The sequence below is a fragment of the Amycolatopsis sp. TRM77291 genome, from assembly GCF_054166285.1.
Window position 1 is genome coordinate 5,660,423 of sequence record NZ_JBSZHF010000001.1, and the last position, 42,748, is coordinate 5,703,170.

Genomic DNA, 42,748 nt, shown 5'->3' on the forward strand with positions numbered 1-42,748 from the left:
CTCGACGCCGCGGCCGCGCTGCTCGCCGAGTCCGGTGTCGCCGCCGTCCAGATGCGGGCCGTGGCCGCACGGGTCGGCATGACCGACGCCGGCGTCGCCCACCACTTCGGCAACCGCGAGAAACTGCTCGCCGAACTCCTCCGGCACGGTGGGCGCCGTCTCCGGGACGCGCTCCAGTGCCTTCTCGCGAGCTGGCTGGACCGCGGCGCCGACCTGCTCGAACTCGTCGAGGCACTGCACGATCTGTACCGGAACGGCTACGGCGAGCTGGCGATCGCGCTGCACGCGGCGGGCTGGCGCGACCCGGGCAGCGGGATGCTCGACCCGGTCGTCGACGCCCTCCACCGGCTGCGGCCGCCCGGCGGCTCCCTCGAAGACACACGGCTCGCCGTCGCCGCCCTGCATCAGGCGATGGCCATGGAGTCCCTGTACGGGAGCGATTTCCGGCGCAGCGCCGGGATCAGCGGAGCCGCCGCGGACGACTCGGCCGCGCAAGTGCGCTGGTGGGCGCGGCAGCTCCACCTCGCCCTCGGGCTCAGGTCTGGTACGGACCTCGGTCGCCGAGATCAGGGCTCACCTGCGGGTTCCGGCCCTCCTGCCCGGGCACCGGGGTGACCGTCGGCTCCCGCAAGGAGTCGACGCGGTCTTCCTCACGCTTCCGCAACCGGGTCTCGACGACGTGGTCCTGGCGCCGATGGCCGAGCACGGACAGGGTGAGGACGTGGGCCACCGCCATGAGCAGCAGGAAAACGCCCAGCCTGCCGACGAAGGCGGCCGCTGAACCGGACCATTCCGGAGCCACGACCGCCAGCAGCGCCAGCATCCCGATCGCCGCCAGGTGGAAGACCGTCACCACCATCCAGGCCACCGACCCGCTTCCCTCGCGGGCGTCCGGCCCGGTGAGGTAGCGGCGGGCACCGCGATACAGGACCTGGCCGTCCGCGACGACGAAGATCAGGCCGATGATCAGGAAACCCGGAAGTTCGTTGTCGGGCATCGTTGCCTCCTCCGTTTCCAGGGGGGTACCCCGGGAGTCCGGCGAGGCGGGCCTCATACCTCGATCGTGTGACGGTCTCGTGAGTTCAGCGAACACCCTGCGAAATACGCTCGCCCAGGTTTGTCGACGGCGTGCCGATTCGCCAGAATCAGATCACGGATGATTCCAGGAAACGTGTGTCGAACATTCGAATTCCTCCTGGCGGCGCCCTCTCTTCCCACGCATACCGGAACTTCCGGCGATTCCGCGGCGACGGTGACGCGCCGAGGATTTCGAACGAAATCCTTTCCCTGCCCCGCGATGCCGCCCCGAAGTGCTTGCGCGAGGATGCGGGGATGGGTTACCGGACCTGGATGCGGTACTTCACCCCGTCCGCCGTGCACCGCCGGCTCGGCTTGGTGTGCCTCGGTGTCGGGCTGCAGCACGGAACCCTGCCCGCCGTGGGGCCGCGCGTGCTCGGCCATTACGTCGCCGTCGTGGTGTCCAAGGGGCGCGGATGGTTCGCCGTGGCGGGCGGCGAACGCCAGGAAGTCGTCGCGCCCGCCTTGCTGTGGCTCGTCCCCGGGGTCGGGCATCACTACGCGCCCGACCCCGCGCACGGCTGGGAAGAGTGTTTCGTCGATTTCGACGGCACCGCCGTGGACGCTTATGTGGAACTCGGTTACGTCACGCCCGCGAAGCCGGTGGTGCCGCTGGGCGACGTCGAGGCGGTCCGCGACATCGTGAGCCGGATCGTGCGCTGCGCGCGGGGCGGCAGCCCGCTGGCCCAGGTCGACGCCTCGGCGGCCGTGCATCACCTGCTGGTGGCCCTGCGGCGGGCCGCCGACCGCACTCCCGGTGACGGATCCCTGCTGGAGGCGCTGGCGCGGGACGCCCTGTTGCCGATCAGCGTCGCGGAGATCGCGGCCCGCCGCGGCATGACGCTGCCCGAACTCCGGGCCGCGGTGCGGCGCAGCACCGAGACCGGTTTGAAGGACCACCTGCTGACCCTGCGCCTCAACCGCGCCAAGGAACTCCTCGTCACCACGCGAATGCCGGTGCAGGAGGTGGCCAAGGCGATCGGCTACGAAGACGCCGCCTACTTCAGCAGGCTCTTCACCCGGCGGGCAGGCATCTCCCCCGCACGCTTCCGCGAATCGCGCGTCCAGGCCGTCCCCGGCGGCTGGAGTTCACGCGTTCCCCCTCCCGACGACCCGCCGCTGGTGCCGGCGGACTGAGCTTGGACTTCCGCGCCACGCCGCTTGGACTTTCCACGCAATTACTGCATGAACGACGCTTGAAGTTGAACGAAAACGTTGACTTACGCGCAATAACGTTCATAGCATCGGCGGCCGCCCCACCAACTGTGGTGCGGGTCACCCTTGGGAGACAGTCATGCGGACCCTGCCTCTTCTCGGCGCCGCGGTGCTGGCCGCGGCGGCCACCACCGTGGTACCGGTGTCGTCCGACGCCGCGCCGCCGGACGCGACGTACACCATCACGGTCGACGCCAAGAAGTCGTTCAGCCCGACCACGGACACCCCGGCGAGTACCTATGTCGACAAGGACGGCACGTTCTACTTCCAGCAGGCGGCCGCGCTCTACGGCGCGGACCAGCCGCGGGAGTGGGACTTCTACAGCGGCCGCGATTTCGACGGCTTCACCAAGAACCCGATCAGCTCGGCGGTGAACCCGGCGAATCCCGCCGACCGCAACGACGACACCACCTGGCGGTGCAACAACAGCCCCACCGGCAAGGAATCCACATACCCGCCCGCCGGATCGGGATACTCGCAGCGGAATTTCTGCGATCTCGTCGGCACCTGGGTCGATCCGGACACCGGCGACTGGTACGGCCTGATCCACAACGAGTTCACGCCCGAACCGTTCGGGGCGTACTCGTTCTCCCATTACGACGCGATCGACATGGCCGTGTCGAAGGACCAAGGGAGGACGTGGCTCATCAAGGACCACGTGATCACCTCGCCGTACAGCACGAAACGCGGTGACACGGCGGCGTTCCCGCATCAGACGTTCGACTACGGCGACGGCGACCCGCGTCTGTTCGTCGACACGGCCTCCGGGTATTTCTACGTCTACTACGGCTCGCGCATCGTCCCGAAGGCGGGCGCCGGCGGCCCGATGACCGGGCTGGCGCACGTCGCCCGCTCGCCGATCTCGGCCAAGATGGCGTCCGGCTCGTGGCAGAAATGGTTCGACGGCGGCTGGACCCAGCCCGGCGTCGGCGGCCGCGAGAGCAACATGGTCCCGGTGTCCGCCCCCGGCGACACCGGCTACACCCCCGTCGCGGACGACTACGACCCCGCCAACACCGGCAACGTCAGCCAGCAGATCGCCGCGGGACAGCTGCCGCGCAAATCGGATCTGTTCATCATGAACATCGCCTACAACGCGCATCTCGGTCTCTACCTCGGCGCACCGGAGGCCGTGGACAGCGTCGTCCCGCAGCGTTATTACGTGACCGACGATCTGACGACGCAGAAATGGCGGCTGATCGGCGACACCGGGAGTTACACGAACCAGTCCTGGTACCGCTGGTTCGTCGACGCCGCGAACAAGACGAACTCGACCATCATCGGCAAACAGTTCCGTTCGTACTGCGCGGTGGCCTGCTCGGGCAACGCGGGCGGCGAGTACACCACCCAGACCATCACGTCCTCCGTGCCCGCACCGTCCCCTGTGGACGGTTCCCGCAAGTACCGGATCGGCCTCGGCGACGGCCGGGTCCTCGCGCAGGGCACCGGGACCGCGACGACGTCGGTCGCGAGCACGACCGGCTCCGACCGCGAGGCGTGGCAGTTCTCCCCAGACGGTGACGGCTCGTACCGCGTGTTCAACGCGGCCACGGGCGGGCTCCTCGGCGTCGACGCCGTGCAGGCGGGCCGTGCGTGGGGCGCGAAACCCACCGTGACGTCGTCCTCGACGGTCGGGCAGCAGTGGTTCATCATCCCGTCCACTGTGGACAAAGGGACCTTCCGGCTGGTGAACCGCTACAGCGGGCTCGTGCTCGGCCTTTCCGGCAAGACCTCACGCCTCGCGGAGACCACGCCGACGCGTTCGTGGACCGACACCAGCGGGAACACCGTCGGCGGCGGCCGGACCGCGGCCGAGCAGACGCTGAGGTTCACCGATGCCGGCGCCGGCACTCTCGGCGGGATCCACACATTGGCCGCGGCGGGCAAGAACCTCGACGACCCGGACTCGTCGACGACCGCAGGCACGCCTCTGGTCACCTGGACGCCGAACCAGGGCGCCAACCAGAAATGGCTGTTCACCCGGCAGTCCGACGGTTCCTACACCCTGACGAACTCGCATTCGAAGCTGTGCGCCGACGTCGAAGGCGGGGCCACCACCGCGGGCGCGCGCGTCATCCAGTGGACGTGCACCGGCGGGCCCAACCAACGCTGGACCGCGACGAAACAGCCTGACGGCGCTTACAAACTCGCAAGCGTCCGCTCCGGCCTGCTGCTGACGACAGCGTCCACTTCGGACGGTGCAGCCGTCACGCAACGGGCCGACACGGGCTCCGCGCTCCAGTTGTGGAAGATCGGCTGATCCGGTGGCCCGCTCTCTCGGGAGCGGGCCATCCCGGGTTGCATTTGTGTGGCGCATCACACTCCGGATGCACGTCCATGATCCGCAACCGTCTCCCCTGATGAGAGCACTTTCGGTGAAGAGTTCACCGGAGGCGTTGGAGGGAGAGCACCATGAACCACACCGGCATCATCCGTACCGCCACGATCACCGGCGTCGCCGCCGCGCTGAGCCTGGCCGCCGTCGTCCCGGCGCTGGCGAGCCCGCTGAGCAACCCGATGGCCGCGCCGTCCGGCGACCCGGTCACCACCGTGGCCGACCTCGACGGTGACGGCGAGATCGAAACCGTCACGGCTCAGCTCACCGGCGACAACGACCAGGTCGTCTCCGCCACCGTGCACGGCACCTTCACTTCGATCCACCTCGGCGCCGACAGCTCCGTCCCGCTCCAGGCCCCGCGCGTCACGGACCTCAACGGCGACGGCCGCGCCGAACTGATCGTCACCCAGTCCGTCGGCGCCAACACCACGTTCTTCACCGCTCTGCACTACGACGGCCGCAACCTCGGCCAGGTCGTCGACAACGACAGCAAGCCGCTGTCGGTCGCCGAGGGCGGCGGCGTGGCCGCCCATCTGGGTTACCAGTGCACCCCGCTCGACGGCGGCGGCCGCACCTTCGAAACCGTCGCGGCCGAAGCCGACGACCTCGGCGCCGACCCGCTCACCTATTCGGGCACCCGCACCGTCTACACCCTTCGCGACGGCGCGCTGACCACCCAGAAGACCATTCCGATCGCCGGCCGTCCGGTGACCGACCCGGTGCTCGGCACCGACGCCGCGAGCTGCGGCCAGGCCGGGAGCTGATCACCGCTCCGCGGCGTTGCGAAAGTGCTTTCGCAACATGAGCCGACTCTGTTTTCCGGCGCCGGTCCGTGAAGGCCTCCTTACCTACCCTGAGGGTAGTGAAGGAGGCCTTCACTACCCTCAGAACAGTCGCGCCCAAGCGCGTGAAGGCCCCCTTCCCTCGGCTGAACCGAGGGAAGGGGCCTTCACGCGAGTCACTGCGGCGCGTAGGTCAGGCAGTTGGCGGCGTGGTCACCCTCGCCCGGTCCCACCCGGACACTCGATGCGGTGCATTCCAGCGCGGAATTGTGACGGCAGTCGGACCGGGAGCAGGCTCCCACCTGTGCGGTCACTCGATCGAGCCCGCCCTTGGTGTTGAGCGGGACGAACGTTCCGCAGTCGGCCGACCCGTTGCCGCCCCCGACCGTGATGGCGAAGGCGTGGCAGCCGTCGTGGTTGTACGAACAGCCGCTGACCGTGCATTCGTGGACAGCAGGCATTTCGGTGGTGGTCATAACGACTCCTGTACTTCGTGGTGGTGGTGTCGTTCGGTATGACCAGGGTTACACCGGCCCGTTCCCGCGGCAATTCGGGGAATTTCCTTCACGTCCGACGAGCAGCCGATTCACAGGTCCAAGTCGAGCCGGGAAGTAGCACGGGAAACACAGCAGTACATCCGTCCCGGTGGCGCGCCGATGTCGTCGCGGTGGTCCGGTTCGCCGCCGAGGACGCCGATCTCGCAACTACCGCAGACCCCCTCACGGCATCCGGACGGGATACGGAATCCCGCGTGGTTCAGGGCGTTCAGCAGCGACTCCTCCGCGGCGACCGGCACCACCCGTCCCGATCGGACACAGTTCACCTCGAACGGCTCCGCGGGCGCGAATTCCTTGGCCACGGGCTGGAAACGCTCGATATGCAGTCGCTGCGCGGGAAACGCCGCCTCGGCCGCGGCGAGCATCGACGCGGGACCACAGCAGTAGACCAGCGCGTCCGGGCCGAGCCCGGCGGCCAGCGCGGCGAAGTCGGGCCTGCCGTGCTCGGCGGTGCGGTGGAGGCGCACCCTGTCGCCGTACGCGGCCTTGAGGCCTGCGGCGAACGGCATCGTCGCCTCGGACCTGCCCACGTACACCAACCTGGCCGACGGGCCCGCCGCCGCCAGCATCGGCATCAGCGGCGTGATCCCGATCCCGCCCGCGATGAACAGGTGTTCCGGCGCGGGCAGCAACGGGAAGTTGTTGCGCGGCAAGGAGACGTCGAGGGTCCGGCCCGCGCGCAGGAACAGGTGGACGTATTCCGAACCGCCCCGGCTCAGCCGGTCGTACCGGACGGCGATCCGGTAGCCGCCGCGATCGGCCGGGTCCCCGCACAGCGAATACTGCCGGGTCAGCCAGTTCGGCAACGCCACGTCGACGTGCGCGCCCGGCTCCCAGGGCGCCAGCGGGCCTTCGGCACCGCGCAGGACGAGCGAGACGGTTCCTTCGGCGACCGGTTCCACGCGGTCGAGAACGGCCTTCTGCATCAACGAGTTCACCTCAGTACAACTGCCGGTAGCCGGTTTCGAGCATGGCCTCCACGACGGCCGGATCGACGTCGAGCCCCATCTGCTCGGCGGCGATCTCGCCGACGGACGGCAATTCGCCCGCCAGCGCCTGGCTCGCGGGATCCCAGAGCCGGGACCGGATCAGCGCGCGGCCGCAGTGGAAGAACGTCTCCAGCACGTCGACGACGATCGCCAGCTCCGCCGGTTTGCCCTCGGTGCGCATCCTGGCGAGCACGTCCGGCTCGTCGGTGGGATAGGCGCGGCCGTTGACCCGGAACACCTCGCGCACGCCGGGGACCACGAACATCAGGCCGATGCCGTCGTTCTCGGCGAGATTGCGGAACGAGTCGGCGAGTTTGTTGCCCGGCCGGTCGGGGATGGCCAGGGTGCGCTCGTCGAGCACCTTGACGAAGCCCGGGTAGTCGCCGCGCGGCGAGCAGTCGGGCAGTCCCGTCGCGTCCGACGTCGCCATCGCCACGAACGGGGCATGGGCGATGAACCGGTGGCCGTGCCGGTCGATCCGGTCGTGGACCTTGGCCTTGATCATGGCCTCCGGCTCCCCCAGCCGGGCACGAACCTCTTCGGGCGACAGCCGACGCGGACGCGTATCAGTGCTGGTCATGGCACAATTATGAGCAATTGTTCAGCTTACTCGCTACTCGCTTTCGCGCCGCTTCACCGGGAGTGTCATGACGTCGGAGCAACGACGGCTTCAGCCGCGTAAACAGCCGCGCCAGGTCCGGGCCGAGCTGACCAGGCAGCGCATCCTCACCGCCGCTGCTCACGTTTTCGCCGAGTACGGGTACGCCGCGGGGACCACGAACCGGATCGCCGAACGGGCCCGGATTTCGATCGGCTCGCTGTATCAGTACTACCCGAACAAGGACGCGATCCTGGCCGAGCTGCTCACCCGCCACCTCGACGGCGACCGGGCCATCGAGACGCTGCGCCGGTACAAGGAGTCGCGGGAGCCGCTGGAGACCGTCATCCGGGAGTTCGTGCGCACGGTGATCGAGAACCATCTCGACGATCCGCGGCTGCTGCAGATCATGATCGAGCAGGCGCCCCGCTCCGGCGAGCTGCTGGAACGCGTCACCCGGCTGGAATGGGAGATGATCGGTGACCTGCGGGAACTCCTCCACGGACACCCCGAGGTCCGGGTGCGGGACAAGGACACCGCGGCCCGGCTCGTCGCGTCCACGGTCGAACTGACCGTGCATCAGCTCATCGCCGCGCCCGGCTCCATCGACGTCACCCGGCTCGAGAACGAGCTCGTGGCGATGATCACCGGCTACCTCCGCGCCTGATTTCCGGGGGTTGACCAGGCGATGAGCGGGTATCCACCGGTGTGAGCCGAGTAGAGAACTGGATGCGCGACGTCGCCGCCCGCTGGCGACGGAGAGGCGGCACGCTCGCGCTGCTGTGGACGCTGATCACCCTCGGCCTGGCCACGATGCTGTGGCTGTCGGGCTTCCGCGCCTGGCCGGTGTACCTGACGGCGGTGCCGGGCGCCGTCGTCTCAGCCCTGTTGTGGATCGGGGTCGCCCGCACCCGCCGGAAGACCGTCAAGAAGCAGCCGAGCGGGTGAGCTACTTCGTCGCGCGCATGGCCAGCTCGTCGAACTCGCGGTCGGGCAGCGTCCTGTTGAGTTCCAGGAGTTTTTCGGCGAGGTGGCCGACGGCGTAACGCGTTTCCGGTTTTTCGGACTCGACGGCGCGGCGGATGGCGTCCACGACGACCGAAGGGTCGGAGCCGTCGCTGAGCCCGGTTTCACCGTGCCGCGCCATGGCTTCCGCCATCTCCCGGTACGCCCCGCGGCCGGAATACTCGCGGAGCTGTGCGGCGGTCTGGTCCTCGAACTCGGTCTTGATGATGCCCGGCTGGATGATCACGACGTCGATGCCGAAGGGCGCGACCTCCATGCGAAGCGTGTCGGAGAACGCTTCGAGCGCGTGTTTCGAGGCGTAGTACCAGGCACCGAACGGCAGGGCGATCTCGCCGCCGATCGAGGAGACGTTGACGATCGTGCCGGAGCGCTGGGCCCGCATCGCGGGCAGGACGAGCTGGACGAGCCTGGCCGGCGCGAGAAGGTTGACTTCGAGCTGGTCGCGGGCGGTGTCCAGCGGCACGTCCTCGACGGCACCGTGCAGGACGGTGCCGGCGTTGTTGACGAGGACGTCGATCCGTTGGTGCGCTTCGAGAACGGCGTCGACCGCGTGGCGGAGATCGTCCTCGTTCCTGGCGTCCATCTTCAGCGGATGGCCGCCCGCCTCGCGCAGATCGGCCATCTTCTCGACACGCCTCGCGGCGCCGTAGACGATGTGCCCGGCGCGCAGCAGTTCCAGCGCGGTGGCGTGGCCGATCCCCGACGAAGCACCGGTGACCAGGCATACCTTGGCCGTCATCACGGGTTCCCTCCCGATCTCTCGCTTTCCCCGGAAACACTAGGCTCGTTTTTCCGAAACCAGCAACCGCAGAAAGCTGTTTTACGAGGTGGAGTACCTACAATTGATGCAATGACTATGGAGCTGAATGCATCGGAAGGGGTGGACGGGTGCCGGGAAGACGCCTGACCCCCGACGAGCGCGGGCAGATCGCTTCGGGACTGTCGGCGGGTCTCACGTACGCCGAAATCGCCCGTCGGCTGGGCCGCCCCAAGTCGACGGTGATCCGCGAAGTCGCGCGCAACGGCGGCGCCCACCGCTACCGGGCGGGCCAGGCGCAGCAGGCGACACGATGGCGGGCCCGCCGCCGCAGGCCCGGCCCGCCGCCCCTCCCCGCGCGAACGCGGGAGACGCTGCGGGACTTCGAGACCGAATTCGCCGAGACGATGGCCGCGACCGGCGTCCCGTCGATGATGGCCAGGGTCCTGGCCGGCCTGTTCACCGCGGACACCGGCGGCAGCACCGCCGCCGAACTGGCCGCCAGGCTGGAGGTCAGCCCCGCGTCGGTGTCCAAGGCCGTGGGCTGGCTCGAACAGCGCGGCCTGATCACCCGCGAACGCGAGGGCGGGCGGCAGCGGTACGTCGTCGACGACGACTTCGGTTATCGCGCCTGGCGTACCAGTCTCGACGCGATGACCCGATGGGCGGAGGTCACCCGGCGGGGCGCCGGGCTGATCGACGGGCCGGCGGGGGCGCGGCTCGACGCCACCAGCCGGTTCTTCCGGCACCTGCACAAGGACATGAGCGAGGCGGCGGAACACTGGCGGCGAACGGCGCGGTGATCACTTGCCGGGCACGACGGGGCGAGCGGCCGAAGCCGCCCGCCCCGTCCGTACCGCCGTGGGGTCACCCACGCTTGAATTCCTCCCAGGTCACCTTCTTCACCTTGGGGCCGTCGTCCTTGGCGTGGCTCGCCAGGCCGTTGAGACCCTTGAAGTAGTCACCGGCCTGAGCCTGCGCTTGCGGCGACATGTCGGTGTCGCTGATCGCGATCCCGTGGATGTGCTCGGCCCAGTTCCCCTGGCTCGGGGTGCGGTGCCACGCGGCGAACCCGACCTCGCGCAGCGCCTTCACCGCGGCGGTCTTGTTCGAGATGTTGTTCACCGAGATGTCGACGGCACCACCACCGTCGTGCGTCCCGCCCGAAGCGCCGACGCCGCCGGCGTTGTACGAGCCCTGCGTGATGGTGAACTTGACCCCGGCCTTCTTCTCCGCGGCGGCGATCATGTCGGCGGTGCGCTTGTTGACCGTCTTGCCGTCCAGGCTGGTCTTCGAGCCGACGCTGATCGGCGCGGTCACGGTGTAGCGGCCCTTGCCCAGTTCGGTCAGCGAGCCCTTGCCCGGCAGACCGCTGGCGGCCAGGCCGCTGTGCCCGAGCGACTTCTGGTACTTCTGGTACGCGGTCACCGTCGACGTGCCGAAGTGACCGTCGACCTGCTTCTTGTCGAGCAGGTTCTTCGCGGCCAGCGCCTGCTCGACCACCTTGACGCTCTCCCCGGAGCCCGGCGTGATCGACTGGTCCGGCTTGTACGGATCCCACATGGCCGCCTTGACCACGGCCTCCATGTTGACCGACGGCGCGGCCACCGCGGGCTGTCCCGCCGTCACCCCCAGCGCGGTCGCGGACAGTGCGGCGAACACCGCGGCGGTTGCCACCTTGCGCATGGCTGCTCCTTCACTCGATGGCTGCTCCCCGTGAACAGCTCGTGACCGACACTGGCCCGGAAGCGGTGTCAGCCGGAACCGCCTGTACGGAACGTCTGACGTCAAAAACCGCAGGTTGACAGCGTCTGACAGCGACGGCGCCCGGCGGATTCCGCAGGTCGGCGCGGCGATCCGGACACACTTCGCGATATAGTCACCAGGCCGCGCAGAGTGACGGGAATCGTTGTCACGTCGGACACGATCGCGAGGGGAAGCGTGCCGGAACCGCGAACAGAAGACCGGGCACCGGAGCTGGAAGCGTTCATGGACGGGCTGCGGAAGCTCCGGGCGCGGGCCGGGGAGCCGTCCTTCCGGAAGATGGCGGCGAAGTCCGGCGCGGTGTCCCACGCGACCCTGCACCTCACCGTCACCGGCACGCGGTTGCAGCCGTGGGAGACGGTCCGGGAGTTCGTCCGCGCCTGCGACGGTGACGAAGAGGAATGGCACGCCCGATGGCAGGGCGTCCAGCTCGTGCTGTCCGCCGACCGCGAGCCGGAACCCGCGCCGCGATGGCGGTCCAAACGCGTCCTGGTGCCGCTCGTCCTCGTGCTCGTCGCCGCGGTCGCCGCCGTCGTGGTCATCCTGCTGCCGGGTGAGGAGGACACGCCCGCACCACCGCATCCCGGCGACTCCAGCAGATTCCTCGGCGACGTGACCATCCCCGACGAGACCGTGGTCAAACCGGGCACCCAGTTCGTGAAGGTGTGGGAGCTCGAGAACACCGGCACCGTCGAGTGGCGGAAGCGGTACCTGCGCCGCACCGATCTCCCGGTCGCGCCCGGCACCTGCCGCACCCCGGACCGGATCCCGGTCAACGACACCGCCCCGGGCGGCCGTGTCCAGGTGACGGTCACCGTGAGCACTCCGCCGAACGCCCCGGCCGACTGCAAGGTCTTCTGGAAGATGGTCGACGAACAGGACCGGGAGCTCTTCCCGTCCTCCAGGCCGATCTACTTCTCGGTACTCGTCCGCGCCTGAACCCGTCATTCGCGTGCTTGAAGACGTAACTCGCGTGATTGGAGGCGTAACTCACGAGTTACGCCTCCAATCACGCGAATGACGCGCCGGATCACGCGAATGACGAGTTCGGCATCCGGCGAAAACACCTCGATAGGCCGGAAAAGTGCGCTAGCCGCCGGTTTCCGTTCTGCCTACGCTGGATTTCGCGCACTGGAACCACAAACGGACTCGGGAGTCTCCGATGAGAGCAACGAGAATCGTGTTCTGCGCCCTGTTCGCCCTCGGCGCCGTCTGCCTTTCCCCGGCGGCGTCTTCGGCACAAAACGCGTTCACCCTGTCCAGCACCGCTTTCGCGGACGGCGGCCTCATGCCCAAGGTCCACGAGTGCACCAGCGGCGGCGGGCAGGATCCGGCCAAGAAGAACGAGTCGCCGCCGTTGGCCTGGTCGGGTGCTCCCGCCGGAGCGAAGAGCTACGCCGTCGTCATGCGCGACCTCGACAACGCCGCCCTGATCCACTGGGTCATCTACGACATCCCGGCGACCACGGCCTCGCTCCCCCAGAACGTCCAGCACGTCTACCGGCCGCCGGTGCCCGCCGGCTCCAGGCAGGTCTACTACCGCGGGAGCGCGAGCCTCTACGGCTACCAGGGCCCGTGCTCACCCTCGACCGTGAACACCTACGAGTTCGTCGTGCACGCCCTCGACCGGACGTCGCTCACCGGCCTGAACTCCGGTTCGTCGACCCGGGCCGCCGCCCAAGCGATCACCGCGGCTTCGATCGGCTCGGCGAGGATCACCGGCGAGTCGTAAGTCCCCTGGTCACCCGTGGCAAAATCGGCCCAATGCAGATCGGGATGCTGGGGCCCTTCGAGGTACGCGCGGACGACGGCGGTCTCGCCGATGTGCCGGGCGCCCGGTTGCGCGGGTTGTTGATCGCGCTCGCGCTCGAACCGGGCCGGGTGGTCCCGAAGGCGACGCTCGTCGACTGGATCTGGGGTGAACAGCCGCCCGCCGACGCGACGAACGCCTTGCAGCGCCTGGTTTCCCGGCTGCGGAAGGTGTTGCCGGACGGGGTCGTGGAAGGACAGACGGACGGCTACCGGCTGAAGGTGTCGCCCGACGACGTCGACGCCGTGCGGTTCGAGCGTCTCGTCGGCCAGGCCCGCGGCGACGAGGAGCCGAGGCGGCTGCGTGAGGCCCTGGCCCTGTGGCGCGGCGCGGCCATGCAGGACGTCGGCCTGCAGGACAGCGGCGCCTTCGACGCGGCGGTCACCCGGCTCGAAGGGCTTCGCCTGACGGCGTTGGAGGATCGGTTCGACGCGGAACTCGAGCTCGGCCACGGCGCGAAGCTGGTCACCGAACTGACCGATCTGGCCGCCGCGCATCCGTTGCGTGAGCGGCTCGTCGCCGCGCTGATGCGGGCACTCGCGGCGACGGGCCGCGACACCGAAGCGCTGCTCGTGTACCAGCGCACGAGGGAAGCACTGGCCGACGCGCTCGGCGTCGATCCGTCGCCGGAGCTGTCCGCGGTGCATGTCGCGCTGCTGCGGGGCGAGCTGGGACGGCGTGAAGAGAACCGCAAGACCAACGTGCGCGCCGAGCTGACCAGCTTCGTCGGCAAGGACGCCGACGTCGCCAAGGTCCGCGACCTCGTCACCGGGAACCGGCTCACCACCCTGCTCGGCCCCGGCGGGTCGGGAAAGACCCGGCTGGCCACCGAAACCGCGCGCACCCTGCTCGGCGATCTGCCGGACGGCGCGTGGCTGGTGGAACTCGCGGCCATCGGCCCGGCCGATGACGTCGCCCAGGCGACGCTGGCCGCGCTCGGGCTGCGGGACGCGCTGCTCGGCGACTCGTCGAACGCCGAACCCGCCGAACGGGTCATCGCCGCGATCCGCGACCGGGAAGTCCTGCTGATCCTCGACAACTGCGAGCACGTGATCGAGGCGGCCGCGGCGTTCGCCCATCGCGTGCTCGGGGAATGCCGCCGTCTCCGGATACTGGCGACGAGCCGGGAGCCGCTCGGCATCACCGGCGAGACGTTGTGGCACGTCGTGCCGCTGGCCGTACCGGACCGGAACGCCGGCCCCGCCGAGATCGAAGCCTCCCCCGCCGTCCGGTTGCTGCGGGACCGGGCGAGCGCGGTGCGCAAGGATTTCTCGGCGGACGAGGCGACGTGGGCCACCATGGCGCGCGTCTGCCGGATCCTGGACGGGATGCCGCTGGCGATCGAACTGGCCGCGGCGAGGCTGCGCACCATGTCCATCGAGCAGCTCGCGAACCGGCTCGACGACCGGTTCCGCCTGCTGACCGGCGGCAGCCGGACCGCGCTGCCCCGGCACCGGACGTTACGCGCCATGGTCGACTGGAGCTGGGAGCTGCTGTCCGACGCCGAGCGGACGGTCCTGTGCAGGCTTTCGGTGTTCTCGGGAGGGGCGAGCCTCGAAGCGGCCGAACGGGTCTGCGTCAGCGAAGCGGTCGAGCAGTACGAGGTCCTCGAACTGCTCACCACGCTGACCGAAAAGTCGCTGCTGGTCGCCGCGGGCGACGAAGCGCCGCGCTACCGGATGCTCGGCACGATCAAGGAGTACGCCACGCAACGGCTCGCCGAGGCAGGCGAAACGGTCGTCGCGCGGCACGCGCATCTCGCCTATTTCACCGAGCTCGCCGAGGCCGCGGAGCCGATGCTCCGCCGCGCCGAGCAACTGGAGTGGCTCGCCAAACTCAAGGCCGAACACGACAACATCACCTCCGCGATGCGCGGCGCCCTCACCGCGGGCGAGGGCCCGGAGGCGATGCGGCTGGCGGCGGCCTGCGGCTGGTACTGGTGGCTCAGCGGGCACCGCACGGAAGGCATGGAGCTGGTCAGCGCGGCCGTCAGGACGCCGGGCGAGGTGTCCGACGACGTCGCGGCCGTGGTGTACGGGCTCGTCTCGCTGTTCGTGAGTTCCGGTTTCGCCGACGAACACACCGCCGCGAAGTGGATCCACGAGTCGTACCGGCTGGGCAGGAGCAGCGAGTCGCGGCATCCGTTGCTGGGCCTCGTCGTCCCGCTCGAACGCATGCTGGCCGGGGACGAAGCGCTGTCCGCGTGGGAACCGGTGCTGGAGGACGAAAACGCGTGGGTCCGCGCGCTGGGCAGGCTGCACCTCGGCAAGATGCGGATCACGCTCGGCCATCCAGGCCGGGAGGCGGACGAGTATCTCGAGCAGGCACTCCGCGAGTTCCGGGCGATCGGCGAGCGGTTCGGGATCTCCTTCGCCCTGACCGAATTGGCGGACCGGATCGCCACCCGCGGTGATTTCGCCACCGCGTGCGCGTACTACGAAGAAGCGGTCACGGTCGTGACCGAGGTCGGCTCCCTCGAAGACCTCATCCGGCTGCGGTCGCGGCAGGCGCAGCTGTACTGGCTGATGGGTGACGAGGAGGCCGGCGCGGCGGCGGAGGCCGAAGCGCAGCGATACGCCGAAAGCGTCACCTGGCCGGGCTCACTGGGCATGCTCGCCCTCGCGCGCGCGGAGCTCGCCCACTGGCGCGGCGAAACCGAGGAGGCGGCGCGGCAGCTCGACATCGCGACGACGGTGATGGGCGACGAAGCCGGTCTCGGCCACGTCCGCGCCATCAGCCACGACCTTCGGGGCTACTTCGCGGACGAGCTCGAAAAGTCCCGCGAACACCGGCGAGCGGCCTGGGAGGCGGCAGGCGAGGTGCGGCACGTGCCCCTGATCGCCCATATGCTCGTCGGGATCGCGGATCTGGCCCTGCGCCAGAACGATCCCGAGCAGGCCGCACGGCTGCTCGGGGCGGCCGACGAACTGCGCGGCCTGCCGGACCGATCCCGTCCGGACGTGACCCGGATCGAAGAGACAGTGCTGCGCCGCCTCGGCGAAACGAAATTCGCGGAGGCGGCGCGAGAGGGCACCAATGCGGACTGGAAGCGGCTGGCAGAGGTCACGCTCGCTTCTTGAACGTCGAGGACGCCCACAGGTAGCCGGCGAGCGCGATCCCGGCGCACCAGCCGAGCGCGGGCAGCACGTCGCCCGCGGCCGGTGCCCCGGTGAGCAGCCCGCGCAGGGTCTCGATGATCGGCGTGAAGGGCTGGTATTCCGCGAACTCGCGGAGCCCCGGCCCCATCTTCTCGGCGGGCACGATCGCGCTGCTGAAGAACGGCAGCATGACCAGCGGCACCGAGGCCATCCCGGCGGTCTCCGGCGACTTCGCCGCGAGACCCAGCGCGACCGTGAGCCAGGCCGCCGCGAACCCGAGCAGGACGACGATCCCCACCACGCCGAGCCAGTCGAGGAAACCCGCCGCCGGGGAGAAACCGAGCAGGAAGGCCACCCCGGTGAGCGCCGCGATGGCGAGCAGGTTGGTCAGCACGCTGGTGACGACATGCCCGGTCAGCACCGCGCCGCGGGAGACGTCCATGACCTTGAACCGGTTGATGATGCCCTTGGTCATGTCGGAGTTCACCGCGGTCGCGGTCGCGCCGAGCCCGTAGCAGACGGCCAGCAGCATCAATCCCGGCGTCGCGTAGTCGACGTAATCGACGCCGACGCTGAACGCGTCACCGAACACGTACACGAACATCAGCATCATCACGACCGGCATCAGGATCGCGTTGAACACCGAGGTCGGGTTGCGGACGAGGTGCTTGAAGTTACGGCGCAACATCACCGTGGACGCGGATTTCATTTCACTGCCTCCGTGCTGTGGCCCGTCAGGGCGAGGAAAACGTCATCGAGATCAGGGGTGTGGACGGAGAACTCTTCGGCGGCGACCGCGTACTCGTCGAGCCGGCTCAGCAGCGAGCGCAGGGATTTCGTCCCGCCGTCGCTGGGGACCCGCAGCGCGAGCGACTCGTCGTCCCGGGTGGCCCCGGGGAAGATCCGCGCGGCGGCGTCGAGTTCTGCGACGGTGGTGAACCGCAGCCTGACATGCGTTCCGGGCATCCGGCGCTTGAGCTCGTCGGGCGTGCCCTGCGCGACCAGGCGGCCCTGGTCGAGGACCGCGATCCGGTCGGCGAGCTGGTCGGCTTCTTCGAGGTACTGGGTGGTGAGGAAGACGGTGACGCCGCCGTCCACCAGCTCGCGGATGATCGACCACATCGTGCGGCGGCTGCGCGGGTCCAGCCCCGTGGTGGGCTCGTCGAGGAAGATGATCCGCGGATCGCCGACGAGCGTCATCGCCAGATCCAGTTTCCGGCGCATGCCGCCGGAGTAGGTCGACGCCGGTTTCCGCGCCGATTCCACCAGGTCGAAGCGCTCCAGCAGATCGGACACGACCCGTTTGCCCGCGGTTCCGCGGCTCAGGTCCACCATCAGCTGCAGGTTCTCCTGGCCCGTCAGCAGTTCGTCCACCGCCGCGAACTGGCCGGTGACCCCGATCGCCGCGCGCACCGCCTTGGCCTCGGTCACGAGGTCGTGGCCGGCCACCTTCGCCGTCCCGCCGTCCGCCTTCATCAGGGTGGTCAGCAGGTTCACCGTCGTCGTCTTCCCCGCCCCGTTCGGGCCGAGCAGGGAGAAAATCGTGCCGGCGGGGACTTCCAGGTCGATACCGTCGAGCACGACCTTGTCCCCGAAGGTCTTTCGCAGTCCCGAGACCGCGATCGCTGTTTCTGTCATGGGCACCACTCTGGGCGGCCGCGCTGACACGCCCCCGCCACGGCGCTGACACCACCTGTGTCAGCGCCGTGTCAGCCCGCTGTCAGTACTCACGGGCACAGTGGTGGCACAACCACCACGAAAGGCGAAGCGATGACTCAGACGGTTCCCGTCCCGCAGGGTCTCCCGATGGACCGCGACGCGGGCCCCTTCGACCCGCCCAGCGAGATCACCCGGCTGCGCGAGGCCCGCCCGGTGAGCCCCATGATCTTCCCCGACGGGCACGAGGGCTGGCTCGTCACCGGCTACGACGAGGCCCGGCAGCTGCTGGCCGACACCCGGTTCAGCTCGCGCCAGGACATCGGCATCCTCCACGCCCCGTACGAAACGCCGGGGATGCCCACCCCGACCGAACCGTCCCCGCCGATGCCGGGCATGTTCGTCGCCATGGACCCGCCGGACCACGGCCGGTTGCGCAAGCGGCTCACCGGCGCTTTCACCGTCAAGCGGATGAAGCAGCTCGAAGACCACATCGTCGAGATCACCGAGCGGCAGCTGGACGCGATGGCCGCGCTGGTCCCGCCGATCGACCTGGTCAAGGAGTTCGCGCTGCCGGTGCCGTCGCTGGTGATCTGCGAACTGCTCGGCGTCCCGTACGAGGACAGGGAAAGCTTCCAGGCCGACTCCGCCCAGCTCATGGTCAGGGACCAGACGCTGGAGGAGAAGATGGCCGCGTTCATCGGGATGAACACCTTCCTCACCGAGCTGGTCACGCGTAAGCGCGAGACGCCCGGCGACGACATCCTGTCCGACCTCGGCCGCCACGACGACCTCACCATCGAGGAGCTGACTGGAGCCGCTTTCCTGCTGCTGCTCGCGGGCCACGAGACCACCGCGAACATGTTGTCGCTGGGCACTTTCGCGCTGCTGGAGCACCCTGAGCAGCTGGCCGAACTGCGTGCCGACGCGGAGCTCATGCCCGGTGCCGTCGAAGAGATGCTTCGCTACCTGTCCGTCGCCGACATCTTCTTCCGCTATGCCACGGAAGACCTGGAACTCGGCGGCGAAACGATCCCCGCGGGGTCGACCGTCATCATCTCGCTGCTGGCCGCGAACCGCGATCCGCGCCGGTTCGAGCATCCCGACGCCCTGGACCTGCACCGCAACGCCCGCGGCCTGCTGTCCTTCGGGCACGGCATCCACCAGTGCCTCGGCCAGCAGCTGGCGCGGATCGAGATGCGCGCGGGCTTCGAGGGATTGCTGCGCCGCTTCCCGACGCTCGCGCTCGCCATCCCGGCCGACGAGGTCAAGCTCAAGACCGACATGAACATCTACGGCGTCCACGAGCTGCCGGTCACCTGGACGAAATAGGCCGGACGGCCCTCCCCTGCCTGGGGAGGGCCGCCATCATGCTCAGTTCTTGAGCCACTCCAGCACCTCGACCTTGCCGTGCCCCTTCGCACCGGTCTTGCGGATCGACGCGTCGACCGCGCCCCCGACGTAGTAGGAAGCGCCGGCCCCACCGCCGCCTCCCGCCGAATCGTTGGTGCCCGACTTGCCGCCTCCGCCTCCGCCGCCGCCCTGCACCGCGTATCCGGCGCCGCCGCCCCCGCCGCCGCCTGCCGTCGACGCTCCGGGCGCGCCCTGACCGTTGTCGCCCTGGGATGCCTTCGCGGTTCCGCCGCCTCCGCCGTCACCCCCCACACCGAGCGTTCCGCGCTCGCCTTTGTCGCCGTTGTGCGGCTTCGCGTCACCCGCGCCGCCATTGCCACCGCGGGCAACCAGCGATCCCCCGCCGGCCCCGCCTCCGCCACCGGCCACGAGCAACGGCACGGAGCCGCGGCAGACCGCGCTGGATCCGCCTCCTCCGCCGCCGTTGCGACCCGAATCGGTTTCCCCGGAGCCGCCTCTCCCGCCGTTGGTGAATCCGGAACCGCCGGATCTCCCCGCCTGTTTCCCGACCTGGACTATCAGTGTTTCGCCGCCTTTGACCGGCACCGTCGCCTCGACTTCGGCCCCGTGCCCTGGACCGCCGGAATCCGCGTTGCCGTGTCCTCCTTGCCCTCCGCGCAATTTGAACCGGCCACGCTTCGCGTCGTCCGGGACGTGGAGTTTCTGCTTCTGTTCTCCTTCAACGGCTTCGAAGCTGCGGGTGGTCACGGTCTCGGTCATGATTCCTCCTGGTTTTCCGCCGGACTCCCAGTCTGGAATGCGTGATTCACCGGCCGATAGTGCACGATCGGGCGCGAAAAGACTTCGCTGCGTTCGCGACCGCGTCCCTTTCGTACCAGCGTGGAGCAGCGCGGCTATACCTTCGGGTATCGCTCCCTCAGTTCTTGGGGCGGGCGAGGGTCTGGCTGAGCGTCAAAGCGGTGAGGGCGATGGCGAATCCGGTGAGCTGCCACCCGGTGAGGGTCTGGCCGAGCACCAGGAATCCGGCGGCCGTGGCGACGAGGGGGTTGGTCAGCGTCAGCAGGGAGACCGACGCCGGGGCGAGGCGGTCGATGCCGCGGAACCACAGCGGGTAGGCCAGCGCGGTGGTGACGATGCCGATGTAGCCGTAGCCGAGCAGGTTCGTGGTCGTCAGCGAGTCCGGGAGACCTTCGAACAGCAGCGTCGCCGGGGCCAGGACGACGCCGCCCAAGGTCAGCTGCCAGCCGGTCATCGCCAGCGGATGCCCGGGACGGCCCCATTTCTTGGTCAGGATCAGGGAAACGGCCATGAGCCCGACGGCGGCGAGCATGGCGGCCAGGCCGAGCGGGTCGAGGCGGGCTTCCGCCGACAGGGTCAGCAGGGCGACACCACCGGCACCGGCGATCGAGGCGAACAGGATCGGCACCGGTGTCCGGACGCGGAGCATCGGCAGTGCGAGCAGGGCGACCAGCAGCGGCTGGAGTGCGCCGAGGGTCGCGGCGACCCCGCCGGGAAGGCGGTACGCGGCGAAGAAGATCAACGGCAGGAAGGCGCCGAAGTTGAGCATTCCGAGCACGGTCGTCTTCCACCACCAGGATCCGTGCGGGAGCCGCCTGGTCAGCGCCAGCAGGAGCAACCCGGCCGGGAGCGCCCGCAGCACGGCGGCCAGGAGGGGCCGGTCCGGGGGCAGCAGGGTCGCGGTGACGACGTACACGGTGCCCCAGCTGGCCGGAGCCAGTGCGGCGAGCCCGGCGTCGCGGAGCGTCGGCCGCGCGGCCGCCTGCCCGGCCGGAACGACAGGCCGTTCGGCGATGATCGCCATGATGTCTCCTCACTGATAATCTCAACGTTGAGATAACACCAGCGACTTCTGTCAATGTCAAGTCTCTTAATGTTGAGACGATTGGAGGGCGTCATGGCCGACGCGGTGGACGCGGTGATCGCGTTGTGGCGGCACGAGCGGCCGGACCTCGAAGACAAGCTCTGGCCCGCCGAGGTGATCGGCCGGGTTCAGCGGCTTTCCCGGATCCTCGACCGGAAGCTCAAGGAGTTCAACGCCCGGCACGACCTGGAATCATGGGAGTTCGACGTGCTCACCACCCTCCGCCGATCAGGCGAAGCCGACGGCCTGACACCCGGCGCGCTGCTCAAGGCGGCGATGGTCACCTCGGGGGCGATCACGAACCGGATCGACCGCATGGAGGCCAAGGGGCTGGTCGAGCGCGTGCGGGACAGCGACGACCGCCGTTCGGTCAAGATCCGGCTGACCGGCAAGGGCCGCGAAGTCGTCGACGAGGTCTTCGTGCTCCACCTCGAGAACGAAGCCGCCCTTCTGCCCGAGCTGAAACCGGCGCAGTGGGCCGAGCTGATCGGCGGGCTGCGACTGCTGCTCGAACACTTCGGTGACACGTCACTGGAGTGACTTCAGCGCCTCCGCGCTACGTCCAGCCGAGCGGGACGACCTCCGCCGCCGACGTCCACGGGCCGCGCCCGCCCGCCTCGGTGAGGGCACGGAACCGAACATAGCGAGCCCGGGCAGGCCAGAACCGCAGGGTCTTACGGGCGGAGTCGTCAGCGAAGGTACCCGTGGCGACAGGGCTCCCCCAGGCCGACCCATCGGTGCTCAGATGGACTTCGTACGCGCCGACGCGGCCGTTGGCGGAACCGTCCTGGCGCGGCAGATAGGTCAGGCCCGTGACGGTGCGGGCGGCGCCGAGATCGAGCTGGATCTCATGGGGCAGCGGGTCTTCCCCGCCGGACCACCTGGTGTGCCAATGGGTGGCGGGATTCCCGTCGACGGCGTTCGCGGTGGCGCCGGATTCGCCCGCGGTCTCCTGGCTGTCGGCCGAGCGGACGGTGGCGGCGAGCGGCCCGGAACCCATCACCGGGTCGCTGATGGTCTCGGCACCTGTCTCGACATGTCCCGCGAAGCGCCGAAGGAAACCGTCCGGGCCCTGAACGGTCAGGTCGTACCAGCCGCCCATGCCGCCTTCGGTGCTGAACCAGTCCTCGACCGTCGCACCTTGAGCGACCGAGTACGTCCACGGTCCGCCACCCCGGTTGCCCGTGCGCACGGTCAGCTCGCACGCGGCGCCCGCGTTGGTCATCGTCAGGTACACGACGCCGGATCCCGGCCGCAGCACGACTTCCGGATTCGGTGCGCCGCCGGTGGTCGCGGTGATCCGGTTGCCCGCGAACCGCCGCAGGAAACCGTTGGGGCCGTGCGCGGTGAGATCGTACGCGCCGTCCGGGGAACCCACCTGCCAGTAGTCCGAGAGCGTCGCGTTCGCGCCGAGCGTGTAGCGCCAAGGCCCGTCGGTCCGGTGCGCGTTGGCGTAGACGTAGAAATGAGCGCCGGCGGTCCCGGTGCTGGCGAAGTCGATCCAGAACCGCTCGGCCGTCACCCGCCCGGAAACCGTCAGCCGATAGGGCAAGGGCCGTGCGGGCCGGACGCCGGTCTCCGGAACCGGCGGCTTCTGCACGGAAGGCGGCTGCGGCTGGGTGTTCCACGGCCCGCTCGTCGGCACCGGTGCGGGCAGCGCCGGGTAGGTCGCGTTCGGCGCCGTGGTGTCCAGTGCCGACGTCAGGTCGCCGCATACGGTGCGCCGCCACGGCGAGATGTTCGGCTCGGCGACACCGCTCCACTGCTCCAGGAAGCGCAGCACTGAGGTGTGGTCGAAAACCTCCGAGCACACCTTCCCGCCCCGGCTCCACGGCGAGATGACGAACATCGGCACCCGCACCCCAAGCCCGATCGGTTCACCGGAGACGAATTCGTCGGTCGTGGCCACAGAACTCTTGCCCTCGTCGGCCGAGGCGGGCGGCGCGGGCGGCGGCATGTGGTCGAAGAAGCCGCCGTCCTCGTCGTAGGTCAGCAGGAACAGGGTCTTGTTCCACACACCGGGTTTGGAGGCGATCGTGTCGAGGATCGACTTCACCAGCTCGGCCCCGGTGTTGGGGCCCCACGCGGGATGCTCGGTCTGCGATTCCGGCGCCACGATCCACGACACCGACGGCAGCCTGCCCGCGTCGACATCGGCCTTGAAGGCGGACGGCAACTGCTTCGGCGCGACCCTGGCCAGGCCCCGGTCGTACAGTGCGCGCTCGGTCGGGGTCAACGTCGCCACCCCCGCGGCCAATCCGTCGAGCAGCCGGGTCCGTTCGGCAGCCGAGGCCGAATCCAGGGCGTAGTAGAAGTACTCCAGCTTCGGGAACGCTTTGCCCGCGGAGTCCTTCACCTTCGACAAGGCCTTGGTGCCGACGGCGAGGAAACTGCTGAAATAGTCCAGCGAATTGTCGCCGTAATTGTCCCATTCCTGATACACCCGCCAACTCCGGCCCGCGGCCTGGAGCCGTTCCGCGTAGGTCTTCCAGGTGTAGCCGGTGTGCCCGGGGTTCTGCCAGGCGTCGTTGCCGATCGCGCGGGTCTTGCCGTCCGGTTCGAAACCGAGTTTCCCGGTGAACAGGTACATCCGGTTCGGGTTGGTCGGCCCCATTTCCGAGCAGTGGTAGGCGTCGCAGACGGTGAACGCGTCGGCGAGTTCGTGGTAGAACGGCAGCGCCGAACGCCGGTGATAGGTCAGCGAGCGGACACCCTTGGCCGCGCGCCACGCGTCGTGGCGGCCCTTGTTCCACGCCCGGTGCCCGCCGGACCAGCTGTGGTCGACGTCGGCCATGAACTGGTCGTCGATCGCGTACGGCAGCAGTGTTCCCGCGCCGTCCGGCTGCTCGAAGACCGACGCGCCGGAAGGCAGTTTGATCGCCGCCGGATCAGCGAAACCCCGTACGCCGCGCAGCGTCCCCAGATAGTGGTCGAACGACCGGTTCTCCTGCATGAACACCACGACGTGCTCGATGACGTCGAGCCCGCCCGTCGGCGCTTCGGCGGCGAGCGCCTGCCGGACGCTCGCCGGAAGCAACGTGAAAGCGGAAGCCGCGCCAGCGGCCTTCAGCAAGGTACGACGGCGCACGGAGCCCTCCCGGAATGGCGTTCAACCGGTCCACGGTGTTCGAAACTGCACCTTTTCGGCGACTATCGAGCAGATAGAAGCATAGGTGCCTGACCGGTTCAAGGGTTCCGCCCGCGGGCCGCATGATCGGACCAACAGAACGCGACTTTCGGATGGTGGCTCCGGTGCCCGAAGTGACGTGACCGGACGACACGCGTGTCGTCCGTCCAGACACAGGTGTCGTCCGTCCAGTCACGGGTGATCGACCGGAAACCGCGGTGGGGGCCGCCCCCCTTGAGCGTCCCCCACCCGGTTTCATCCGGCCCGGAACCGGGCGGACGTCATTTCGTGTCGCCGTCCGGACGGCCGGACAGCGCCGCCACCGCGAGCACCATGACGACAGGCCAGATCACGGCCATCAACGCGAACCCGCCGAAGGTGATCGCCGTGATCGAAGCCGCCGTCGCGATCAACCCACCGACGGGTGACACATAACAAAATCCCAAAGGGCCGAGGAAGAGCACCCACGACAACGCCACCTTCACCGATTTGGCGGGCGGACGCGGAACCGGATACCGCCCCGGGCCGACGACCTCGTGGTCGTCGCCCTGATACCACCCGCCGGACATCAGCGGCGGATGCGGCGCGAAGAAGGCCGGTCTCCGGCCGAACGCCTTGGGCGTCCGCGGATTCGGTACGGCCGGTTCACGCCGGTGATCCTTCGGCCGTTTCATGACACTTTCGGCGCTGCGCATGACGTCCTCCCCCGTCGCCTGCCCGAGGCCTGGTGAAGTCACCCCGTGCCTGGCACAATTACCGCTTGCGGTGCGAAACTTCCGGGTCGTTCTGCCCACTGACCATGCTGACGAGTCGGGGGAGTGGCTGATGCGTCAAATGGAACACAGCGCGAATTTGGACCAAAGCGCGAATCCGGCCCCCCGCGATCCGGAGGGCCAGGATGACCGGTTCCGCAACGGGTGACCACGCGGGCTTCGGAACCTGGGGCCGATTGACGCCCGCGGAGCAGTCCGCGCTCCGGCGCGCGGGCCACGTGAAGGTGTGGCGGCCCGGCCAGATCCTCGCCCTCCAGGGCAGTCCGCCCACCAGTATGTTCGTCGTCCTCCACGGCTGGGTGAAGATCAGCGCCACCAATTATCGCGGCGAGGACGCGCCGCTCGCCGCCCGCGGCCCCGCGGAGATCGTGGGCGAGCTGGCCCCGATCAGCGGGCTCCCCCGGTCCGCCACCATGTCGGCGATCGACGAGGTGCGCACCCTCGTCGTGCCGAGGGAGAAATTCCTCGCGGTCCTGCGAGACCGGCCGCGGATCGCCGAAGAGATCTTCCGTACCGCGGCGATCCGGCTGCAACAATCCGACAGGCTGCGGCTCGAAGCGGGCGGGCCGGACTTCCCGCAACGCCTCGCCGCGGTCCTCCTAGAGCTCGCGCTGCAGCACGCCGTCGACTGGACGGACGGGCACCAGGTCGATCTCCGGTTCAACCAAGGGGAACTGGCGGGCTTCGCGCGTGTCTCGCGCAGCACCCTGATCCGGGGCCTCGAAGAACTCCGGCGGCTGGGTGTCGTGCGCACCGCGCGCCAGCGCGTCACGATCACCCGTCCTCGCGCGTTACGGGAATTGGCGGCCGGACGGCCACCACCGCCCGCCGAGGCCTGATCAGGCACGGAAATCTCGGCTATCCTTGTCGAGGTTCAACTCTCGCAACCGTTTCACGGGGTGGAGGGAATCGGCACGATGAGTTCTTTCTCGGCAAGCACCGAACCGGACATCGAATCGGCGTTGATCGATCTCGACGCGGTCTCCTTCACCGCGCTACGGGAGCTGGACGACGAAGCCTTCCGCCAGTCCGCGCTCCACGTCGTCGAACGCACCCGACGTCTCCACGCACGCTACAGAAGCAATACCACCGGGGGCGGCGAGCGCATCGACTGATGCCGCCGCCCGCCGAGGCTCGCCCCGCGTTCCACCGGTTGTCATGGCGGGACTTCGACGCGCTGGCGCGCCTCGACGGCGACGAGGACATGGCCCGGCGGTTGCGGCGGGCCGAGCGAAGCCGTCGCAAACTGCTGATCCACGCGTTGCTGACCGAGGCCACGAAGACACCGGGCCATTCGGGTCCCTTGCCCCCGCTGGATTCCGCCTGGGAACTCCTCGCACGTGCCGAAGCACGAGCACCTCGCGCGGTGAACCGGATGCTCACCAACCCGTACACCGGAAGCTGGGCGGGTTACACGACTCGCCTGCTGCGCAACGGAATCGACGGCGTCGGTCCTTTGTGGATGCATCTGGGCCACGCGCACGCGATCGCGGCGGCCGCGGCGATCCGGGCGGAGCTCGACTTCGAAACGGCCATCCCGGTCTGGCACGGCAACGCCATGCTCCCTTCCCTCGGCATGGCGAGATTTCCCGGTACCGCGGCGTTTTCCTCAGCCATCGTGCGCGGCGAGAAAGGCCGCTACCTCGTCTCGAACGCCGAAACGACGGTCCGCCTGCCCGGCTCACCCGACACCGACGCCCCGGGCTGGTGGGGAATCCGTCGAGTCCGGAGCCAGGTCGGCGCGCACCGGTTCACGCTCTGGCTGGACGACCTTGATCCCTACCGCGGGCTTTACGAACCGATCCCGCCGGAAAGGCTGCCGGACAAGGAATTGGCGGATTGGCAGCGGCTGATCGACGAAGCGTGCCGCCTGATCGCCGCCCATCTCCCCGGCCTGGCCCGCATCATGCCCGTGGGGCTCGCCTCCTTGGTGCCGAAACCCCAGGTGCTCTTCCGGAATCCGAGCGCGTCGACCGGGGAGGCGTTCGGCAGCGCGGTGGTCGGCCTGCCCGCCGACGGCGCGTCCCTCGCGGAGACCTTGATCCACGAGTTCCAGCACATCGTGCTCGGCGGGCTGCTGCATCTGGTCGAGTTGTACGAGCCTGATCCCGGTGAACGGATCTACGTGACCTGGCGGGATGATCCACGGCCCGTGAGCGGTGCCCTGCAAGGGGTCTACGCGTTCTTCGGGGTCACCGCGTTCTGGCGCGCACTGGCACAAGCCGGTGAATGCCCTCGGCGCTCCGGCTTCGAGTTCGCGTTCTGGCGTGAGCAGACGTGGCGCACCCTGCGGGTCCTGCGCGAGGACTCGACCTTGACCGACGCCGGACGCCGGTTCCTCGACGACATCGCCGAACGCCTCGGCCCCTGGCAGGCCGAACCCGTACCGGCGGAGGCCGGCGAACTGGCCGCGGCCGCCGGCCGGGATCACCTCGCCGGCTGGCGGGTCCGCCACCTGCGACCGGACCCGTCCGTGGTCACCGAGCTGGCGGCGGCTTGGCTCGCCGGAAGACCGAGGCCGCCGATCACCCTCGACGCCCCGGACCTTCCCCCGACGCCGGTACCGGACGGAGCCTGGTCCCACGCCAGAACGGATCTGATCCGGCTCGCCGTCGGCGGCACATCGCCGTCGCCGGACGGACGACCGCCAGCGGTACCCGGCGCCACCGCCGCCGATTTCGCCTACACCGCGGGCGACTTCCTCGAAGCGATCCAGGCCTACCGGCGGGAACTCGCCACGGATCCCGACCGGCCGAACTCCCTGGTCGGCTTGGGCCTCGCGCTCGCCGCCCGAGGCCCGCATCCCGCCGCCCGCGCCCTGCTGCACTGCCCCGAACTCGTCCGGGCCGTGCATCGGCCCTTGCGAGCCGTTCCACGGCCACCGACCGTGGAACAGCTCGCCGCCTGGATCGGGCAACTCGTACCGGGCTGACTCACATCAGGATCGGGTCGATGTCGCAGTTGGCGCGGGCCCCCCTGCCCGCCGCCTGCGTGCCGGGGTGGGCCTCGCCGAGGACCCGCCGGTACCGCACCAGGATCGGGTCACGGAACGGTGCCGCCTCGTCCGGCCGGCCGAGCGCGGCCAGGTCCAGTCCGAGATTGAAGGACGCCGCCAGTACCGTCGGATGATCTTCGCCCAGTACCTGCCTACCGCGCTCCACCGCGTCCCGGCCCAGTTCGACCGCCCGGTCGAGCTCACCCAGCGCCGCCAGATCACTCGCCAGGTTGATCGTGGCGGCGACGGCGTACGGGTGGTCCGGGCCGATGCCGGCCCGAAACTGCTCGAGGGCGCGCTCGTCGAGGATGCGGGCGCCCTCGACGTCGCCCATGAGCCGCAAGGTGACCGCCAGGTCGACATTGGCGACGAGGGTGTGCGGGTGATGCTCGCCGAGCCCGCTCCGGAATCGCTCGAAGGTCTCCTCGCCGAGCCGCTTGGCCGCGGCCAAGTCACCCGAGTGACGAAGATCGAGCGAATGGGCGAGTGCACAGCCCATCGTGACGGAGTGGTCGTCACCGTAGGCGAGCCGGAATCTCTTGAGGGCTTCCGTGGACAAGCTGAGCGCGCCCGCATGGTCGCCGTCCTTGCGCCGGGTCACGGCGAGCAGGAACGAATGGGTCGAGCTGTCCAGCTGGTCCAGGCCGAAGCGCGCGTGGAAGTTCTCCGTGAGCCTTTCCTGCTGCACCCGGGCCTGGCCGTAGTCTCCCGCCTCGCGCAGGTCCACGATCAAGGAAGCGTTGACGCTGAAGGTGCGGACGTGATCACGGCCGAGGACCTCGATCCGGCGCCGGAGGGTGTCCTGGTCCAGTTCCGCGGCGGCGCGGTAGGCGCCGGACAACCGGAGACTGATGGCATGCTGGTACGCGGCGTTGAGCGTCTCCGGGTCGTCCTCACCGAACATGCGCTTGGACTTCTGGTAGACCTCTTCGCTCAGTTCGGTCGCCGCCGCGAAGTCGCCCTGCGCCCGCAGGTCGATCGTGATGTTCCGCTGGAGTGCGAACGTCTCTTCGTTCTCCTCACCGGACACCTGAAGGCGCAGCGCGAGAGTGCGCTGATTGAGTTCCGCGGCTTCGGAGTACCGGCCGATCGCCCACAGATAGAGCCCCAGCCTCGACGAGACTTCGAGAGTCTGCGGATGGGTGGGGCCGAGGGCTTCGGTGAACCGCTTCCGCGCTTCGAGACCGAGCCGGGCGGCCTCCTCGTGGTCGCCGTACTCGAACAGGTAGCGCATCAGGTTGATGTAGAGCTGACGCGGCCAGTCGTCGTCGCAGTCCAGCACGTTCGCCGCGTAGGCGTGCGGCAGCAGTTCGCGGTAGCGCGCCCAGTGCCTGCTCGACTCGGGGTCGTTCGGATCCAGCGCGGCCAGCAGCTGATGGGCACCGTGCTGCATCCGCGCGTGCACCTGCCGGGCCATGACCCGGTTGCGCAGGACCAGCTGGACGAGCCGGTGCAGCTGGAGGGTGTTGTTGCCGTGGTCGATCTTCGCGAGGCCGTACCGGTTGATGTCCCGGATGGCCCGCGCGAGCTTGATCGGATCGCGCAGGGCCGCGTCGAGCTCAGGGGAGATCGACACCCGGTTGACCCCGGTGAGCAGATCACGCGAAATCGGCTCCGGCGAGAAGAAGGCGCAGATGTGCAGGATCTGGTGCGCAGCCGGGTTGCGGGTCTTCAACTCCTCGAACGAAACGTTCCAGGCCGCGGCGACGGACACCTCGTTGTCGGGGGCCGAGGCGGTGTCGAGGATTTCCTCGACCGACTCGTCGAACAGGCGGAGATACTCCTGCACCGGCATCCCGGTCACCGCGCGCCAGGCCGCCGCCTGTTCCACGGCCAACGGCAGATCGCCGAGCTTTTCGGCGAGTTCGTCGGCGTCGGCCGGGTCGATCTCCGGACCGCGGCGGCCGAGCAGCTCGACGCTTTCCTCGCGTTTGAACACCGCCAGTTCCAGCGGGCGCGCGATGCCCGCCCAGTCGGAATTCCGCGAGGTGATCAGGATTTCGCCCGGACCGTTGCGCGGGAAGAACGGCAGCACGGTGTCCGGGCTCTCCGCGGCGTCGAAGACCAGGAGCCAGCGGCGGAACGGCCGTCCGGTCCGGAGCGCCTCGATGACCGCCGGGACCGCGACGCTGGCCTCGGCCGCGCCCTGCAGGCCGAGCATCGTGGCGAGTTCGGTGAGGCCGGCGCGGATCTGGGTCGTGTGCGCGGCGTCGATCCACCAGACGAGGTCGTAGTCATGGAGGTGCCGGTAGATGTACTCGGTGGCCATCTGGGTCTTGCCGATACCGCCGAGACCGTGCAGCGCCGAAGGGAGCACGGCGGTGGTACCGCTGCTCAATCGCTTGGTGAGCTGGTCGAGCAGTTCGTCGCGACCGGTGAAGTTGGGATTGCGCGGGGGAACGTTCCCGAAGACCAGCGGCGGGTCTTCGGGCTGGCGGTCGGGGAAGTTCCGGGAACTGCCCGCCACCGAGGGATGGACGATCCTGGTCGTCGGTTCGTTCACGTCGGGCTCGCCGAGATGAGTCGAGCGTCCCTGTGGCACAGGTGTCGAAGCAGGTTGACGTTCGACCGTCTCGGGCATTTGTGTGCTCACAGCCTTCTTTAGTGATTCAGATTCGAATGCGGCGAAACCCCGGCCTCGTACCGCGTTCCGTAGCCGGTCGGCCCGCGACAGGTACGGCCCGGAAAGCGCGCGCATGACCACGCTTTCCAGTTCCACATCGGCCGGTGGCTCGCGGTCGAGGTCTGGATCCGGTGTGTTGTTCGGGTCGGCGATGGCGTCCCGGAGGTGACCGAGCAACCTGATCCGGTCACCGAAATGGGTGGCGGCCACTCGGACGACACTGGCCGTTTCCGACCGTCGTGCGCCACTGAGCAGCAATTCCCGGACCGCCTCGGGAAAAGCGAAGACCCCGTCGGTGTCCCAAGTGGACTCGCCCTCCCTGAGTGCGGGAGCGTACATCATCCCCGACAGTAAAAGTTCGAGGAGGTGCTCCACTCCCGCTTCCGGTACGAACCGTTGTCCCACCAGCTTCGCCACGTCGAGACGGACCGGTACCGCCGCGAGCAACTGCGCCAAGCGTAGCGCCGGCGGCGACGCAACACTGCGGAATCTGTGCACTCTTTCGGCGGGTGACAAAGTCACCGGCGAGGCGGCGATCGCGGGCCGGGAAACCCGTTCCGTGGCGAGGACGACCGTTCCTTCGGCGCTGGCGTTTTCACCGATCATCAGTCCGGCCCACCAGCCCAGCGACCGCGGCCGCAATTCGAGCACCGGCACCGGGACGAGATGGCCGGGCACCTTCGAGCCGGGTTCGAGCCAGGCGTCCGCGAGGTCGTAATCCCAACGGCTGTTGGGGGCCAACGCGTTCGGGACGCGTAACCGCGCCTTGTGCGGGTCCATCCCGCACCGGCCCCACAGCCACGGCGGGAGCAGGTGGACGATGCTCACCGGCATCCTCCTGCCCCAGCGCGCCAGCATGGGGTACAGCGCGTCCTTGTGCTGCCAGGCATCGCCGACACCGTCGGTCAGCAGCAGGACGGCACGCCGCCCCGAGGAATCCAGGATCTCGTCCGGGTCGCGGGCGGGCGCGCCGGGTGTGCCACCACGGAGAACGAGGCCGTCCTCGTTGTCCTTCGCGGTTTCCAGCAGCCGGACCTGAACGGTGCGGAAAGCGCCCGCCTGCCGGAGCAATTCGACGAACGCCGACACCCTCGGCCGCCACAACGCCATCGAGGGACCGTTGTCGAGGACGAGTGTCAGGTCGAGCCAGCGCTCTTTTCTCGATCGGGTGACCGGCCACCACCGGCCGGTCTCCGCGACCCGGACGGCGGTCGCCACTTCGTCCAGGACCACGTTGTTGTGTCGCCGCGACACCGTCTCCCGTTTCAGCGATCTCAACGCGCGGAAGTACTCCAGCGATTCGAGGAGTACCACTCCCCCCGGCCCGGTGCCGTCCACCGCGGGTTCGGGCAGCTCACCGGGTACGGCCTCGATCGTGACGACCTGGCCTTCGTCCTCGGCGGGCGTTCCGGCTTCGGCGCCCCGGGACGGCCGCGGCTCCGGGGGTTCCGGGCTATCCCCGCGCTCGGCGGGCGCGTTGCGGATCCGCCGTTTCTCAGGAGGCTCCTCCGGTTCCTCGGCTGGATCGGCTCCCTCCGCGGCCCGCCGCGGCGTAATGGCCGCGGCCAGCCACACGATGTCGGCCACGTCCGTCCAGCTCAGGTCCTCGAACCCGAACGGCTTGACCCCTTGGGGGGAACCGGTCTTCCGCCGTTCCGCCACCGGGGCGGAACGCGAGTCGGACACACCGCCCGGCCCGTCCACGTCACCGCACCGTCAGTCGTTGCCAGAGGGCGTCCACCAGCCGCGGCCATGCCTCCTGATCGGGCTGGTACGCGCCGGACGTCGCCAGATAGACGGCGTCGAGCAGCCTGTCGGTGGGGAGACCGCCTTCCGCCTTGCTCCGTTCGGCGAATTCCCGGATGAGCCTGTCCCGGTGCTCGCCGTTCTCGCCGACGAGATGACCCGCCACGATCGCCGCGAGCTGCTCCTCGTCCGGGTTCTCGATCCGCAATTGCAGGCAGCGGCGCAGAAAGGCGGGCGGGAACTCGCGTTCCCCGTTGCTGGTCATGATGACGATCGGGAAGGCGTGGCAGGCGATCCGGCCGTCCCGGACCACGGCGGTGCGCTGCGGGTCCGCGGTGTGCACGGTGACTTCGGGGTGCCGGTTGCGCACGCGCGCCAATTCGTCGATGGAGAATTCGCCGTCTTCGAAGACCGACAGCAGATCGTTGGGCAGATCCGCTTCGGATTTGTCCAGCTCGTCGATCAGCAGTACCCGCGGCAGCCTGCTCGGGAGAAAAGCGGTGCCCAGCGGGCCGAGGCGGACGAAGTCGCCGATCGGCGGCTCTTCCGTCTCGCCGCCGCGCTGCGCCTGACTGGTCGCCGCGGCCTGGACGCGGCCGATCGCGTCGTAGCCGTACAGCCCGGAACTCAGCGCGGTGTTGCTGGTGATCGCCCAGCGCAGCACCCGGCCGAGGCCGAGTTCCCTGGCGATCCGGTACGCGAGACTGGACTTGCCGGTCCCGGGGTTTCCGGTGACCAGCAACGGACGGCGCAGGTACAGGGCGGCGTTGACCATGTTCAGCTGGCCGGCGTCGACGGTCAGCTCCGAAAGCGTGAACGCGGTGCCGAGACGGCGCTCCGCCTCGCCGTCGTCCGGCGGCGGCACGTCGTTCTCCGGTGGCGGATCACCGCGGTACGAACGCCACGGCGGCGGCGCGGGCAGCAGCTGCGCGAGATCGATGTCGTGAATGGGCCTGCCGGTGCCCCGGTAGATCCACCAATCGGGTGCATCGATCTGCGGCGTCCGGCCGTTCACGGCCGCGTCCTGATCGTTCCCGCTCATCCGCGGCGTCCCCTTACAGTCGAGTCGGGATCAACGGCTGGTCCAGAACGATCACACGTTTCGGGTCGTCCCACATTACCACCAGATCGTGAGCCAGAGAATTCTTGAACGGTACCGCCGCACCCGAATTCGCCAGTTTGCGGCGATCCGGGAGTTCGATAAAACCGCTGTCCGCGGCCAATACCCAGTCGAGCAACTCGCGCAGGTTCTCCGGTTCGGCGTCCGGATGCCAGAGCACCACCGGAAGCCCGCTGCGGAGCGCGCTCGTCAGTTCGTCCGGCGCGCCACCCGGTTCCGCTTGGGGCGACGGCGGTTTCGCCAAAACCAGGCCCACCCAGTGCTCGTCGCTGAGGATGGCGTCGATCGGGTGATCCTCGAACTCCGCGCACCCGGAATAGTGCAGCCGGTCGGGGGCGGGGTCCTTCACCATCGAATCCCAGCGAACATGCCATGCGCGATGCCAATGCCTCGCCCGCATCCTCTCCAACGACCGTATTCCGAGCCGGTACCCGTAGCGCAACGGCTGGGGATGGCCGGTCTCATGTTCCTTCGCCCAGCGCTGCACGGGCAAATTGATCAACGTCCTCGGCAGCAGGAATTCCACCGACGCCGACATGCTCTGGCCGGACCAGACGCCTTCAGTCTCCAAGATGACGTCGTCGACCCTGAACTCGACCTCGTCCATCCCGATTTCGCGGACTCCGCCGAGCGACGGCGGCCAGACCTCCGGATCGTCCTGCCGCCAGAACGCGAGCGTGCAGCGCGTCGGATCCCCGGAAACCGGTTCGAGCATGATCATCAGATGCAGATGCGGCCGCTCCGGAATCGGCGGCCTGCTCTGCCGCTGGTGCACGAGGGCGGGGCCGAGCCGCAGCGAGCGGGCCTGATCGCCGATCCAGTTCGCGATCATGGCCGCGGGCTCGCCCACCACGTTTTCCGCGAGCAGGCCGAGGAAAGTGATGGCGGGCGGCACACCGTCCGGCCCCGCGTTGAAGTCGGCGAGCAGCTGGAATGCGCCCCACGCGTCGGTGACGCCGTCCAGCCGGGGCAACGGGACCGCGGGACCGAGCGCACGGCTCACCATGACCGCCAGATGGGGGACTTCCAGCCCGGTCAGCCGCCGGTGCAGGCCGGCCAGATCCTTACGGGGGATCAAATCGAGAACGGCGCTGTCCAGGTCCGCCAGGAACAGGTCTTCGGCGGCCACCACCGCCGGATCGGGCGATTTGGCGACCGGTACGGTGATTTCTCCGTGCAGCCGCAGATAAGCCGTTCCGGTGAAGGTCTTCACCGAAACGGGTATCGGATTGTACGACTCGGGCAACAGGCCCGGGTCGTTTTCGATGACGTCGGCGAAAAAACGCTGCGAACAGATGAACGCGATCATTCGGCCGGAGTCCGCGAACGCGTCCTTCGCCTGTTGCGCGTCCAGAATGCGGAAGGCGATGTCGACCGCTTCCCCGACCCACCCGTTGCCGTCGTCGATCACCTCACCGGAGTTGAGGCTCACCCGGAGCCGCATCTGAGCCTGCGGCGTCCGCGTGTGGTTGTACCGGCGGAGGGCGACCGCGATGCGATCCGGCAGCAGATCGGCGACCAGGCTTTTCGTCGTTCCGGGCGGAAGAAGGACCAGTACGCCGTCTCCGCGGTCTTCGTGCGCGCAGGAATCGAAATCGATACCGCTTTCGGCGAAAGCCGTCTTCAGCACTTCGTACATGCCTTGGTGCACGGCGAGCCTGTCGAGCCGGTTGCGGTCCGGCGCGGTGAACCCCACGACGTCCACTACGACGATCGTGCGGTCGAGAGCCCGCGTCGGTCGCGCCACTGGCCCCCTCCCAAGGTCCGTGGCGCCGACCCACCGGCGCCGACCGCCACATTATCGCGTCGATCGGCCTGGAGGGTGAGTGTCACTTGACAAATAGGAGGGTGGCGGAAGGTGCTAGGCCTCGTGAGTGGTAAGGACGGTTCTAACCGTCCTTACCACTCACGAGCGGGTCAGACGCCGGCGATCTGCTGGATCCAGCTGCGGTACCGGGTGATGTTGGTGTAGGCGGTGTTGTTCGACCGGTCGCTGGTCGAGGCGACGCCGACCTGGCGGCCGCCGGAGAACATCGGGCCGCCGGAGTCCCCGCCCGCGGTGATGCCGTCGACGCGGTTCGCGCAGACCGCGACGCCGCCGTTGTAATCGCTGCAGTTGACCGAATTGACCCGTACGGTGGCGACCTTCAGGTAACGAGACTGGCAGTTGATCTCCGAGCCGCACTGGCTGGTCGCGCCCCAGCCGTAGACCTGGACGTTCTGGCCGACCGCGACGTTGCTCGTGGTGCCGAGCGGCGCGTAGGTGGCGTTGACCGAGCTGGTCAGCCGGACGACGGCGAGGTCCGCGCCCGAGTGCCGGGTGATGCTCGCCGCGGTGGCCATGGTGCCGCCGCTCTGCTGGTCGAGGCTGCCGATCCGGAACGTGTAGCTGCCACTGCTGGCGACACAGTGCTTAGCGGTGAGGATGTACTGCGGCGCGATGATCGTCGCGCTGCAGTTCTGCTGGCCGTTCACGAACAGCCGGGCCGCCCAGGGAGCGTTCTGCGCGTACTGACCGCCGATGATCATCGGCTGCACGCCCGAGGGCTCAGCGGCGGTCGCGGCGGGAGCGGTCGAGCCGAGCAACGCCATGAAGGCGGTGCCGGCGAGCAGGACAAGAGAGCGCAGTCGCATGTTCCGACTCATTTCTGCGGCGGGGTTCCGGCCGCTTCAGTGGGGACGAACGCGCTGATTCTGTGTCGTGCCAAGGGAACCCGGAAACCGACGAAAGTTCGCGCGGGCTACCTATTTATTTCCATGACGGACGGTGGTGATCTTTGAGTACCCGGCGAAGATCATTAGGTAGTCACTCGCCGAGCAGCCGCCACGCGGTGAGGGCGAGCCTCGCGCGGGTCAGCCCGAGTGGATCGGTGAGGTCGATGGCCAGGCACTTGCCGATCTGGGTCAGCCTGCGCGCGACGCTGCTGTGGTGCAGGTGAAGGGAATCCGCGGCCTGGCGGACCGAACCCGTGGCGCAGTAGGCGTCCAGCGTCCGCAGGTCCTCGGGATCCGCCGCCAGCTTCGAGATCGCGACGACGTCGACGTTGGCCCGCGAGTCCTCCTCCGGGATCCGCGCGAGCAGGGCCAGCGCTCCGAGTTCGCCGTAGTGGATCACCGGACGGCGCGCGGTCGTGAACCGCAACGCAGTCCTCGCGTCGTGCCAGGACCGATGCGGGCACTCGGCCTCCCCGATCCCCGCTCGCACGTCCTCCGGGAAGCGCTCCGGATCCACCGCGGTGGCGAGGATGATGCCGACGTCGGTGAGGGACGCGGCCTTCACCGGGCGGCCGGGGCAGATCAGGCTCCCGACCTTTTCGAGCGGGAGCCCCGACCGGACGGCGACCACCCGGATCGGCGCGTCGGCGGGGAAACCCAGCAGCCGCAACGCCCGGTTCCTGGCGGCGTCGTCACTGGCAGAGCTGATCACGAGTTCCACCAGCGCCGGATCGGCCATGGTGGTGCGGGCGGGCCCGTACCGTTCGACGACCGTCGCCACGGCGATCGCGAGCCGGTCCAGCACCGCTTCGTCGAGGGCGACGGGCGCTCCCTCGCGTTCCAGCCACACCCTGCCGATCTCCTCCTCGTCGAGCGTGATCGCCAACGAGATGGGCGCCGGCGCGGAAGCCGGGGCGGCTTCGCGGCCGTCGGGCGCCATGCGGAGGGTGCGTCCCGTGCTGTGGAGCCGGATACCCGCCACGCATTCCGCCAGCCCCGCGGTGGCGCGGGCGAGCGCGGGGAGGTCGACCCGCCGCCGCATCAGGGTGTCGTAGAACATCACGACCCGGATCGCGCCCTCGACGTCGGGATCCAGATGCGACAACCGCGCGGCCAGTGCCTCCATGCCCGCGAGCGTACGCGGCGATCGTCGCGCGAAGGGGCGATCACACGCGACGGATGGCGGCCGCCTTCCCGCCGCCGAGCCGGAAGGATCGTGGTCATGGATCCCGAACTCGAAGCCTTCATCGCCCTCTTCCCGAAGGCGAAACTCGACGACCCGGTCGCGGACCGCGTGAGCTTCGCGAAGCTGGCCACGTCCGTGCCGCAGCCCGACACGTCGGGCATGGACGTCGAAGACCGGACGGTGCCCGGTGAACCCGGCGTTCCGATCCGGATCTACCGGCCGCGCGAGGCACAGGGCGCCGTTATCTGGCTGCACGGCGGCGGCTGGGTGATGGGCGACCTGGAGACCGAACATCCTTGGGCGGCGCGGCTCGCCGAAGCCTCCGGCGCGACGGTGATCTCGGTCGCGTACCGGCTGGCACCGGAAAACCCGTTCCCGGCCGCGTTCGACGACGTCTACGCCGTGCTGAACTGGACGGCGGACCACGCGGCCGAACTCGGCGTCGACCCCGACCGGATCGCGATCGGCGGGCACAGCGCGGGCGGCGGGCTCGCGGCGGCGACGGCACTGCGGGCCCGTGACGAAGGCGGCCCGACGATCTGCTTCCAGCTGCTCAACCAGCCGGGGCTCGACGACCGGCAGAAGTCGTGGTCGGCGCGGAACTTCACCGACACGCCGTGGATGAACCGCGCCAAGATCACCGCCGCGTGGGGGCACTACCTGGACGGGAAGCCCGCGCCTTCGCCGTATGCCGCCCCTTCGCGGGCCACGGATCTCTCCGGGCTGCCGCCCGCGTACGTGGCCTCCGCCGAGTTCTGCCCCAATCGCGATGAGAACATCGAGTACGCGCTCCGGCTGCTGCAGGCGGGGGTTTCGGTCGAGCTGCACCAGTGGGCGGGCACCTTCCACGGGTCGCAGGCCATCCTCTCCGCCGAGGTGTCCCGCCGCCAGATCGACGAACTCGGCGGCGTCCTGCGCCGCGCGCTGGCCTCGTCATGACAGCCCCCACAGCGCCACCCACCACGGCCCGGTTGCTGCGCCCGTTCACCGGGAGTTTCGCCGCGGTGGTCGTCCTTCAGATCATCGGCGCCATCTCGGGGTTGGCGCCGCTGCTCGCGGTCGTCGAGCTGGGCAGGGCGCTGCTGACGCCCGGCCCCGTCGACGAAAGCCGGGTCTGGACCGCGGTGATCCTGGGCGCGGCCGGGATGTTCGTCCGGCTGGTGCTCACGGCCGCGTCGTCCGGGATCGGGCATCTGCTCGACGGCCGAGTCCAGCTCACGTTCCGCCGCCTGCTGGCCGAACGCCTGGGGCGCGTGCCGATCGGCTGGTTCTCGAACCGCCGCACCGGTGAACTGGCCAAGGTGGTCGGCGAGGACGTCGGCGCCGTGCACCCGTTCATCGCCCACACCCCCGGCGAGCTCGTGTCGGCCTTCGTCGTCCCGCTGGTGTCGCTGGTCTACCTGCTCACCATCGACTGGCGGCTCACCCTGATCACGCTGATCCCGGTGGTGCTGGCGGTGGCCATGGTCCCGCTGATGATGACGCCTTCCCGGCTGCGCGAGCAGGAGGAGTTCGACCGGGGAATGGCGGGGATCTCGGACTCGGTCGTCGAGTTCGTCCAGGGCATCGCCGTGGTCAAGGCGTTCGGCGGCGCGGGCCGCGCCCATCGCAGGTTCCGCACCGCGGCGGACGCCTTCGTCGCCACCTTCACCCGGTGGGTGCACGGCATGGCCGGGCCGGCGGCGGGAATGCAGCTGGCGCTGTCGCCGCCGTTCGTCCTGCTGATGGTCCTGATCGGCGGCACGCTCCTGATCACCGGCGGCGGCCTCGCCCCGGTGGATCTCCTGCCGTTCCTGGTCCTCGGTCTGGGCTTGACCGCACCCGTGGCCTCGCTCGGCCACGGCTTCGACGAACTCCAGGCTGCCCGTCGCGCGACCGGCCGGATCCGCGAAGTGCTCGGGGTGCCATCGCTGCCGGAACCGCCGGATCCCGTGGCGCCGCAGGGGCACCGCGTGGAACTGCGCGGCGTCCGGTTCGGCTACGAGGCCGACCGCGAGGTCCTGCGCGGGATCGATCTGGTGCTCGAACCCGGCACGGTCACCGCCCTCGTCGGGCCGTCCGGCGGCGGAAAGTCCACTTTGGTCACTTTACTGCCGCGGTTCTTCGACCCGGCGGAGGGTTCCGTGCTGCTGGGCGGCGCCGATCTGCGTGAGATCGGCAGCCGGGAGCTGTACCGCAAGGTCTCCTTCGTGTTCCAGGACGTCCGCCTGCTGCGCGCGTCGGTCGCGGACAACATCGCGCTCGCCGTGCCGCACGCCGATCGCGAAGACGTCGTTCGCGCCGCCCGGCTCGCGCATATCCACGACCGGATCCTCGAACTGCCGCACGGCTACGAAACGGTGCTGCACGAGGAAACCGGGCTGTCGGGTGGCGAGGCGCAGCGGATCTCGCTGGCCCGTGCGCTGCTCGCCGACACACCCGTCCTGGTGCTCGACGAAGCGACCTCGTTCGCCGACCCGCAGACCGAACTGGCCGTGCGCCGGGCGCTGGCGACGTCACGGGCCGACCGGACGGTCCTGGTCATCGCGCACCGGCTGGAGACGGTCGTCGACGCCGACACCGTGGTCCTGCTGGAGAACGGCACCATCACCGAACGCGGGAAACCCGCGGATCTGCTGGCACGGAACGGGAAGTTCGCCGCCTTCTGGCGGTCGCACCGCTCCGCCGAACCACTGGGGGAACCTCGATGATCCGGATGTTGCTGAGCGTCCTCGGACCCGACCACGCCCCGCCGGTACGGCGCACCGTGGCACTGATGACGGCGACCGCGATCGTCGAAGGCCTGTCCTACGCGTTCCTGGTCCCCTTGCTGCGGGCGCTGCTCGGAAGCACTCCGGGCGACGCCGTCCCGTGGCTGATCGCGTTCGGCGCGGCCTTCTCGGTGTTCGCGATCCTGCGGTACCGCGCCGATCTCTCCGGCTTCCGCGCCGGGACGACGTTGCTGCGCGGGATGTACCACCGGCTCGGCGACCATCTCGCCCGGCTGCCGATGGGCTGGTACGGCGGGAAACGGGTCGGTGAGGTGTCGTCGCTGGCCGGACCCGGGGTGCTGCAGGCGATGGGCGTGATCGCGCATCTGCTGGCGCCGTTCATCGCCGCGTGCGTCACCCCGCTGACGATCGTGTTCGTGATCCTCGTCTTCGACTGGCGGCTGGGGCTGGCCACGCTGATCGCGGCACCGGTCGTGGCGGCCATCCAGGTCTGGACCGGCCGTTCGATGGCCGCCGCCGACGAAGAGGCCGCGGAACGCGGGAACGAAGCCACCGGGCGGGTCATCGAATATCTGCAGGCGCAGCCGGTGCTGCGCGCGGGCGGACGGGCCGCGGAACGATTCCGGCTGCTCGACGACTCGCTGCGGGATCTTCAGCGGGCGAATCGCCGGTCCACGCTTTCGGCGCTGCCCGGTGTCGTGGGGCTGACGTTCACGGTGCAGGCGATGTTCACCGGCCTGCTGGTGCTGGGTGCGTTCCTCGCGCTCGGCGGCGCTATCGGCGCGCCCGAGGTGCTGACGATCCTCGTCCTGGCCGCCCGCTGCGCGGATCCGTTGCTTTCGCTGACCGACATCGGCGGCAAGCTCCGCGGCGCGCGTTCGGTGCTGACGAGGCTCGACGCGCTGCTGCGGACCGAACCACTGCCGGAACCGCCCGACCCCGTCCGGCCGGAGCGGCACGATCTCGAGTTCGAGTCCGTCGTCTTCACCCGCGGCGGCCGCAGGGTGCTCGACGGGCTTTCGCTGACCGTCCACGAAGGAAGGAAGCTCGCCGTCGTCGGCCCTTCGGGAGCCGGGAAGAGCACGGTGCTGCAATTGCTCGCGCGGTTCCACGACGTGGATTCGGGGGCGATCCGAGTCGGCGGCGTCGACGTCCGTGCGATGGGCACCGAGGACCTGATGTCGCGGATCGCGATCGTCTTCCAGGACGTCCACCTCTTCGACGGCACGATCGAGGAGAACATCCGGCTCGGCCGTCCGGACGCCGACGACGCCGAGGTGCGCGCCGCCGTGACGGCGGCCCGGCTGGACGAGGTGATCGAACGGCTGCCCGGCGGCTGGTCCGCACATGTCGGCGAGGGCGGTGCGCTGCTGTCCGGCGGGGAACGTCAGCGGGTCTCGATCGCGCGTGCGCTGCTGAAGGACGCGCCGATCGTGGTGCTCGACGAGGTGACGTCGGCGCTGGACCCGGTCAACGAGACGGCCGTCCACGAAGGCATCGAGCGGCTCATGGCGGGCCGGACCGTGGTGATGGTGGCGCATCGGCTGCGGACCGTCGAGCGGGCCGATCACGTGGTCTTCCTCGACGGTGGCCGGATCGTGGAGGAAGGGGATCACGACGCGCTGGTCCGGCTCGGTGGCCGGTACGCCGGGTTCCTCGACCTGCAAATCGCTTGACGCCACGCGGGAACGGCAATGCACTGGGCCGATGAAGATCCGTTCCACGACCGCCGAGGACCGCGACGTCTTCGTCGACACCATGTTCACCGCGTTCGCCCGGTTCCCGGACACCGCCGGCGAGACCTGGTCCGCGCTCGAACTGGACCGCGGCCTGCTCGCGGTGACCGGGGACGGGCGGCCCGTCGGCACGGCCGCCGCGTACACCTTCGAGCTCACGCTGCCCGGTGAGGTCGTCGTCCCGGTCGCCGGGGTGACCGCCGTCGGCGTCCTGCCCTCGCACCGGCGGCGCGGGGTGCTCAGCGCCATGATGCGGCATCAGCTCGCCGAATTCCGGGAACGGGGCGAGTCCATCTCGGTCCTGCTGGCGTCGGAAGCGCTGATCTACCGGCGGTTCGGCTACGGCCCGGCGACCTACACCCGGCGTCTGACGGTGCCGCGTCATCGGGCCGCCCTCGCCGTCGGGACGGCCGGTGGCTCGATCGAGGTGCTGCGCCGGGCCGAGTGCGGCGAGCTCCTGGAGGAGATCTACGACCGGTATCGCCGCGCCCGGCCCGGCGCGCTGTCGCGGCCGCACCGCTGGTGGTCCTTGGGCGCCGGGCAGCCGCCGATCTCCCGGGCATCGCGCTACATCGCCCTGCACCGCGACGCCGACGGCGTGCCGGACGGGTACGCCTCGTACTCGCTCACCGAGCCCAGCACGCTGACGGTCGACGAGACCATCGCCGTCGACGACGAGGTGTCGACGGAGCTCGCCCGGTTCGCGCTCGGACACGACCTGATCACCGAGGTCGTGTTCAAACACTGCCCGCCAGACCATCCGCTGCGGTGGCAGCTCGAAGACTTCCGCGCCGGCGAAGTCGGCGGCGACACGGACTGGCTCTGGGTGCGGCTGTTGGACGTGCCCCGCGCGCTCACCGCACGCGGCTGGTCCACCGACGGCGAGCTCGTCCTCGACGTCGACGACCCGGCGCTCGGCGAACGCGGCCGGTACCTGCTCACCGTCCGGGGTGGTGAGGCGGACTGCGTCCCGACCGGCGCCGACCCCGACCTGTCCCTGGACGTGAGCGACCTGGGCTCGATCTATCTCGGTGGCACCGCCCCGAGCCTGCTCGTGCGGGCCGGGCGCGGGCCGGGCCCCCCCCCCCCCGCC

Annotated in this window: 36 protein-coding genes (1 of these 36 only partly in view); 19 read left to right on the forward strand and 17 right to left on the reverse strand. The window is 69.3% G+C overall.

The window, feature by feature from the left end; genetic code table 11:
• On the forward strand, nucleotides 1-615 hold the 3' portion of the coding sequence (locus ACXIZN_RS25975; protein WP_457957418.1) for a TetR/AcrR family transcriptional regulator. Its footprint begins 51 nt before the window's first position; the window shows 615 of its 666 coding nt (coding positions 52-666); the start codon falls outside the window, past its left edge; its stop codon occupies nucleotides 613-615.
• On the opposite strand, the gene ACXIZN_RS25980 is transcribed toward ACXIZN_RS25975, so the two are convergent.
• Nucleotides 536-997, reverse strand: a complete 462-nt coding sequence (locus ACXIZN_RS25980) for a hypothetical protein (RefSeq protein WP_457957419.1) — start codon at nucleotides 995-997, stop codon at nucleotides 536-538. The two genes, ACXIZN_RS25975 and ACXIZN_RS25980, sit on opposite strands and share 80 nt — an antisense overlap.
• Before the next feature lie 335 nt (nucleotides 998-1,332).
• On the opposite strand from ACXIZN_RS25980, the gene ACXIZN_RS25985 reads away from it, so the two are divergent.
• The 3 genes from ACXIZN_RS25985 (at nucleotide 1,333) to ACXIZN_RS25995 (ending at nucleotide 5,394) form a co-directional block, all read left to right on the forward strand.
• Complete coding sequence (locus ACXIZN_RS25985) at nucleotides 1,333-2,214, forward strand: helix-turn-helix domain-containing protein (RefSeq protein WP_457957421.1); 882 nt, start codon at nucleotides 1,333-1,335, stop codon at nucleotides 2,212-2,214.
• 157 nt (nucleotides 2,215-2,371) lie between these two features.
• A complete protein-coding gene (locus ACXIZN_RS25990) occupies nucleotides 2,372-4,552 on the forward strand; it encodes an RICIN domain-containing protein (protein WP_457957423.1) in 2,181 nt (726 codons plus the stop codon).
• Nucleotides 4,553-4,704: 152 nt separating this feature from the next.
• Nucleotides 4,705-5,394: a VCBS repeat-containing protein gene (locus tag ACXIZN_RS25995; RefSeq protein ID WP_457957425.1), complete on the forward strand. Its 690-nt coding sequence runs from the start codon at nucleotides 4,705-4,707 to the stop codon at nucleotides 5,392-5,394.
• Between the two features lie 194 nt (nucleotides 5,395-5,588).
• Here the strand turns inward: ACXIZN_RS25995 and ACXIZN_RS26000 are convergent, their stop codons facing one another.
• The 3 genes from ACXIZN_RS26000 to ACXIZN_RS26010 all read right to left on the reverse strand — a co-directional run bounded on the left by ACXIZN_RS26000 (nucleotide 5,589) and on the right by ACXIZN_RS26010 (nucleotide 7,538).
• Nucleotides 5,589-5,888, reverse strand: a complete 300-nt coding sequence (locus ACXIZN_RS26000) for a DUF1540 domain-containing protein (RefSeq protein WP_257488780.1) — start codon at nucleotides 5,886-5,888, stop codon at nucleotides 5,589-5,591.
• 110 nt (nucleotides 5,889-5,998) lie between these two features.
• Nucleotides 5,999-6,895 (reverse strand): PDR/VanB family oxidoreductase, encoded by an 897-nt coding sequence (locus ACXIZN_RS26005; protein ID WP_457957427.1) that lies wholly within the window; start codon nucleotides 6,893-6,895, stop codon nucleotides 5,999-6,001.
• Nucleotides 6,896-6,908: 13 nt separating this feature from the next.
• Nucleotides 6,909-7,538, reverse strand: coding sequence for an MSMEG_1061 family FMN-dependent PPOX-type flavoprotein (locus ACXIZN_RS26010; RefSeq protein ID WP_457957429.1), 630 nt, complete (start codon nucleotides 7,536-7,538; stop codon nucleotides 6,909-6,911).
• Nucleotides 7,539-7,605: 67 nt separating this feature from the next.
• Here ACXIZN_RS26010 and ACXIZN_RS26015 point away from each other — a divergent pair, with 67 nt between their 5' ends.
• Together ACXIZN_RS26015 and ACXIZN_RS26020 are read left to right on the forward strand one after the other, a co-directional pair.
• Nucleotides 7,606-8,223 (forward strand): TetR/AcrR family transcriptional regulator, encoded by a 618-nt coding sequence (locus ACXIZN_RS26015; RefSeq protein WP_457957430.1) that lies wholly within the window; start codon nucleotides 7,606-7,608, stop codon nucleotides 8,221-8,223.
• Nucleotides 8,224-8,264: 41 nt separating this feature from the next.
• Nucleotides 8,265-8,504 (forward strand): hypothetical protein, encoded by a 240-nt coding sequence (locus tag ACXIZN_RS26020; RefSeq protein WP_457957431.1) that lies wholly within the window; start codon nucleotides 8,265-8,267, stop codon nucleotides 8,502-8,504.
• Between the two features lies 1 nt (nucleotide 8,505).
• On the opposite strand, the gene ACXIZN_RS26025 is transcribed toward ACXIZN_RS26020, so the two are convergent.
• On the reverse strand, nucleotides 8,506-9,321 hold the full coding sequence (locus tag ACXIZN_RS26025; protein WP_257488783.1) for an oxidoreductase: 816 nt from the start codon (nucleotides 9,319-9,321) through the stop codon (nucleotides 8,506-8,508).
• Between the two features lie 149 nt (nucleotides 9,322-9,470).
• Between ACXIZN_RS26025 and ACXIZN_RS26030 the strand changes: the two genes are divergently transcribed.
• Nucleotides 9,471-10,142, forward strand: a complete 672-nt coding sequence (locus ACXIZN_RS26030) for a helix-turn-helix domain-containing protein (RefSeq protein WP_457957432.1) — start codon at nucleotides 9,471-9,473, stop codon at nucleotides 10,140-10,142.
• A gap of 64 nt (nucleotides 10,143-10,206) precedes the next feature.
• Here the strand turns inward: ACXIZN_RS26030 and ACXIZN_RS26035 are convergent, their stop codons facing one another.
• Entirely contained in the window at nucleotides 10,207-11,025 is an 819-nt protein-coding gene (locus tag ACXIZN_RS26035) for a peptidoglycan-binding domain-containing protein (protein WP_457957434.1), read from the reverse strand.
• A 255-nt stretch (nucleotides 11,026-11,280) separates the two neighbouring features.
• Here ACXIZN_RS26035 and ACXIZN_RS26040 point away from each other — a divergent pair, with 255 nt between their 5' ends.
• From ACXIZN_RS26040 to ACXIZN_RS26050, 3 genes are all read left to right on the forward strand, one after another.
• Nucleotides 11,281-12,042: an NBR1-Ig-like domain-containing protein gene (locus tag ACXIZN_RS26040; protein ID WP_457957436.1), complete on the forward strand. Its 762-nt coding sequence runs from the start codon at nucleotides 11,281-11,283 to the stop codon at nucleotides 12,040-12,042.
• A 223-nt stretch (nucleotides 12,043-12,265) separates the two neighbouring features.
• Complete coding sequence (locus ACXIZN_RS26045; RefSeq protein ID WP_457957437.1) at nucleotides 12,266-12,835, forward strand: YbhB/YbcL family Raf kinase inhibitor-like protein; 570 nt, start codon at nucleotides 12,266-12,268, stop codon at nucleotides 12,833-12,835.
• 32 nt (nucleotides 12,836-12,867) lie between these two features.
• Complete coding sequence (locus tag ACXIZN_RS26050) at nucleotides 12,868-15,993, forward strand: BTAD domain-containing putative transcriptional regulator (RefSeq protein ID WP_457957438.1); 3,126 nt, start codon at nucleotides 12,868-12,870, stop codon at nucleotides 15,991-15,993.
• Here the strand turns inward: ACXIZN_RS26050 and ACXIZN_RS26055 are convergent.
• Both ACXIZN_RS26055 and ACXIZN_RS26060 read right to left on the reverse strand, forming a co-directional pair.
• Nucleotides 15,977-16,720, reverse strand: a complete 744-nt coding sequence (locus ACXIZN_RS26055) for an ABC transporter permease (protein WP_126733900.1) — start codon at nucleotides 16,718-16,720, stop codon at nucleotides 15,977-15,979. The two genes, ACXIZN_RS26050 and ACXIZN_RS26055, sit on opposite strands and share 17 nt — an antisense overlap.
• Nucleotides 16,717-17,649, reverse strand: coding sequence for an ATP-binding cassette domain-containing protein (locus ACXIZN_RS26060; protein WP_457957440.1), 933 nt, complete (start codon nucleotides 17,647-17,649; stop codon nucleotides 16,717-16,719). Before ACXIZN_RS26060 ends, ACXIZN_RS26055 begins: the two co-directional genes overlap by 4 nt.
• A gap of 132 nt (nucleotides 17,650-17,781) precedes the next feature.
• Between ACXIZN_RS26060 and ACXIZN_RS26065 the strand changes: the two genes are divergently transcribed.
• Nucleotides 17,782-18,999: a cytochrome P450 gene (locus ACXIZN_RS26065; RefSeq protein ID WP_457957441.1), complete on the forward strand. Its 1,218-nt coding sequence runs from the start codon at nucleotides 17,782-17,784 to the stop codon at nucleotides 18,997-18,999.
• 42 nt (nucleotides 19,000-19,041) lie between these two features.
• On the opposite strand, the gene ACXIZN_RS26070 is transcribed toward ACXIZN_RS26065, so the two are convergent.
• Together ACXIZN_RS26070 and ACXIZN_RS26075 are read right to left on the reverse strand one after the other, a co-directional pair.
• A complete protein-coding gene (locus ACXIZN_RS26070; RefSeq protein ID WP_457957442.1) occupies nucleotides 19,042-19,800 on the reverse strand; it encodes a PE-PGRS family protein in 759 nt (252 codons plus the stop codon).
• Nucleotides 19,801-19,957: 157 nt separating this feature from the next.
• Nucleotides 19,958-20,863 (reverse strand): EamA family transporter, encoded by a 906-nt coding sequence (locus tag ACXIZN_RS26075; RefSeq protein WP_457957444.1) that lies wholly within the window; start codon nucleotides 20,861-20,863, stop codon nucleotides 19,958-19,960.
• Between the two features lie 93 nt (nucleotides 20,864-20,956).
• Between ACXIZN_RS26075 and ACXIZN_RS26080 the strand changes: the two genes are divergently transcribed.
• Nucleotides 20,957-21,463, forward strand: coding sequence for a MarR family winged helix-turn-helix transcriptional regulator (locus ACXIZN_RS26080; protein WP_034313605.1), 507 nt, complete (start codon nucleotides 20,957-20,959; stop codon nucleotides 21,461-21,463).
• Between the two features lie 16 nt (nucleotides 21,464-21,479).
• Here the strand turns inward: ACXIZN_RS26080 and ACXIZN_RS26085 are convergent, their stop codons facing one another.
• On the reverse strand, nucleotides 21,480-24,011 hold the full coding sequence (locus ACXIZN_RS26085) for a phosphocholine-specific phospholipase C (RefSeq protein WP_457957446.1): 2,532 nt from the start codon (nucleotides 24,009-24,011) through the stop codon (nucleotides 21,480-21,482).
• 320 nt (nucleotides 24,012-24,331) lie between these two features.
• The gene (locus tag ACXIZN_RS26090) at nucleotides 24,332-24,745 is read right to left on the reverse strand and encodes a hypothetical protein (protein WP_457957448.1); all 414 of its coding nucleotides are present in this window, start codon (nucleotides 24,743-24,745) and stop codon (nucleotides 24,332-24,334) included.
• A 203-nt stretch (nucleotides 24,746-24,948) separates the two neighbouring features.
• Here ACXIZN_RS26090 and ACXIZN_RS26095 point away from each other — a divergent pair, with 203 nt between their 5' ends.
• From ACXIZN_RS26095 to ACXIZN_RS26105, 3 genes are read left to right on the forward strand one after another with little or no spacing between them, the layout of a single operon-like run.
• Nucleotides 24,949-25,662, forward strand: coding sequence for a Crp/Fnr family transcriptional regulator (locus ACXIZN_RS26095; RefSeq protein ID WP_457957449.1), 714 nt, complete (start codon nucleotides 24,949-24,951; stop codon nucleotides 25,660-25,662).
• A 60-nt stretch (nucleotides 25,663-25,722) separates the two neighbouring features.
• Nucleotides 25,723-25,938, forward strand: a complete 216-nt coding sequence (locus tag ACXIZN_RS26100; protein WP_457957451.1) for a hypothetical protein — start codon at nucleotides 25,723-25,725, stop codon at nucleotides 25,936-25,938.
• Nucleotides 25,938-27,755: an aKG-HExxH-type peptide beta-hydroxylase gene (locus ACXIZN_RS26105; RefSeq protein WP_457957453.1), complete on the forward strand. Its 1,818-nt coding sequence runs from the start codon at nucleotides 25,938-25,940 to the stop codon at nucleotides 27,753-27,755. Before ACXIZN_RS26100 ends, ACXIZN_RS26105 begins: the two co-directional genes overlap by 1 nt.
• A gap of 1 nt (nucleotide 27,756) precedes the next feature.
• Here ACXIZN_RS26105 and fxsT read toward each other — a convergent pair whose 3' ends face one another.
• From fxsT to ACXIZN_RS26130, 5 genes are all read right to left on the reverse strand, one after another.
• A complete protein-coding gene (fxsT, locus tag ACXIZN_RS26110; protein WP_457957455.1) occupies nucleotides 27,757-32,145 on the reverse strand; it encodes an FxSxx-COOH system tetratricopeptide repeat protein in 4,389 nt (1,462 codons plus the stop codon).
• A gap of 1 nt (nucleotide 32,146) precedes the next feature.
• Nucleotides 32,147-33,229, reverse strand: coding sequence for an AAA family ATPase (locus tag ACXIZN_RS26115; protein WP_257488799.1), 1,083 nt, complete (start codon nucleotides 33,227-33,229; stop codon nucleotides 32,147-32,149).
• 13 nt (nucleotides 33,230-33,242) lie between these two features.
• Nucleotides 33,243-35,054 carry a VMAP-C domain-containing protein gene (locus ACXIZN_RS26120; RefSeq protein ID WP_457957456.1) on the reverse strand — a complete coding sequence of 604 codons (1,812 nt, stop codon included), beginning with the start codon at nucleotides 35,052-35,054 and terminating at the stop codon, nucleotides 33,243-33,245.
• 170 nt (nucleotides 35,055-35,224) lie between these two features.
• A complete protein-coding gene (locus ACXIZN_RS26125; RefSeq protein WP_126733912.1) occupies nucleotides 35,225-35,941 on the reverse strand; it encodes a S1 family peptidase in 717 nt (238 codons plus the stop codon).
• Between the two features lie 172 nt (nucleotides 35,942-36,113).
• Entirely contained in the window at nucleotides 36,114-37,148 is a 1,035-nt protein-coding gene (locus tag ACXIZN_RS26130; protein ID WP_457957458.1) for a PucR family transcriptional regulator, read from the reverse strand.
• 96 nt (nucleotides 37,149-37,244) lie between these two features.
• Here ACXIZN_RS26130 and ACXIZN_RS26135 point away from each other — a divergent pair, with 96 nt between their 5' ends.
• The 4 genes from ACXIZN_RS26135 to ACXIZN_RS26150 all read left to right on the forward strand — a co-directional run.
• Entirely contained in the window at nucleotides 37,245-38,147 is a 903-nt protein-coding gene (locus ACXIZN_RS26135) for an alpha/beta hydrolase (RefSeq protein WP_457957460.1), read from the forward strand.
• Nucleotides 38,144-39,898, forward strand: a complete 1,755-nt coding sequence (locus tag ACXIZN_RS26140; RefSeq protein ID WP_457957462.1) for an ABC transporter ATP-binding protein — start codon at nucleotides 38,144-38,146, stop codon at nucleotides 39,896-39,898. Before ACXIZN_RS26135 ends, ACXIZN_RS26140 begins: the two co-directional genes overlap by 4 nt.
• Complete coding sequence (locus ACXIZN_RS26145; protein ID WP_457957464.1) at nucleotides 39,895-41,595, forward strand: ABC transporter ATP-binding protein; 1,701 nt, start codon at nucleotides 39,895-39,897, stop codon at nucleotides 41,593-41,595. Before ACXIZN_RS26140 ends, ACXIZN_RS26145 begins: the two co-directional genes overlap by 4 nt.
• A gap of 31 nt (nucleotides 41,596-41,626) precedes the next feature.
• Nucleotides 41,627-42,748, forward strand: a 1,122-nt coding sequence (locus ACXIZN_RS26150; RefSeq protein ID WP_457957466.1) for a GNAT family N-acetyltransferase, incomplete at its 3' end; no start/stop codon positions are given.

Excerpts from the sequence above, each read along its gene's own strand:
- ACXIZN_RS26060 (WP_457957440.1), bottom strand. The coding sequence starts at position 17,649 with ATGACAGAAACAGCGATCGCGGTCTCGGGACTGCGAAAGACCTTCGGG.
- ACXIZN_RS26055 (WP_126733900.1), bottom strand. The coding sequence starts at position 16,720 with ATGAAATCCGCGTCCACGGTGATGTTGCGCCGTAACTTCAAGCACCTC.
- ACXIZN_RS26125 (WP_126733912.1), bottom strand. The coding sequence starts at position 35,941 with ATGCGACTGCGCTCTCTTGTCCTGCTCGCCGGCACCGCCTTCATGGCG.
- ACXIZN_RS26095 (WP_457957449.1), top strand. The coding sequence starts at position 24,949 with ATGACCGGTTCCGCAACGGGTGACCACGCGGGCTTCGGAACCTGGGGC.
- ACXIZN_RS26015 (WP_457957430.1), top strand. The coding sequence starts at position 7,606 with ATGACGTCGGAGCAACGACGGCTTCAGCCGCGTAAACAGCCGCGCCAG.
- ACXIZN_RS26145 (WP_457957464.1), top strand. The coding sequence starts at position 39,895 with ATGATCCGGATGTTGCTGAGCGTCCTCGGACCCGACCACGCCCCGCCG.
- ACXIZN_RS26130 (WP_457957458.1), bottom strand. The coding sequence starts at position 37,148 with ATGGAGGCACTGGCCGCGCGGTTGTCGCATCTGGATCCCGACGTCGAG.
- ACXIZN_RS26070 (WP_457957442.1), bottom strand. The coding sequence starts at position 19,800 with ATGACCGAGACCGTGACCACCCGCAGCTTCGAAGCCGTTGAAGGAGAA.
- ACXIZN_RS26025 (WP_257488783.1), bottom strand. The coding sequence starts at position 9,321 with ATGACGGCCAAGGTATGCCTGGTCACCGGTGCTTCGTCGGGGATCGGC.
- ACXIZN_RS26140 (WP_457957462.1), top strand. The coding sequence starts at position 38,144 with ATGACAGCCCCCACAGCGCCACCCACCACGGCCCGGTTGCTGCGCCCG.
- ACXIZN_RS26035 (WP_457957434.1), bottom strand. The coding sequence starts at position 11,025 with ATGCGCAAGGTGGCAACCGCCGCGGTGTTCGCCGCACTGTCCGCGACC.
- ACXIZN_RS26045 (WP_457957437.1), top strand. The coding sequence starts at position 12,266 with ATGAGAGCAACGAGAATCGTGTTCTGCGCCCTGTTCGCCCTCGGCGCC.
- ACXIZN_RS26050 (WP_457957438.1), top strand. The coding sequence starts at position 12,868 with ATGCAGATCGGGATGCTGGGGCCCTTCGAGGTACGCGCGGACGACGGC.
- ACXIZN_RS25985 (WP_457957421.1), top strand. The coding sequence starts at position 1,333 with ATGGGTTACCGGACCTGGATGCGGTACTTCACCCCGTCCGCCGTGCAC.
- ACXIZN_RS26115 (WP_257488799.1), bottom strand. The coding sequence starts at position 33,229 with ATGAGCGGGAACGATCAGGACGCGGCCGTGAACGGCCGGACGCCGCAG.
- ACXIZN_RS25995 (WP_457957425.1), top strand. The coding sequence starts at position 4,705 with ATGAACCACACCGGCATCATCCGTACCGCCACGATCACCGGCGTCGCC.
- ACXIZN_RS25990 (WP_457957423.1), top strand. The coding sequence starts at position 2,372 with ATGCGGACCCTGCCTCTTCTCGGCGCCGCGGTGCTGGCCGCGGCGGCC.
- ACXIZN_RS26105 (WP_457957453.1), top strand. The coding sequence starts at position 25,938 with ATGCCGCCGCCCGCCGAGGCTCGCCCCGCGTTCCACCGGTTGTCATGG.
- ACXIZN_RS26000 (WP_257488780.1), bottom strand. The coding sequence starts at position 5,888 with ATGACCACCACCGAAATGCCTGCTGTCCACGAATGCACGGTCAGCGGC.
- ACXIZN_RS26010 (WP_457957429.1), bottom strand. The coding sequence starts at position 7,538 with ATGACCAGCACTGATACGCGTCCGCGTCGGCTGTCGCCCGAAGAGGTT.
- ACXIZN_RS26090 (WP_457957448.1), bottom strand. The coding sequence starts at position 24,745 with ATGCGCAGCGCCGAAAGTGTCATGAAACGGCCGAAGGATCACCGGCGT.
- ACXIZN_RS26065 (WP_457957441.1), top strand. The coding sequence starts at position 17,782 with ATGACTCAGACGGTTCCCGTCCCGCAGGGTCTCCCGATGGACCGCGAC.
- ACXIZN_RS26075 (WP_457957444.1), bottom strand. The coding sequence starts at position 20,863 with ATGGCGATCATCGCCGAACGGCCTGTCGTTCCGGCCGGGCAGGCGGCC.
- ACXIZN_RS26005 (WP_457957427.1), bottom strand. The coding sequence starts at position 6,895 with ATGCAGAAGGCCGTTCTCGACCGCGTGGAACCGGTCGCCGAAGGAACC.
- ACXIZN_RS26080 (WP_034313605.1), top strand. The coding sequence starts at position 20,957 with ATGGCCGACGCGGTGGACGCGGTGATCGCGTTGTGGCGGCACGAGCGG.
- ACXIZN_RS25980 (WP_457957419.1), bottom strand. The coding sequence starts at position 997 with ATGCCCGACAACGAACTTCCGGGTTTCCTGATCATCGGCCTGATCTTC.
- ACXIZN_RS26135 (WP_457957460.1), top strand. The coding sequence starts at position 37,245 with ATGGATCCCGAACTCGAAGCCTTCATCGCCCTCTTCCCGAAGGCGAAA.